This is a genomic window from Flavobacterium sp. FlaQc-47, from assembly GCF_044006475.1.
Taxonomy (GTDB): domain Bacteria; phylum Bacteroidota; class Bacteroidia; order Flavobacteriales; family Flavobacteriaceae; genus Flavobacterium.
Map to the genome: position 1 here is coordinate 1,211,101 of NZ_JBIPCQ010000001.1, position 57,671 is coordinate 1,268,771.

53 protein-coding genes (2 of these 53 only partly in view) are annotated in these 57,671 nt (G+C 33.0%); 32 read left to right on the forward strand and 21 right to left on the reverse strand.

Annotated elements, in window-relative coordinates; translation table 11 throughout:
* Both ACHRVX_RS05065 and ACHRVX_RS05070 read left to right on the forward strand, forming a co-directional pair.
* A protein-coding gene (locus ACHRVX_RS05065) for an aldehyde dehydrogenase family protein (RefSeq protein ID WP_395329864.1) crosses the window boundary here: on the forward strand, positions 1 to 1,321 show its 3' portion. 185 nt of this gene lie to the left of the window's left edge; only the last 1,321 of its 1,506 coding nucleotides appear in the window; the start codon falls outside the window, past its left edge; its stop codon occupies positions 1,319 to 1,321.
* Between the two features lie 75 nt (positions 1,322 to 1,396).
* On the forward strand, positions 1,397 to 1,771 hold the full coding sequence (locus tag ACHRVX_RS05070; RefSeq protein ID WP_213296781.1) for a DUF779 domain-containing protein: 375 nt from the start codon (positions 1,397 to 1,399) through the stop codon (positions 1,769 to 1,771).
* A gap of 612 nt (positions 1,772 to 2,383) precedes the next feature.
* On the opposite strand, the gene ACHRVX_RS05075 is transcribed toward ACHRVX_RS05070, so the two are convergent.
* The 6 genes from ACHRVX_RS05075 to recG all read right to left on the reverse strand — a co-directional run bounded on the left by ACHRVX_RS05075 (position 2,384) and on the right by recG (position 12,231).
* Positions 2,384 to 3,307, reverse strand: coding sequence for an AraC family transcriptional regulator N-terminal domain-containing protein (locus ACHRVX_RS05075; RefSeq protein WP_395329866.1), 924 nt, complete (start codon positions 3,305 to 3,307; stop codon positions 2,384 to 2,386).
* 72 nt (positions 3,308 to 3,379) lie between these two features.
* Positions 3,380 to 4,243 (reverse strand): bestrophin family protein, encoded by an 864-nt coding sequence (locus ACHRVX_RS05080; protein WP_395329867.1) that lies wholly within the window; start codon positions 4,241 to 4,243, stop codon positions 3,380 to 3,382.
* A 27-nt stretch (positions 4,244 to 4,270) separates the two neighbouring features.
* Positions 4,271 to 5,578, reverse strand: coding sequence for a TolC family protein (locus tag ACHRVX_RS05085; RefSeq protein ID WP_395329869.1), 1,308 nt, complete (start codon positions 5,576 to 5,578; stop codon positions 4,271 to 4,273).
* 64 nt (positions 5,579 to 5,642) lie between these two features.
* Complete coding sequence (locus ACHRVX_RS05090) at positions 5,643 to 8,738, reverse strand: efflux RND transporter permease subunit (protein WP_395329871.1); 3,096 nt, start codon at positions 8,736 to 8,738, stop codon at positions 5,643 to 5,645.
* 85 nt (positions 8,739 to 8,823) lie between these two features.
* A complete protein-coding gene (locus ACHRVX_RS05095) occupies positions 8,824 to 9,885 on the reverse strand; it encodes an efflux RND transporter periplasmic adaptor subunit (protein ID WP_395329874.1) in 1,062 nt (353 codons plus the stop codon).
* 237 nt (positions 9,886 to 10,122) lie between these two features.
* Positions 10,123 to 12,231 (reverse strand): ATP-dependent DNA helicase RecG, encoded by a 2,109-nt coding sequence (gene recG / locus ACHRVX_RS05100; RefSeq protein ID WP_395329876.1) that lies wholly within the window; start codon positions 12,229 to 12,231, stop codon positions 10,123 to 10,125.
* A gap of 358 nt (positions 12,232 to 12,589) precedes the next feature.
* Between recG and ACHRVX_RS05105 the strand changes: the two genes are divergently transcribed.
* Both ACHRVX_RS05105 and ACHRVX_RS05110 read left to right on the forward strand, forming a co-directional pair.
* Positions 12,590 to 13,018, forward strand: coding sequence for a hypothetical protein (locus ACHRVX_RS05105; RefSeq protein WP_395329878.1), 429 nt, complete (start codon positions 12,590 to 12,592; stop codon positions 13,016 to 13,018).
* 86 nt (positions 13,019 to 13,104) lie between these two features.
* Entirely contained in the window at positions 13,105 to 13,650 is a 546-nt protein-coding gene (locus ACHRVX_RS05110; RefSeq protein WP_395329880.1) for a DUF1697 domain-containing protein, read from the forward strand.
* Positions 13,651 to 13,804: 154 nt separating this feature from the next.
* On the opposite strand, the gene ACHRVX_RS05115 is transcribed toward ACHRVX_RS05110, so the two are convergent.
* The 3 genes from ACHRVX_RS05115 to ACHRVX_RS05125 are packed head-to-tail and all read right to left on the reverse strand — an operon-like array spanning position 13,805 to position 15,484.
* Positions 13,805 to 14,311, reverse strand: coding sequence for a hypothetical protein (locus tag ACHRVX_RS05115; protein WP_395329882.1), 507 nt, complete (start codon positions 14,309 to 14,311; stop codon positions 13,805 to 13,807).
* Positions 14,312 to 14,339: 28 nt separating this feature from the next.
* Positions 14,340 to 14,741: a hypothetical protein gene (locus ACHRVX_RS05120; RefSeq protein ID WP_395329884.1), complete on the reverse strand. Its 402-nt coding sequence runs from the start codon at positions 14,739 to 14,741 to the stop codon at positions 14,340 to 14,342.
* Positions 14,742 to 14,746: 5 nt separating this feature from the next.
* Positions 14,747 to 15,484, reverse strand: a complete 738-nt coding sequence (locus tag ACHRVX_RS05125; RefSeq protein WP_395329886.1) for a diphthine--ammonia ligase — start codon at positions 15,482 to 15,484, stop codon at positions 14,747 to 14,749.
* Between the two features lie 88 nt (positions 15,485 to 15,572).
* Between ACHRVX_RS05125 and ACHRVX_RS05130 the strand changes: the two genes are divergently transcribed.
* From ACHRVX_RS05130 to ACHRVX_RS05145, 4 genes are all read left to right on the forward strand, one after another.
* Positions 15,573 to 15,965 (forward strand): hypothetical protein, encoded by a 393-nt coding sequence (locus tag ACHRVX_RS05130; protein WP_395329888.1) that lies wholly within the window; start codon positions 15,573 to 15,575, stop codon positions 15,963 to 15,965.
* Entirely contained in the window at positions 15,962 to 18,022 is a 2,061-nt protein-coding gene (locus tag ACHRVX_RS05135; protein WP_395329890.1) for a M1 family metallopeptidase, read from the forward strand. Before ACHRVX_RS05130 ends, ACHRVX_RS05135 begins: the two co-directional genes overlap by 4 nt.
* Before the next feature lie 329 nt (positions 18,023 to 18,351).
* Complete coding sequence (locus ACHRVX_RS05140) at positions 18,352 to 19,251, forward strand: patatin family protein (protein ID WP_395329892.1); 900 nt, start codon at positions 18,352 to 18,354, stop codon at positions 19,249 to 19,251.
* A 21-nt stretch (positions 19,252 to 19,272) separates the two neighbouring features.
* Positions 19,273 to 20,475 carry a hypothetical protein gene (locus tag ACHRVX_RS05145; RefSeq protein ID WP_395329894.1) on the forward strand — a complete coding sequence of 401 codons (1,203 nt, stop codon included), beginning with the start codon at positions 19,273 to 19,275 and terminating at the stop codon, positions 20,473 to 20,475.
* A gap of 5 nt (positions 20,476 to 20,480) precedes the next feature.
* Here the strand turns inward: ACHRVX_RS05145 and ACHRVX_RS05150 are convergent, their stop codons facing one another.
* Positions 20,481 to 21,002, reverse strand: a complete 522-nt coding sequence (locus tag ACHRVX_RS05150; RefSeq protein WP_395329896.1) for a hypothetical protein — start codon at positions 21,000 to 21,002, stop codon at positions 20,481 to 20,483.
* 125 nt (positions 21,003 to 21,127) lie between these two features.
* On the opposite strand from ACHRVX_RS05150, the gene ACHRVX_RS05155 reads away from it, so the two are divergent.
* From ACHRVX_RS05155 to ACHRVX_RS05175, 5 genes are all read left to right on the forward strand, one after another.
* Positions 21,128 to 21,898 (forward strand): sulfite exporter TauE/SafE family protein, encoded by a 771-nt coding sequence (locus tag ACHRVX_RS05155; RefSeq protein ID WP_395329898.1) that lies wholly within the window; start codon positions 21,128 to 21,130, stop codon positions 21,896 to 21,898.
* A 67-nt stretch (positions 21,899 to 21,965) separates the two neighbouring features.
* Positions 21,966 to 22,139 carry a hypothetical protein gene (locus ACHRVX_RS05160; RefSeq protein WP_395329900.1) on the forward strand — a complete coding sequence of 58 codons (174 nt, stop codon included), beginning with the start codon at positions 21,966 to 21,968 and terminating at the stop codon, positions 22,137 to 22,139.
* A 472-nt stretch (positions 22,140 to 22,611) separates the two neighbouring features.
* Complete coding sequence (locus ACHRVX_RS05165) at positions 22,612 to 24,948, forward strand: ATP-dependent helicase (protein ID WP_395329902.1); 2,337 nt, start codon at positions 22,612 to 22,614, stop codon at positions 24,946 to 24,948.
* 223 nt (positions 24,949 to 25,171) lie between these two features.
* Positions 25,172 to 25,792 (forward strand): L-threonylcarbamoyladenylate synthase, encoded by a 621-nt coding sequence (locus ACHRVX_RS05170; RefSeq protein ID WP_395329904.1) that lies wholly within the window; start codon positions 25,172 to 25,174, stop codon positions 25,790 to 25,792.
* Positions 25,793 to 25,873: 81 nt separating this feature from the next.
* Entirely contained in the window at positions 25,874 to 26,788 is a 915-nt protein-coding gene (locus tag ACHRVX_RS05175) for a carboxypeptidase-like regulatory domain-containing protein (RefSeq protein ID WP_395329906.1), read from the forward strand.
* A 360-nt stretch (positions 26,789 to 27,148) separates the two neighbouring features.
* On the opposite strand, the gene ACHRVX_RS05180 is transcribed toward ACHRVX_RS05175, so the two are convergent.
* The 3 genes from ACHRVX_RS05180 to ACHRVX_RS05190 are packed head-to-tail and all read right to left on the reverse strand — an operon-like array spanning position 27,149 to position 29,510.
* Entirely contained in the window at positions 27,149 to 27,982 is an 834-nt protein-coding gene (locus tag ACHRVX_RS05180; protein WP_395329908.1) for a flagellar motor protein MotB, read from the reverse strand.
* Positions 27,983 to 28,016: 34 nt separating this feature from the next.
* Complete coding sequence (locus tag ACHRVX_RS05185) at positions 28,017 to 29,036, reverse strand: glycosyltransferase family 2 protein (protein WP_395329910.1); 1,020 nt, start codon at positions 29,034 to 29,036, stop codon at positions 28,017 to 28,019.
* Between the two features lie 27 nt (positions 29,037 to 29,063).
* Positions 29,064 to 29,510 (reverse strand): type I restriction enzyme HsdR N-terminal domain-containing protein, encoded by a 447-nt coding sequence (locus tag ACHRVX_RS05190; RefSeq protein WP_395329911.1) that lies wholly within the window; start codon positions 29,508 to 29,510, stop codon positions 29,064 to 29,066.
* 97 nt (positions 29,511 to 29,607) lie between these two features.
* On the opposite strand from ACHRVX_RS05190, the gene holA reads away from it, so the two are divergent.
* The 3 genes from holA to ettA all read left to right on the forward strand — a co-directional run bounded on the left by holA (position 29,608) and on the right by ettA (position 32,649).
* Entirely contained in the window at positions 29,608 to 30,612 is a 1,005-nt protein-coding gene (holA, locus tag ACHRVX_RS05195; protein ID WP_395329913.1) for a DNA polymerase III subunit delta, read from the forward strand.
* 67 nt (positions 30,613 to 30,679) lie between these two features.
* Complete coding sequence (locus tag ACHRVX_RS05200) at positions 30,680 to 30,862, forward strand: CAL67264 family membrane protein (protein ID WP_035680915.1); 183 nt, start codon at positions 30,680 to 30,682, stop codon at positions 30,860 to 30,862.
* 95 nt (positions 30,863 to 30,957) lie between these two features.
* The gene (gene ettA, locus ACHRVX_RS05205; RefSeq protein WP_395329916.1) at positions 30,958 to 32,649 is read left to right on the forward strand and encodes an energy-dependent translational throttle protein EttA; all 1,692 of its coding nucleotides are present in this window, start codon (positions 30,958 to 30,960) and stop codon (positions 32,647 to 32,649) included.
* A gap of 392 nt (positions 32,650 to 33,041) precedes the next feature.
* Here ettA and ACHRVX_RS05210 read toward each other — a convergent pair whose 3' ends face one another.
* A complete protein-coding gene (locus ACHRVX_RS05210) occupies positions 33,042 to 33,455 on the reverse strand; it encodes a thiol-disulfide oxidoreductase DCC family protein (protein ID WP_395329918.1) in 414 nt (137 codons plus the stop codon).
* Positions 33,456 to 33,834: 379 nt separating this feature from the next.
* Positions 33,835 to 36,000: a DNA mismatch repair protein MutS gene (locus tag ACHRVX_RS05215; protein WP_395329920.1), complete on the reverse strand. Its 2,166-nt coding sequence runs from the start codon at positions 35,998 to 36,000 to the stop codon at positions 33,835 to 33,837.
* A 130-nt stretch (positions 36,001 to 36,130) separates the two neighbouring features.
* Here ACHRVX_RS05215 and ACHRVX_RS05220 point away from each other — a divergent pair, with 130 nt between their 5' ends.
* Entirely contained in the window at positions 36,131 to 36,796 is a 666-nt protein-coding gene (locus ACHRVX_RS05220) for a uracil-DNA glycosylase (RefSeq protein ID WP_395329922.1), read from the forward strand.
* 174 nt (positions 36,797 to 36,970) lie between these two features.
* Here the strand turns inward: ACHRVX_RS05220 and ACHRVX_RS05225 are convergent, their stop codons facing one another.
* The 5 genes from ACHRVX_RS05225 to ACHRVX_RS05245 form a co-directional block, all read right to left on the reverse strand.
* Positions 36,971 to 37,357, reverse strand: coding sequence for a DUF4258 domain-containing protein (locus ACHRVX_RS05225; protein WP_395329924.1), 387 nt, complete (start codon positions 37,355 to 37,357; stop codon positions 36,971 to 36,973).
* Between the two features lie 36 nt (positions 37,358 to 37,393).
* Positions 37,394 to 38,593: an alanine dehydrogenase gene (locus ACHRVX_RS05230; protein WP_395329926.1), complete on the reverse strand. Its 1,200-nt coding sequence runs from the start codon at positions 38,591 to 38,593 to the stop codon at positions 37,394 to 37,396.
* Positions 38,594 to 38,676: 83 nt separating this feature from the next.
* Entirely contained in the window at positions 38,677 to 39,144 is a 468-nt protein-coding gene (locus ACHRVX_RS05235) for a GNAT family N-acetyltransferase (protein ID WP_395329928.1), read from the reverse strand.
* Positions 39,145 to 39,220: 76 nt separating this feature from the next.
* The gene (gene tsaE, locus ACHRVX_RS05240) at positions 39,221 to 39,628 is read right to left on the reverse strand and encodes a tRNA (adenosine(37)-N6)-threonylcarbamoyltransferase complex ATPase subunit type 1 TsaE (RefSeq protein WP_395329930.1); all 408 of its coding nucleotides are present in this window, start codon (positions 39,626 to 39,628) and stop codon (positions 39,221 to 39,223) included.
* 132 nt (positions 39,629 to 39,760) lie between these two features.
* Entirely contained in the window at positions 39,761 to 41,314 is a 1,554-nt protein-coding gene (locus ACHRVX_RS05245) for a PglZ domain-containing protein (RefSeq protein ID WP_395329932.1), read from the reverse strand.
* 221 nt (positions 41,315 to 41,535) lie between these two features.
* Between ACHRVX_RS05245 and ACHRVX_RS05250 the strand changes: the two genes are divergently transcribed.
* From ACHRVX_RS05250 to ACHRVX_RS05310, 13 genes are all read left to right on the forward strand, one after another.
* Complete coding sequence (locus ACHRVX_RS05250; protein WP_395329934.1) at positions 41,536 to 42,765, forward strand: HD domain-containing protein; 1,230 nt, start codon at positions 41,536 to 41,538, stop codon at positions 42,763 to 42,765.
* A 39-nt stretch (positions 42,766 to 42,804) separates the two neighbouring features.
* The gene (gene lpxD / locus ACHRVX_RS05255; protein ID WP_395329936.1) at positions 42,805 to 43,848 is read left to right on the forward strand and encodes a UDP-3-O-(3-hydroxymyristoyl)glucosamine N-acyltransferase; all 1,044 of its coding nucleotides are present in this window, start codon (positions 42,805 to 42,807) and stop codon (positions 43,846 to 43,848) included.
* On the forward strand, positions 43,841 to 45,229 hold the full coding sequence (locus ACHRVX_RS05260) for a bifunctional UDP-3-O-[3-hydroxymyristoyl] N-acetylglucosamine deacetylase/3-hydroxyacyl-ACP dehydratase (RefSeq protein ID WP_395329938.1): 1,389 nt from the start codon (positions 43,841 to 43,843) through the stop codon (positions 45,227 to 45,229). Before lpxD ends, ACHRVX_RS05260 begins: the two co-directional genes overlap by 8 nt.
* 74 nt (positions 45,230 to 45,303) lie before the next feature.
* On the forward strand, positions 45,304 to 46,089 hold the full coding sequence (gene lpxA / locus ACHRVX_RS05265) for an acyl-ACP--UDP-N-acetylglucosamine O-acyltransferase (RefSeq protein WP_065450097.1): 786 nt from the start codon (positions 45,304 to 45,306) through the stop codon (positions 46,087 to 46,089).
* A gap of 93 nt (positions 46,090 to 46,182) precedes the next feature.
* Complete coding sequence (gene efp, locus ACHRVX_RS05270; protein WP_395329941.1) at positions 46,183 to 46,749, forward strand: elongation factor P; 567 nt, start codon at positions 46,183 to 46,185, stop codon at positions 46,747 to 46,749.
* 98 nt (positions 46,750 to 46,847) lie between these two features.
* Entirely contained in the window at positions 46,848 to 47,777 is a 930-nt protein-coding gene (locus tag ACHRVX_RS05275) for a UDP-3-O-(3-hydroxymyristoyl)glucosamine N-acyltransferase (RefSeq protein ID WP_395329943.1), read from the forward strand.
* Between the two features lies 1 nt (position 47,778).
* Positions 47,779 to 48,141, forward strand: a complete 363-nt coding sequence (locus ACHRVX_RS05280; protein WP_029270182.1) for a nuclear transport factor 2 family protein — start codon at positions 47,779 to 47,781, stop codon at positions 48,139 to 48,141.
* 85 nt (positions 48,142 to 48,226) lie between these two features.
* Positions 48,227 to 49,099 (forward strand): succinate--CoA ligase subunit alpha, encoded by an 873-nt coding sequence (gene sucD, locus ACHRVX_RS05285; RefSeq protein ID WP_056253252.1) that lies wholly within the window; start codon positions 48,227 to 48,229, stop codon positions 49,097 to 49,099.
* Positions 49,100 to 49,238: 139 nt separating this feature from the next.
* Positions 49,239 to 49,664 carry a hypothetical protein gene (locus ACHRVX_RS05290; protein WP_395329946.1) on the forward strand — a complete coding sequence of 142 codons (426 nt, stop codon included), beginning with the start codon at positions 49,239 to 49,241 and terminating at the stop codon, positions 49,662 to 49,664.
* A gap of 438 nt (positions 49,665 to 50,102) precedes the next feature.
* The gene (gene fabG / locus ACHRVX_RS05295) at positions 50,103 to 50,849 is read left to right on the forward strand and encodes a 3-oxoacyl-[acyl-carrier-protein] reductase (protein ID WP_395329948.1); all 747 of its coding nucleotides are present in this window, start codon (positions 50,103 to 50,105) and stop codon (positions 50,847 to 50,849) included.
* Between the two features lie 121 nt (positions 50,850 to 50,970).
* Positions 50,971 to 52,998, forward strand: coding sequence for a hypothetical protein (locus ACHRVX_RS05300; RefSeq protein WP_395329950.1), 2,028 nt, complete (start codon positions 50,971 to 50,973; stop codon positions 52,996 to 52,998).
* Between the two features lie 457 nt (positions 52,999 to 53,455).
* Positions 53,456 to 54,352 carry a LysR family transcriptional regulator gene (locus ACHRVX_RS05305; RefSeq protein ID WP_395329952.1) on the forward strand — a complete coding sequence of 299 codons (897 nt, stop codon included), beginning with the start codon at positions 53,456 to 53,458 and terminating at the stop codon, positions 54,350 to 54,352.
* 73 nt (positions 54,353 to 54,425) lie between these two features.
* Positions 54,426 to 55,391 (forward strand): YeiH family protein, encoded by a 966-nt coding sequence (locus tag ACHRVX_RS05310; RefSeq protein WP_395329954.1) that lies wholly within the window; start codon positions 54,426 to 54,428, stop codon positions 55,389 to 55,391.
* Between the two features lie 15 nt (positions 55,392 to 55,406).
* Here ACHRVX_RS05310 and ACHRVX_RS05315 read toward each other — a convergent pair whose 3' ends face one another.
* Positions 55,407 to 56,363 carry a hypothetical protein gene (locus tag ACHRVX_RS05315; RefSeq protein WP_395329956.1) on the reverse strand — a complete coding sequence of 319 codons (957 nt, stop codon included), beginning with the start codon at positions 56,361 to 56,363 and terminating at the stop codon, positions 55,407 to 55,409.
* A gap of 211 nt (positions 56,364 to 56,574) precedes the next feature.
* On the opposite strand from ACHRVX_RS05315, the gene ACHRVX_RS05320 reads away from it, so the two are divergent.
* A complete protein-coding gene (locus tag ACHRVX_RS05320) occupies positions 56,575 to 56,991 on the forward strand; it encodes a helix-turn-helix domain-containing protein (protein ID WP_395329958.1) in 417 nt (138 codons plus the stop codon).
* A gap of 331 nt (positions 56,992 to 57,322) precedes the next feature.
* Positions 57,323 to 57,671, forward strand: partial view of a zinc dependent phospholipase C family protein gene (locus ACHRVX_RS05325; RefSeq protein ID WP_395329960.1) — the 5' end (the start) only. Its footprint extends 650 nt past the window's final position; the window shows 349 of its 999 coding nt (coding positions 1-349); its start codon is at positions 57,323 to 57,325; its stop codon lies beyond the right edge, outside the window.

A 57,671-nucleotide genomic window follows, 5' to 3' on the forward strand; every position in this document is an offset into this window, starting at 1 on the left:
AGCATTCAAAACCTGGGGAAAAACTTCGGTTACAGAAAGAAGTATTTTATTAAATAAGATTGCACAAAAAATAGAAGACAACCTTGAATATATTGCGACTGTAGAAACGATAGATAACGGAAAACCAATTCGTGAAACACTCGCAGCAGATATTCCGTTAGCGATAGATCACTTTAGATATTTCGCCGGAGTTATTCGTGCCGAAGAAAGTTCGATTGCAGAGCTGGATTCTCAAACGGTTTCAATCGCTTTAAGCGAACCATTAGGTGTTATCGCTCAGATTATTCCGTGGAATTTCCCTATTTTAATGGCAGTCTGGAAAATTGCTCCGGCATTAGCAGCAGGAAATACCATAGTTTTAAAACCTGCCGAAAGCACGCCAATTTCTATTTTAGTTTTAATGGAATTGATAGGCGACATTCTTCCTCCGGGAGTTTTAAATATCGTAAACGGTTTTGGTGCAGAACTGGGACGACCATTAGTTACCAATAAAAAAGTAGCTAAAGCAGCATTTACAGGATCAACAACTACGGGACGTTTGGTAATGCAGTATGCAACCGAAAATATTATTCCCGTTACGCTTGAACTTGGTGGTAAATCGCCAAATATTTTCTTTCCGTCAATAGCAGATCACGATGATGATTTCTTTGATAAAGCGATTGAAGGTGCCGTTTTATTTGCCTTAAATCAAGGTGAAATTTGTACTTGTCCATCAAGATTGTTAATTCACGAAGATATATATGACAAGTTTATTGCCAGAGTTATTGAAAGAACTGAAGCAATTATTGCCGGAAATCCGTTAGATAGATCGACCATGATTGGTGCGCAGACTTCACTTGTTCAGAAGGAAAAAATCATGTCGTATATTAAATTAGGAAAAGAAGAAGGAGCAGAGCTTTTAACCGGAGGTGATGAAAATCATTTAGGCGGAGATCTGGAAGGTGGTTATTATATTAAACCTACTTTGTTTAAAGGACATAACAAAATGAGAATTTTTCAGGAAGAAATCTTCGGACCTGTTTTAGCCGTTACCACTTTTAAAACCACTGAAGAAGCTATTGAAATTGCAAATGATACCATGTACGGTTTAGGCGCAGGAGTCTGGACACGTGATGCACACGAAATTTATCAGGTTCCAAGAGCGATTCAATCCGGTCGTGTCTGGATCAATCAATATCATTCATATCCTGCAGGAGCACCTTTTGGAGGTTATAAACAATCCGGAATTGGTCGTGAAAACCATAAAATGATGTTAGGACAATACCGTCAGACAAAAAATATGCTGATTTCTTATGATAAAAAGAAATTAGGTTTCTTTTAATTTGTTATTATGTTGGTTTGAAAAGGTAAGTTTCGGCTTGCCTTTTTTTGTAAATTTAATTTAAAGAAAAATATCATGATAAAGAGACTTGACGCCACAGATAAAGCCATTGAATTGATAAAAATTCTCAAAGAAAAACACGGTGATTTGATGTTTTACCAAGCCGGAGGCTGTTGTGAAGGAACTCAGCCGCAATGTTTTGAAAAAGGTGGTTATTACCAAAGAATGGGCGATGTTTGCATAGGCACTATTGAAGACACGGAGTTTTGGGTCGATAAAGATTTATTCGAATATTGGAAACATGCGCACTTTACCCTAAAAGTAATTGATGCTTTTGGAGTTGGCGGTTTTTCGTTAGAAACTCCCTTGAAGAAAACATTTCAAATTGAATATAGAATTTTTACAGAAGAAGAGGAAAAGGATTTAGAACCGGTAAGTTTTATAGAATAGGTTCATAGCTTGTGAGGTGAAGAGGTGCAGAGATACAAAGGTGCAAAGGGACAAAGGTTTAATCACAAAGATTGATTGTAGAGGCGCATAGCAGTGAGTCTAATCTCCAATTATCCAGTACACTCGTTCGCGAAACCTGACAGGTTTTTAAAACATGTCAGGTTTACTGTGTGGAAATGTTGGAATGTGATTTGCTTAGATCGGATTTTAATCCTTTTAATGTCTGTCATAGCATTTTTCTTAGAAACTTGTCATTTCGACCGAAGTGAGAAATCACAGGCGTAATTCGTCAAAGATTGATGCTTTTAGGAGTGAAGTTTCTAGTGTGATTTCTCCCTTCGGTCGAAATGACAAAAAACAACTTTAAATCTCAAACTGAAAAAACAAATACAATTTCATCCGTTCGCGAAACCTGACAGGTTTTAAAAACGTGTTAGGTTTACTGTGTGTGTGGAAATGTTGGATGTGATTTTCTATTCAGTTGAAATGGAAATAATGCGTGAAATTCTAACCGAAGACACAATGCTGTGCGTCTCTAAAATAAACACAATACTAAAAAAACCTCTGAACCTTTGTAGCTTTGAACCTTTATTGAACCTCAAAAAAAGAACCTCAATTAATATACAGCAACTGATATTGCTTCGGCGTAATACCTTCGTGTTTTTTGAACAATCGTATAAAATAATTGGCATCTTCAAAACCGGATAGATAACAAACTTCATTGATTTGAATACCTGGATTTCGGAGTAATTTTTTGGCTTGCTTTATTTTTTCGCTCAAAACATACTCAATCGGACTCATGCCTAATTCTCTTTTAAAAAAACGATAGAAAGACGCTGTACTCATACAGGCTTTTTCGCTTAGACTTTTAAGATTGATGTTTTCTTTTAGGTTGAGTTTGATGAATTCGGTAACTTCAAAAATGGGATTATTGGCTTGAATTGCGATTCCTTCATCCAGGGATTTTACGGTTTGTGTCTGAATAATCCTGATTAGTAATTCTTGTAAAGTTAAATCTGCGAGAGCATCTTTCGTAATCGAAGTACTCATACATTCCTTAATTAGTTTATTGATTGTAGTCGCAAGATCGACGTTATTGTAAAAGAAATAATTCTGATAATTTAATTGCCAATACACATCGCTGCCTTCTTTGGGGTAACGTTCGTTAAGGAAATTTAAAGTATCTGTAATTTTATATTTATCGATTGCCAGTGCCAGACATTGCGTTGGATTTTCTCTGGAAGCTTCGGGAAAATCGATTTTCATTTCTACGTTTGACGGAATAACCACTGTTTCTCCCGGCAAATAATCAAATCCGGGATCATCAAAAAGATGCATTATTTTTTTGCCTCTTAACATACTGGTTACCACAAAATCATTAAATTTTAGAGGTACCAGCTTTGAAGATTCATAAGTTTCAAAAATATTTAATTCGCAATGATTGAGTGTATAAACAGTCCTGTTTTCGACAAGTGTTTTTAATGATTTTTCAGTAGATAAATGAGGAGGGTTAATTAAAGCACGTTGGTTATTCATTGTGATTAAATTTTTAGTAAGGACTTTAAATTTAATCAAAAAAGGGATAGGAACTTCAGATTTAACGTTTAATTAAATTAGTTCTTCAACATGTTTTTTAATGTTTTCGGATATTTTTTTTGTAGGCAGATCATTTTCATCATCACCAAAAGGATCTTCAATTTCTTCGGCGATAAGCTCTAAACTTGCCAATACATAAAAGATAAAAACCACAACAGGAGCAACAAAATATCCTAAACTTATAGAGTAACCAAATGGCAACGTCATGATATAAAAGAAAATAAATTTCTTGATAAAAGCACTGTAAGAGTAGGGAATAGGCGTATTTTTAATTCGCTCGCAAGCACCGCATATATCTGTAAAGGATTGCAGTTCTTCGTTTAAAATAATCAGTTGTTCTCCGGTTATTTTTTTTGCATCATACAAATCATTAATTTTATGAAACATCATTTTTTTCACCTGATTTGGTTTGTGTTTATGATGGTCAATTTCTAAATCTACATCATCAAAAAGCTGTTTACTGGTTTCAGAATCATGCAAATGTTTGTGCAGAATAGACGCATAAACAGGAATGAATTTTCTGAAGAATTTACGATCATTTTCATCTTTCAGCATTGCCGAAAGTTTAATAGCAAGATTACGGCTGTTATTCACCAGACCGCCCCATAATTTACGTCCTTCCCACCAACGATCGTAGGCGGTATTGGTTCTGAAAACAAGCAATAATGAAATCACAAAACCTAACATTCCATGCATGATTGGAATGTTGTGGATATAATCATTTTTCCCAACTTTAAAATACTCCACTTCCAGATATCCAATTATAGCAGCGTAAATCCCGATAGCAAGCATAACAGGAAACAATTTTCTAACCGTATCCGATTTATGAAAATGGAATATAAAAGTAAACCAGTCTTTGGTATTATAGGAGATCATTTAAGTTTGTTTTGAAACAAATTTAAATTAAAAATTAATATTTCCGGCTAATTCTTTCAAAGCAATTTCAGATAATTTTGCCTCGTATTGTGCGTTGCTGTAACGTACTTTTGCGTTGACATAATTTAATTGTGCCGTTCTGAAATCGATTGTTGTAATAGTTCCAATTCTGAATTTATCCAGCGTAATATCTAAGTTTTGTTTTGCAATTGCTTCGTTATCTTCTTCTAATTCAATTAATTCCAAGTTAGTGAGATAGGTTTGAAAAGCGGTACTCAATTGCGTATTCAAAATCATATTTTGCTGTTCGATTGCAATTTGAGAATTTTCAATTTGAAGTTTTGCCACTTTTTCATTTCGGTGCTGGTTAAAGCCGTCAAATATATTTAGCGTAGCATTAAAACCGTAATTAAAACCTTTTGCCGAAGATTCAGTTGTAAAACCTAAACTGGATTGGCTTTCTGCAATATTATATCCTGAAGTCAGGTTTACAACAGGATAACGATCTGCTTTCACCTGTTTCAGTTGTAATTCGGCAATTCGTTTATTGATGATTTGCGATTCTAAAGCAGGATTTTGTTTTTTTGCCAGATCCATTAAATCAATCAGTACCAGTTTATTATCAACCGTAACTTCATTAGTTACCGTGAAATCAATTTGAGGATCGCGTGCTAAATGCTGGTTCAGTAAAATCTTGGCATTTTTATACGATTCTTTTTGTCTGATTATGGCCGCCTGATCTGAATTTAAATCCACCTGTGCATTTAAAACCTCTAATTTTGACGCTTTTCCAATGGTGAAACGATTTTGAGCCAACGTTAATCTTTGTTTCGAAATAACAATTGTGGTGTCTAAAGCAGATAGTTGCTGTTGTTGCTGAACCAAATCATAGTAAGCCGAATTCACTTGTCCGATTTTCATTAAAACCGTTCTTTTTAATTCAGCATCGCCCAATTTTTGCAATTCTTTTAACTGATCTAATCTGGCAAACATTTTCATTCCGTCAAAAACCGTCCACCCTAAGCTTACACCGTAATTTAAACTGTTATTTTTGGCATTATTTAATGATGTCGAAGTTCCGTCCTGACGTGTTTGCGATGAATTCTGTACACTGTTATTATCCGTAACAGATGCTGTTGCAACGGGTAACATTCCTGCATTTCCTACCGTTACGTTAGTTTCGCTAATTTTTGAATTATTCTTGGCAATCTTAATTTCAAAATTATTTTCTAAAGCTATTTTCATAGCGTCTTCAATAGTAAGAACTTCCTGTGCATTTGTTTTTGCAATGCATAGGAACACTATTAAACTACTAAATAAAATTTTAATATTCATATTTGTTGTCTTTTGCCACAAATTCAGGAATTATGGAAATTCGGTAATTTGTGGCTATAAATTTTTATTTACTTTCTTTTTCGTATTCTTCAATATGATCAAATTCAGGATAATGTTTTCTTGCTTTTGACCACATTAAATAAATGGCAGGAATTACAAAAAGAGTTAAGGCTAATGAGAAAATAGTTCCTCCTACGATAACAACTCCCATCCCAATTCTACTTGTAGATGCTGCTCCAAGCGACATTGCAATGGGTAAAGCTCCTAAAGCAATGGCTAAACTGGTCATTAAAATGGGACGTAAACGCGCTTCTGATGCTTCTAGAATAGCTTCCAGTTTTGGTTTTCCCTGTTCGCGTAACTGATTCGCAAATTCTACAATCAAAATACCATTTTTAGTCACCAGACCAATAAGCATTACCGTACCAATCTGACTGAAGATATTCCAGGTCTGATTGAATAACCATAACGAAAATAAAGCTCCTGCAACTGCCATTGGAACCGTTAAAATGATAATAAGCGGATCGATAAAACTCTCAAACTGAGCGGCAAGAATCAGGAAGATTAATAACAGCGCTAATCCAAAAGCAAAAGATGTATTTGAACTGCTTTCAACAAAATCTCGCGATTCTCCACTTAAATCCGTAGTAAAACTTTCGTCAAGCACTTTAGCTTTAATCTGATCCATTGCTTCGATACCATCGCTGATGCTTTTGCCCGGCGCTAAACCAGCCGAAACTGTTGCGGACATATAGCGGTTATTGTGATACAATTGTGGCGGATTACTTTGTTCCTCGACTTTTACAACGTTATCCATCTGAATCAACTGACCGCTTTTGTTTCTCACGAACATTGAAGTTAAATCCAATGGTTTTGAACGGTCTTTTTGATCAAACTGACCAATAACCTGATATTGTTTTCCGTTTTTTATGAAATAGCCAAAACGTTGTCCGCTTAATGAAAGTTGAAGCGTTTGTGCAATATCCATGATAGAAATTCCTAAACTCTCCGCTTTTTCACGATCGATGCTGACGTTGATTTCGGGTTTGTTGAATTTTAAATTGACATCAGTAACCGAGAAAACATCACTTTTACCTACTTCATCCATAAACAAAGGAATTTTTTCTCTCAGTTTTTCAAAAGTAGGAGCTTGTATAATGTACTGAATCGGTAAACCTCCACGTCTGTTTACAGAAATCGTAGGTTGTTGAATTACAGATGTTTTAGCGTCAGGATATTTTTTAGTCCATTTTGTTAATTTATCAGCAATATCTTTTTGAGACATTTTTCTTTCGTCCGGTTCTTTCAACGAAAGTCTAATAAAACCTGAATTTGTTGCAGAACCTCCGGAACCTCCGGCTGTAATGACTAAACTAACTTTTTTATCTGGAATAGAATCATCAACTAATTTTGACATTTCCTGCATAAAACGATTCGTATATTCATAAGAGGAACCTTCGGGCGTTGTCATACGCATGGTTACAGAACTACGGTCATCATAAGGTGCAGTTTCTTTTGGCAGAATAGTAAAAAACAAATAAATCAATCCAAAACATGCAATAAGAATTGGAAAACTAATCCATTTTTTATTCATGAAACGACTTAATGAATCGGCATAACCACTATTTAATTTTTCGAAAAACGGTTCAGTTTTAATGTAAAATTTCGATTTTTTCTGTTCTCCGCCTTTCATCAAATACGCATTCAGCATTGGCGTTAATGTCAATGATACAAAGGCAGAAATTAATACGGCGGCACCAATTACAACACCAAATTCCCGAAAGAGTCGGCCTACGAAACCTTCCAGGAAAATTACCGGTAAAAATACTGCGGCAAGAGTTACCGAAATCGAAATTACGGCGTAGAAAATTTCATTTGAACCTTTGATCGCGGCTTCAATTGGCGACATTCCTTCTTCGACTTTCTTGAAGATATTTTCGGTCACTACAATTCCGTCATCCACCACAAGACCGGTTGCCAGAACAATAGCTAAAAGTGTTAATACATTTATGGAGAATCCAAAAAGCCACATGATAAAAAACGTAGCAATTAACGAAACCGGAATATCAATTAAAGGTCTGAACGCAATTGCCCAGTCTCTAAAAAATAAATAAATAATAATGATTACCAGAATAATCGAAATCCCTAAAGTCTCCGCAACTTCAAGTACTGATTTTTTTACGAAAAGCGTATTATCCAATGCAATATTAAGCTTGATATCTTTAGGTAAATCCTTTTTTAAAGCGTCGTATTTTTTATAAAATTCATTTGAAATATCTAAATAATTCGCTCCCGGCATTGGTACAATTGCCAGACCAATCATAGGAAGTCCTGATGATGTCAAAGAAGTTTCGATATTTTCAGGTCCTAATTCTGCACCTCCAACATCGCTCAAACGAACAATTTTATCTCCGTCTGTACGAATGATAATATTATTAAATTCTTCGGGTTTAGAAAGGTTTCCAATTGTTTTTACAGTTAATTCGGTGTTGTTTCCCGTCAATTTTCCGGATGGTAATTCAACATTTTGCGCATTTAAGGCATCTCGAACATCAGAAACGGTGCAATTGTAGGCATTAAGTTTAATAGGATCAATCCATAAACGCATCGCATAACGTTTTTGTCCCCAGATTTGAACTCCGCTGACTCCGGGAATGGTTTCTAAACGCTGTGAAATTACATTTTCGGCATAATCACTTAATTCTAACGAGCTTCTTGTATCACTTTGAACCGTCATTGAAATAATAGATTCACTATCAGCATCGGCTTTAGAAACTACCGGCGGCGCATCGATATCCTGAGGCAAACTTCTAACGGCTTGCGAAACTTTATCACGAACGTCATTTGCTGCTTCCTCTAAGTTTTTATCTAAATTAAATTCGATTGTAATACTGCTGCTTCCCTGATTACTCGACGAAGTTATATTTCTGATTCCGTCAATTGCATTTACGGCTTTTTCCAGAGGTTCAGTAATTTGCGACTCAATAATATCAGAATTGGCTCCTGTATAATTGGTTCTGATGGAAACCTGCGCTGGGTCGATAGAAGGAAATTCCCTCACACCCAAAAAGGTATAACCAATGAAACCGAATAAAATAATCAAAAGATTCAGTACAATGGTTAAAACAGGTCTTTTTATACTTGTGGTTGATAAACTCATTATGATTTTAGATTTTAGAGTTTTGATTTATTGAATGTGGGTTTTACAACTCAAAATTCATAACTCAAAACTCATAACTTAAAGATTATTTTTTTATTTTAACTTTTATCGGCGCATCATTTTTTAATGACATAACACCACTTGTAATTAAAGTATCTCCCGCTTTTAATCCTGATAAAATCAAAATAGAAGCATCGGTTCTTGTTGTTGCGTCAACCATTACTTCCTTGGCTTTGCCCATATTGGCGATATATACTTTTTTACCGCTTTGAACCGGAACAATAGCTTCTGTAGGAACTACAATAGCATCTTTAATAATATTTAAAGGTAATTTTACATCTGCAAAAGTTCCCGGAAAAAGTTTTCCGTCAAGATTATCGGCAATAGCGCGGACCTTAAGTGTTCGTGTTGCAACTTCAACTTCCGGCTCTATGGCGTAAATTTTTGCTGTATATATTTTATCAGATCCTGAAACAGAAAATTCGATTGTTGAACCTGATTTTACTTGTGCGGCATATTTTTCAGGAATAGAAAATGTAATTTTCAATTTTCCTGTATTGACTAATTTTGCTACTAAAATGGTTGGTGTAATATAAGTTCCCGGAGAAATAGAACGCAAACCTATTTTTCCTGAAAAGGGAGCTTTTACGGCAGTTTTTGCTATTTGAGCTCTAATTAATTGTGATTGCGCTTTCATAGAAGCATAATCAGCATTTGCCACATCAAATTCTTCCTGACTAATAGCTTCTTTTTGAAGTAATAATTTAGCTCTTCTTTCATTTTCGCCAGCCAGACCTTCTTTAGTTATGGCTTGTCTTAATTGTGCTTTTAATTCAATATCATTTACCTTAAATAAAACCTGTCCCTTCGTTACATTAGTTCCCTCGGTAAAATAAATTCCCTCAACAATACCGGAAACTTCACTATGAATTTCTATTTGCTCATTAGCTTCGATAGATCCGGATAAAGAAAGATTATTATCAAAAGTGGCAGTTTTAACAATAATTCCGGAAACGGTGGTAGGTTTATCTTTATCGCCAAATTTTTTAGATTCATCGTTTTTGCTTTTATTGGATACTATTCTGTAGGCTATAAATCCTCCAATGCCAATAATCAATAAGGCGTAAATAAGGTTTTTTACTTTCATAAAATTGAGGTAAATGTTTTTTGGTATGTGTTTTTAGTAAGGCTGCAAATTTAACTTTTTGAAACGAAATCAAAAGACGTTAAGCTTTATTTAACACATGGATAATATTAATTTTAAACGTCTTTTAACAGTTAGTTTTGCCAACTTTTTGTAATTGGACATGAGTTTTGTAAAAAGGTTTAATCGCGTAAGGAAAATATTTTATGATAATTAAAATTTCAGGCTGAGAATTGTTTCTTAGCTTATATAATTCCAAATATTTTTTCTCTTGGTCAATTCAAGGAAAACAGCTTTTAAGATAGCATGTTCTGGTTTTTGGAGTGGTCCGTCTTCCTTTAGGATTTTCATTGCGTAGTTTCTGGCGAGACCTAAAATATCCCTGTCACGAACGATATCAGCAATTTGAAGGTTTAGTACACCACTTTGTTGCGTTCCCATTAAATCACCCGGACCACGAAGTTTAAGATCCACCTCGGCAATTTCGAAACCGTCATTGGTCTGTACCATTGTTTCCATTCGGGTTTTACTGTCGGCACTTAATTTGTGGCTCGTCATTAAAATACAATAACTTTGTTCAGCGCCACGACCCACGCGTCCGCGCAATTGGTGCAATTGCGAAAGCCCAAAACGTTCAGCACTTTCAATTATCATTACACTCGCATTTGGCACGTTTACACCAACTTCAATTACCGTTGTTGCCACCATAATGTTGGTTTTGCCTTCAGAAAAGCGTTTCATTTCAGCATCTTTATCAGCTGGTTTCATTTTTCCGTGCAAGATCGAAATCGAATATTGAGGCAACGGAAAATCACGTGATATACTTTCATAACCATCCATTAAATCCTTGTAATCCATTTTTTCAGATTCCTGAATCAACGGATAAACAATATAAATCTGTCTTCCCAACGCAATTTCATCCCTTAAAAATTTCCAGACTTTCAATCGATTACTATCAAATCTGTGCACAGTCTGAATCGGTTTTCGACCCGGAGGCAATTCATCAATCACAGAAATGTCAAGATCTCCGTACAAACTCATTGCTAAAGTTCTGGGAATAGGAGTGGCGGTCATGACCAGAACGTGTGGAGGAATTTCGTTTTTCTTCCACAATTTAGATCTTTGTTCCACCCCAAAACGATGTTGTTCATCAATTACTGCCAATCCTAAGTTCTGGAATTTTACTTTATATTCTAACAAAGCGTGTGTGCCAATTAAAATGTGCAGACTTCCGTTTTCAAGTTCTTCGTGAATGATTCTTCGGGCAGCAATTTTAGTAGAACCCGTTAATATTTTTATGTTGATATGGAGTGTTTCAGCCAATTCTGATAATCCGATAAAATGCTGATTCGCCAAAATTTCTGTTGGTGCCATCAAACACGCCTGAAAACCGTTATCAATCGCCAGAAGCATACTCAAAAAAGCCACAATTGTTTTACCGGAACCCACATCTCCCTGTAATAACCGGTTCATTTGGGCATTGCTTCCCATATCTGCACGGATTTCCTTCACCACTCTTTTTTGAGCGTTTGTCAATTGAAATGGCAAATGATTTTGATAAAATTCATTAAAAAATTCACCCACTTTTGTAAACGGATGCCCTTTTATTTTATGTTTTCTGATCAGGTTTTTGGTAATCAGCTGCAATTGGATAAAAAATAATTCTTCAAACTTTAATCGGAATTGGGCTTTCGCCAAAGCATCAGGACTTTTAGGAAAATGTATGTTGAATAAAGCGGCTCTTTTTGAGATCAGTTTTAATTCTTCGATTAAATAAGCAGGAAAAGTTTCCGTAAATAAAGCCTGAGTTTCAACAAACAACTGTTCCATCATTTTATTAATGGTTCTGTTTGAAATTCCTCTGTTCGTTAAAGTTTCGGTCGAAGGATAAACGGGTTGCATCGCTGAGCGAAGGCTTCTTTCATGCTCGCTAAACAACTCAATTTCAGGATGCGCCATACTAAACTGACTTCCGTAAAGGGAACATTTGCCAAAGATTACACAAACTTCATTCAGTTTCAAACTCTCCCGGATCCATTTGTGTCCCTGAAACCAGTTCAGGTCAATTTGTCCTGTATCATCTACAAAAGTGGCGACAAGACGCTTTTTATTTTTAGCAAATTCAACCGTTTTTATGTTGATTATTTTGCCAATAATCTGAACTTCTGAACCTGTATTCTGAAGTTCATTAATCTTGTAATATCGTGTTCTGTCAATGTATCTATTCGGAAAAAAATTAACTAAATCCCCGTATTTATGAATTCCCAACTCCTTGCGAAGCAACTGGCCACGACTGGGACCAACGCCTTTTAAGTATTCAATTGGGGTTTCCAGGAGATTATTAGACATTTTTAGACTGGCTTAGATTTTTATATTTTAGTTTTTATGAAGATAATAGAACCAAGAAGAAAGACTTATATATGTGTTTTCTTTGTTCTTTATTCTTTTCTCTTTCCCCAGCGAAGATAGATTTTAATTCACAATTTTGAAAGTGTAATGTCTTTTCGAAATCAATTAATTTGGTATTTTCGGAATGATTTTTAAAAGTTGAGTTACAATTACTGTAAGTTATTACTGAATTTTAAAATATTTATGCATAGTTTTATAGTATTAAAATTAACTCGTTGGGTTTTAAATTAATATTAAAGGCAACCATTTAATAAAATGACAATCTTATAAGTGTGTTAACTCTTAAAAACCAAAACAAATGAAAAAAATGGCAATTGTACTTATTCTTGCATTAAGTCTTATATCTTGTTCAAGTAATGATAAATCAAAAGCTTCAGCTGGATCTGATTATTATGGAAAGTGGACTTTAGTTAAAATTTCAGGCAATAAAATTAATGCTGAAACAACAGGATCTAAAATGGAATGGCAGGAAAATTATGTTTTTAATACTGACGGAACATTTGTAAAGACCAGAGTAGCAGACAATACCACAACTTCGAGCGGAACGTTTGTAATTGAAAAAAAAGATAATACTGTAGGTTTTGCGTTAACCCACAAAGAAACTAGTCCAATTATAGGGAATTGTATGGGAGATCTGTCTGAATTTCTTTCGATTAATGAAGACAATTTATTGCAAAGTTCATGGCAAATGTGTGATGGTCCGGGCTTACTTTACAAAAAATTATAATAAAAAGCTGTAAGTTTGCAGCAATACAAAGAGTATTTGATTTTAAATTATTAAATACTCTTTTATTTTTATCCTAAATTTTTGAAATGACAACACACCTGGCACTTTTACGAGGAATTAATGTTTCCGGTCACAATATGATGAAAATGGATGCTTTGAAAACGATGTTAGAAAATATTGGTTTTCAAAACGTTAGAACTTATTTGCAATCCGGAAATGTTTTTGTAGATACCGAAGAAGATAGCGTTTCGAAAGTAGGTTTTATGATCAAACAGGAAATTTTTAAGGTTTTTGGTCATGAAGTTCCCGTAGTTGTTATTAGCAAAGAAGATCTTGAATTGTGTTTCAGGAATAGTCCGTTCCTTAAAGAAAAGGATTTAGATACTAAAAAATTGTACGTGGCTTTTGTTTCAGTAGCTTTAAAAAGCGAAAACATAAACGACTTAAAAATCAGCCAGTTCAAACCTGATGAAGCCAGTATTGACGGAAACAGGATTTTTATTAAATATGCCGTTGGAGCCGGGAAAACAAGATTTGATCAAAAATACATAGAGAAAAAACTTAACGTAACCGCAACAATTAGAAACTGGAATACAGTTACTAATTTGCTTGCAATGTATTCTGGAGAATAATTAGTCAATAAGATAATGTGCCAATTTGATAATTAGTCATTTTGATAATGAGCAAATGTGACAATTGATAATATAATGATTTGATGTTTCACTATGCGTTTTTCCAAGTTAAGCATATAATTAATTTTAGAAAACTATCTAATTGACCAATTATTTAATCCCTCAACCATTTTTGCATTACTGGAAAAGCTTCTTTGCCTTCTTTAACGGCGCTTTCTTCGCTAAAACACAATCCGATCCATTCGAGAAAAGGCAAACCAATGTAATTTTTATCATTAAAACTTGAAATAAACCAATCGGATTCATTTTTATAACCATACGGATGAAATACAAAATCGAGCGGTAATTTTAGATAATTGCTTGCAGCAAAAGACCATAAAATGGCGCCAATTTCCTCAGATTGAGTTGGCCAGTCCGGTGATATTTCTGTTGTGCCAACTAGCTTTCTTTCTGCAGAAGCTGTGACGGCTAAATGTCCGGCTTCATGTAAAATGTCTCCGGGATATAATAATTTATTGTAGTCGATATAAATGCAATCCGAACCTAAACTTAATCCGGGTAAAAAAGTGTTATCTAATTCTTTTTCAATTACATCAATTCCAATTTCATGGAGAAAAAGTAAAACCTTTTTTATTTCTAAACTGTTATCTTTTACAGGCACATCTAAATATTTTGAGGTTAAAATTAAATTATTTATAATCCGTTGATTTCAATATTCTTTTCAGGAAAATGGTGTCCGCGTTATGAATAGTTCCTTTTCTGTTTCCGCCGCCAAAAGGGTTGAATAAATGGATTGCCTTTTTTTCGTATTCCTCTTTATAAATTTCTTCATTTACCAGTAATGGCGGCGCTTCGTAACCAAAAAATGTAAACTGAGAATAACGTTGTTCTTTTAATTGAAAATAGCCTTTTGTGTCCGTTAGATTTTCTCCAACTTTGCAATTTGCAATGGGTTGGCGCGTAATCGAATCATAAATATAACCCACAATTTGAGGACGTTTACATCGGCTTACGAAACAGCTTTGACAGACGAATGCAATGGCAATGAATAAAAAAAGCGCAGTTAATTTTTTAAAATTGAATTTCCTCATTTTTTTTAAATTAAATCACAATACCAAAATCCAAAATCAAAAGCGTCACTGGCATTTGTATCGCACGCTGTATTTGAAGAATCTTGTGCTTTAGGTTTTTCATATTTTCGATAAACGATTTCTCCAATTTCGAAATGTATAGTTTCAGAGAAAATGGGTCCGTCAAAAGTAAAAGTATGAAATTCGCCATTTTCTCCGCAAACATCTACGTTCTCCGGTAAATCATTAATAAAATTCTCATCTATAATGCGACCCACAAAACTTTTATCCAGATAACGTTCGTTTACGCAGACCACAATTGTTTTAAAACCTAATGAAATAAATTCCTGAATTAAGTCCACTGTTGGAATCTTCCAAAGCGGAAAAACGCCTTCGAAACCTATTTTAGCCAATTGATCTTCGCGATATTGGCGTAAATCTTCCAGAAAAATATCACCAAAAACAGAATGTGTAATACCTTGATTTTTTAATTCGGTCAAAGTTTCAGTCATAACATTTTCGTAGACTTCCATTGTTGGCATTTCCGGAACCTGCATGATTTTTAAAGGTAAACGAATACTTTTTGCCTGCGCTTCAAGTAGTTCAACGCGAACGCCGTGCATGGAAATACGCTGGAACTGCTGATTTACGCTTGTTAATAAATATTCGATTTTAAAATCAGGATTTTGCAGTGTTTTATACAATGCCAATGCAGAATCTTTTCCGCTGCTCCAGTTAAATAATGCTTTTATGGGTGTCAACACGTTGTTATAATTTCTATGGTAAACTTACAAATTTGATTCGATTTGTTGGTAAAACCTTTGTAACTTTGGATTTCTTACACGCCGAAAAATGACATTATTTAAAGATAAATTTAAAATTGACTCTAAAAGATTGAAGAATCGGGATTATTCTGGTGAAGGAGTTTATTTTATTACCATGGTTGAGAATAATTTCGGTCAAAATTCGGATAAAAATTTCGGTTACAATTTCAATCAAAATTGTGTACAAAATCAAAACAAATCTGAATCCTCATTATCCCGAAAACCCAATTCAATTTCATCCTTTATTGCTTTATTCAAATCGGTAACAACCAGACAAATCAACGGATCGGTTTCGATTTGGCAATCGAGTTATCACGATCATATTGTTCGTAATTACAAAAGATTTGAAACCATTTATAATTATATAAAAACCAACCCAAGTTCGTGGGAAACGGATTCTATGAAACTCTATTTTCAATGAAATACATCTTTTTATTTATCACCAGTTTCGCTTTTGCACAACAAACCAAGTTTGTCGATTTTAAATCGGTTAACGGACAATTGAAATTAAATCCCGTCGAAAAATCAGTTTTGGGAATTGTCGATTATCAATTTGAGGTTTTAAAACCCGTTGATACTATAAAAATCGATGCCAAAAACATGGAGTTTTCTCATGTTCAAATTGACAATAAAGATGCGATTTATATCAATACAGGCAAGGAATTAAAAATCATTGGCAATTTTCTAAAAGGAGAAAATCATCTGACTTTTGAATATCTGGTTAAACCAAAACAGGCATTATATTTTGTCGCCATTGAAAATTCTGAAGTTCAAATCTGGACGCAGGGACAAGGCAGATATACGAGTAATTGGTTTCCGAGTTTTGATGATGTAAATGAAAAGGTAATTTTTAATCTCGGAATTACGTATGACGCAGCATATCAGGTAATTTCTAACGGGATTTTAAAGGATAAAAAACCAGACGGAAATCAATTTCACTGGCAATATCAAATGGAAAACCCAATGAGTTCCTATTTACTAATGCTGGCAATTGGGAAATATGATAAAAAAGAATTTAAGGCAAAATCTAAAATTCCTTTAGAATACTATCTGGAAAATAAAGATGCCAATCGTTTTGAACCCACTTACAGATATTCAAAACGCATTTTTGATTTTCTGGAAAAGGAAATAGCAGTGAAGTATCCATGGGAAATTTACAGGGAAATTCCGGTTCGTGATTTTTTATATGCAGGAATGGAAAATACAACAGCGACTCTTTTTTCAACGCGTTATGTAGTTGATTCAACAGGTTTTGCAGATCGAAATTATACAAATGTTGATGCACATGAATTAGCACATCACTGGTTTGGGGATTTAATTACGGCCGAAAGCAGTACGCATCACTGGCTGCAGGAAGGTTTTGCGACTTATTATGCGGCTTTGGCAGAAAGGGAAATTTACGGCGATGATTTTTTCTATTCGAAATTATACGAGACGGCTCAACAAATAAAATTTGCTTCCAGAACCGATTCTATTCCGGTTTTGAATGCTAAAGCAAGTTCGCTGACTTTTTACGAAAAAGGCGCCTGGGCTTTGTTTGTTTTACATGAATCTATTGGAGATAAAGCATTCAAAAAGGCGATTAAAAGTTATTTAAAAAAGTACGCTTATCAAAACGTGAATACGCAAAACTTTTTTGATGAAATTAGAAAAGTATCTGATTTTGATTTGATTCAATTTCAGAAAATATGGCTGGAATCTACCGCCTTTGATACGCCAACAGCAAATGCTTTATTGAGTCGAAATAAGGCAATTCAGGTTCGTTTAGAAGTGGATAAACTCAAGAAAATTCCTCTTGCTGAGAAAGCAGATTTTTTTAAGCAAACCTTCGAATCAAATGTTTATGAAACGGTAAAAGAAGCAATTGTCAATCAATTAGAAACTGAAAAATACGAAGTAAAAAAAGAACTTCTGCAAATAGCTTTACAAACTAATACTATTCAGGTTCGTCAAGCTGTTGCCGCTTCTTTGCCTAAAATTCCGGAAGATTTTAGAACAAGTTATGAAACGTTATTAAATGATAAATCCTATCAGACACAAGAAATTGCTTTGTATTATTTATGGAAAAACTTTCCTGAGCATCGCATAGAATATCTTGATAAATCTAAAAACTGGATTGGTTTCAATGATTTTAATCTTCGCACTTTATGGCTTTCTTTAGCATTGTCAACTCAAAATTACATTGACAATCCGGAAGCATTAGTGTCAGAATTAATTGATTTTTCTTCAACCAAATATGAAGCTACAACAAGACAAAATGCACTTGAAAAACTAATTGCCTTCAAAATAATTAACGATCAGGTTCTCAGTAATTTAGTTGGTGCAACGACGCATCATATGTGGCAATTTTCAAAATACGGCAGAGATACAATCCGACTTTTATTAAAAAATTCTGATTTGCGTGCTTCGTTTAATAGAATTTTACCTAATTTGACCCCCGATGAACAGTTTCAATTGAATCGTTTGTTGAAAGAATAGGGGGAAGACAATAGATTATAGAGGAAAGATTATAGAAGCAAGAGAATAGAGGAAAGAGTAAAGAAGCAAGAGAATAGAGGAAAGAGTAAAGAAGCAAGATAATAGAAGCAAGTTTATAGAGGAAAAAGTATAAATTATAGAAACAAGAGGAAAGGATCAAGATCAAAGACTAAAGGGTTAGATAGGAATAAGATGATATAAAAAGGCAATAAATTTAGATTTTACTCAATTCTCTTTAATTGTAATATCTAACATCTTGACTCTTTATTCTTTCCTCTTGACTCTTTTCTCCCCTAAAAAAATCCAAAAACAAAACCTACATTATATTTATGAGAGCATTGGTTATTTCTGGTGGAGGAAGTAAGGGCGCATTTGCCGGTGGCGTAGCGCAATATTTAATAGAAGAGAAAAATCACGAATATGATTTGTTTTTAGGAACTTCTACAGGTAGCTTACTTATTCCGCATTTGGCACTTGGGCATATCAAAAAAATTCATTCCGTTTACACCAATGTTACTATGAACGGAATCTTTAATATTTGCCCGTTTGTGGTGAAGGTTAAGGATGGAATCGATATCGTTACAATTAATCACTTTAACGTTCTGCGTCAGTTTTTTAAAGGGAAAAGAACATTTGGCGAAAGCAAAGGTTTACGTAAATACATCAAATCAAATTTTTCAATATCGGATTTTAATAATCTCAAAAAGCTTAAAAGTGATGTTGTGGTTACGGTTACTAATTTCACTAAGAATGAATCAGAATATAAATCCGTTAAAGATTGTACTTATGAGGAATTTTGTGATTGGTCCTGGATTTCAAGTAACTATGTTCCGTTTATGAGTTTGGTTGAAAAAGACAATTGCGAATATGGCGATGGTGGATTTTCAAGTTTAGTGCCTATTCGTGAAGCTATAAATCGTGGCGCAACAGAAATTGATGTAATTATTCTTGAAACTGAAGTCAATATGACAAAAACTGTCATTGGTAAAAATCCGTTTTCACTAATGATTGATTTGTTCCGAATTGCTTTAGATCAGGTGGAAAAACATGATATTGCTATAGGAAAACTTATGGCAAACAGCAAGGATGTAAAACTTAACTTATATTACACGCCAACACGATTAACTGATAATGCACTTATTTTTAATAAAGAAGTCATGAAAGAATGGTGGGATCAAGGTTACGAATATGCTCAGAATAAGTCTGAAGTTATGAGTGATAACAGGTAATTTTAATTAAAAATAAAATTTATGCTTAGAGTAGAATATCTCGTATTTATAGATAATCAAAACATTAAATGTTCTGATGATAGGACATTTAATAATTTGTTACAATCTGATCCTGAAATTCACATTTTAAAAGATAAATTGGTTTATAAAAAATTAGAAGCTCATTATTCAATTGAATCAGGTAAAGTTAAAAATACAGGGGATTCATATTTTCACTTAACGATTATAATAATAGATGAAAAAAGAATTGATGAGTTCATAGAATTATTAAGAGGAGTAAAATCCGTACTACACGTTATTAATAAAACGCCTCAAATTCTTTTTGATGGTATAAGCTTGTATTATTCTAATTTAGCTTACCCATTGATTTTTGAAATTGAGAATTTAATGCGAAAATTAATTACAAAATTTATGTTGACTAATGTCGGCATAAATTGGGTAAAAGAACGTGTACCAGATGATGTTAAAAGTTCAATTAATTCACTTAATAAGGATATGACTTATTTACATAATGTGGATTTTATTCAATTAAAAAACTTTCTTTTTAGTGAGAATTATACTGCTCATAGAGATCATTTAATTCAAAAACTTAAAAAATCCCAAAATATAAATGAATTTAAATTAGAGGAAATAAAAACATTGATTCCCATGTCTAATTGGGAGAAATATTTTTCAGATAGTGTAGGAATAGATATTACGAAAGAAAGTTTAAGTAAAAAATGGGATGAACTATACGATCTAAGATGTAAGATCGCTCACAATAGAATATTTGATAAATCTGATTACAATAAGGTTATTGATTTATGTAAAGATGTAAAAGATGTTATAATAAAAGCAATTTTAAATTTAAGTAAAATTGATATTTCAGAGAGAGAAAGCACAATTTTAACTGAGACAATTGCAGGTAATTTTAATTTTAATTCAGGAGAATATCTTTCTGCTTATTCTGAAATGACAGATTTAATTTCTAAATTAGTTGAAGATAAAATTTTTCATATATATCCTGAAGAGAGACCTGACTATATTAAGCGATCACTAGTTGGTGACTTAATGAGATTGTCTAATCATGGAATTTTAAATGAGGATATCCATAATGAAATTAGAGTATTCATTGAATTAAGAAATCAACTTGTTCACAGACCTGAAAATATAATGAAAAATGACATTTCAGATTATACAGAAAAAATAAAATATGTAAATAAATTATTAGATGGTTGGTTATAATTTTTCTACCACAACTCTGAAACCTCATTTTTAATATATCCCAAAGCAGCATTACTTGGAGATTGTTTCTCTAATAAATCATTCAAAATTTTCTCTCTTAATTTATCTGCGCTGTCCACACGATCGCTCATTGCCGCTTTACGGATGATTTGTATTGTCGAGTTTTTAGCCGTTGTAATTATTGTCCAACATTCATCAGACATATAAATTTGTTGCGTTAAATTGTGTTCGAATTCTTGTTCGATCTGGTCAATTACAAAGTTTTCATAATCATGTTTTTCGTGTGAAATGGGCACAATTCTAATTAGTAATTTGGTCAGATTAATACGCTCTAAATATAAAGTCATGCGCTCGTAGGCCTGTAAACGTATTGGTAAAGATTCTTTATGAGCTTCTTTGTTTAATAAAAAATTACGTTTTTTATCATTGTTTTTTATATGCAATTCAAAAAAACTGTAAGCCACAAATCCTGTAACAATGGCTGGTAAAGTATAACTGGCTAATTCTATAATTCTTGTAAAATCCATTTGGTTCAATTTTTCAACAAAAATATACTTTTTGGGGAGAAATCCACATTAAATTTTATTGTAATAAACAAAATGTAAGGCTACTTTTGTGTACATTTTTCAAAATGGTCTGAAATACTAGAATAATGGAATCATACATAATAGTTTTACTTTGCCTGGCTGCTTTTGCGGCAGGATTTATTGATGCAATTGTTGGCGGTGGCGGATTAATTCAGACTCCAGTGGGATTAATATTGTTGCCTAACTTGCCGGTTTCTACAGTTATTGGAACTTTAAAATTACCCGCTTTTACCGGAACCTCTTTTGCAGCTTTCCAATATTTGAAAAAAGTGGTGATTCAGTGGAAATTGCTTTTGATCATGATGTGTCTGGCTGTTCCTTCGGCATTTTTAGGATCGACTTTACTGACAATGGTGAGCAATGATTTTATGAAACCGCTTTTGCTCGTAGTTTTATCATTACTGTTTATATATACGTATGCGAAGAAAAATTTTGGACAACATGTTGCGAAAGATCATTCGGCTACAACGCAAATTATTTACGCTGTTGTAATCAGTGTAATTGTTGGTTTTTACGACGGATTTATTGGTCCCGGAACCGGAAGTTTTTTTGTGGTTGCTTTTATTGCACTTTTAGGTTTTGACTTTTTACACGCTTCCGCGAATGCTAAAATGGTGAATCTGGCAACAAATTTTGGTTCGATTTGTCTGTTTATGATAAAAGGAAAAATCATTTGGTCAATTGCAATTCCTATGGCAATCAGCAATGGACTTGGCGGGTGGATTGGTGCGAAACTGGCAATTAATAAAGGAAATGGATTTATTAGAATCTTCTTTTTGGTTGTGGTAATTGGAACTTTGATTCGGTTTGCTTATGATGTGTTTTTTAAGAATTAAGTTGCTGAGATTCTAATATTGTGAGTTGGTAATTTTAAAATAATAAAAATAATATAAATAATATAAAATGAAAGAAAAAATTGAAAATGGCAAGAATGATGACGATAAAAATTTCCTGATTTCTAATAGAATACTACTTCATGAATTCGAAAAGAGTGAAGAAGATATCAAGGCAGGCAGAACGATTGATTATTCTGATTTTAAAGAAAAACTAGCAATTATGTATAATATCCAGATTTAAACGGATTTCTTATTTAAAAATTTAAAACAATTTAAATTTTTTGCTAAATATATTTCAGAGCGAAAAATCTTTAGTTTAAGTTCCGGAGGAACGAGATATTTTGTAGTAACGGAATTCATTCCGTTTGGTTTGGCAACATTTGATTTTTATGTCTTCTCTTGTTTTTGCAAATGTTTAAAAGCCAATTGTTTCTTTCTAGCCCCGATAGAGGAAATATCCTCGTATCCCGATAGCTATCGGGAGGAGAGATAAAGCCGAAAGCGGGAACGATGTTTCTTAAAATGATAATTGTTTCTGCTTCAAAAAAGAAGAATCTGAGTTACTTAGCCTCTTACAAACTCATTATCTTAGAAAAAAGCCAATTGTTTTGCTTCAAAAAAATAAAAAACTTTAGCAACTTAGAACCTTAAAAAGGTAGTAGCTTATTCAATCAATAATTCTTATTTTTGCAGTAATTATGGAGAAAAATTTGATGCAAAAATATATTGACCAGCTCAATGAAGCACAACGTGAACCTGTTTTACAAAAAGACGGGCCAATGATCATTATTGCTGGTGCAGGTTCTGGAAAAACTCGTGTTTTAACTATCAGAATTGCTTATTTGATGGCTCAGGGTGTTGATGCGTTCAGCATTTTATCGCTTACTTTTACAAATAAGGCGGCTCGTGAAATGAAGCACAGGATTTCGGATATTGTAGGAGCAACTGAGGCTAAAAATCTATGGATGGGAACTTTTCACTCGATTTTTGCCCGTATTCTTCGTGCGGAATCAGATCATTTGGGGTATCCCTCTAACTTTACTATTTATGATTCACAAGATTCTGCAAGGCTGATTTCGTCTATTATCAAGGAAATGCAACTGGATCGTGATATCTATAAACCAAAACAAATTTTAGGACGAATTTCAACTTATAAAAATAGCTTGATTACGGTTAAGGCTTATTTTAATAATCCTGAATTGGTAGAAGCTGATGCAATGGCAAAAAGACCACGCTTAGGAGAAATTTATCAGCAATATGTAGAACGCTGTTTCAAAGCCGGAGCAATGGATTTTGATGATTTATTGTTGAAAACCAATGAGTTATTAACTCGTTTTCCGGAAGTATTGGCGAAGTATCAAAACCGCTTCCGTTATATATTAGTTGATGAGTACCAGGATACAAATCACTCACAGTATTTGATTGTTAGGGCTTTATCAGATAAATTTCAGAATATTTGTGTAGTTGGTGATGATGCGCAGAGTATTTATGCTTTCCGTGGTGCGAATATTAATAATATTTTGAATTTCCAAAAGGATTACGAAGGTGTAAAAATGTTTCGTTTAGAACAAAATTATCGTTCTACCCGAAATATTGTAGAAGCGGCTAATACCATTATTGATCATAATAAAGTCAAACTTGATAAAATTGTCTGGACTGCAAATGATTTTGGAGCCAAAATAAAAATACACCGCAGTTTAACGGATGCTGAAGAAGGACGTTTTGTGGCGAGTACTATTTTTGAGCAAAAAATGATGAATCAGATGCATAATGGTTCGTTTGCGATTTTGTATCGTACTAACGCTCAATCACGTGCGATGGAGGATGCGCTAAGAAAACGTGATATTCCGTACCGAATTTATGGTGGATTATCATTTTACCAACGTAAGGAAATCAAGGACGTTTTGTGTTATTTGCGTTTGGTAATTAACCCGAAAGACGAAGAAGCGTTGGTTCGTGTAATCAATTATCCGGCTCGTGGAATTGGCGATACCACTGTTGAAAAACTTACAATTGCTGCCAATCACTACAAACGTTCGATTTGGGAAGTGATGGTGAATATTGATAAAATTGAGCTGAAATTAAATACAGGAACGAAGAATAAAATAAATGATTTTGTGACGATGATCCAGAGTTTTCAGGTGATCGATCAAAATCAGGATGCTTTTTATATCACTGATTACGTTGCTAAGAAAACCGGTTTAGTTCAGGAGCTTAAAAAAGATGCTACTCCGGAAGGAATGGCAAAAATTCAGAATATTGAGGAACTTTTAAACGGTTTAAAAGATTTTACTGAAGGACAAAAAGAAATTGACGGCGCAAGAGGAGCATTATCTGAATTTATGGAAGATGTGGCACTTGCAACTGATTTAGATAAAGATACATCTGACGAAGATCGTGTGGCTTTGATGACAATTCACCTTGCAAAAGGACTGGAGTTCCCGCATGTTTTTGTTGTGGGAATGGAGGAAGACTTGTTTCCAAGTGCGATGAGTATGAGTACCAGAAGTGAGTTAGAGGAAGAGCGTCGTTTATTTTATGTAGCTTTAACTCGTGCAGAGCATCAGGCATATTTAACTTATGCACAATCACGTTACCGCTGGGGAAAATTGACGGATAGTGAACCGTCGCGTTTTATTGAAGAAATTGATGGACAATATTTAGAATATTTAACTCCTGCCGAGAGTAATTACCGTTATAAATCCCAAATTGATGGAGATATTTTTGGCGATGTTGATAAATCGAAATTGCGTTTGGCAAAACCTGTTGGTTCAACTCCGCCAAAATATATTACAGAAAGCGAACCAAAATCAGATCTCAATATTCGGAAATTAAAACCAGTTGGAGGAGTAAATCCTAATAATGCTGCACCTAATTTATTTGATAGCAAACTGACTATTGGAAATATTGTAATGCACGAACGTTTTGGAAAAGGTGAAGTAGTAAATATGGAAGGCGTTGGCGCTGATAAAAAAGCTGAGATTAAATTTGAAGTAGGAGGAATTAAAAAGCTATTGCTTCGATTTGCAAAATTAGACGTTGTTGGTTAAAATATTAGCTTTCAAGTTTTAGGTTGCTCTACTTTGAACATAATTTAACCGCAAAGTTTGCAAGGATTTACGCAAAGTTTGAAAGTCAATACTTAAAAATCTAACGCTTTGCGCTCTTAGCGTAAATCCTTGCAAACTTTGCGGTTAAGTATAAAGATTCAGTTTTTGAAACTTGAAACCTGAAACAAAATAAACCTGAAACAATTAAAACAAAAATTAGAAAATGGCTGAGTTCATAAAAATATATCCCGATAAACCTAATGAAGCTGCAATTGCCAAAGTGGTAAAAGTGCTTCAAAACGGAGGTTTAGTAATTTATCCAACTGATACCGTGTATGGTTTAGGTTGTGATATTACAAATTCACGCGCTTTAGAAAAAATTGCAAAAATAAAAGGAGTTAAACTTGAAAAAGCAAACTTTTCATTTATCTGTCATGATTTGAGTAATCTCTCAGATTATGTACGTCAAATTGATACGTCGACTTTCAAGATTTTAAAAAGGGCATTACCAGGTCCTTACACGTTTATTTTGCCGGGAAATAATAATTTGCCAAAAGAGTTTAAAAAGAAAACAACTGTTGGTATTCGTGTTCCCGATAACAATATTGCGTTAGAAATAGTTAGGAAATTAGGGAATCCTATAGTTTCAACTTCTATTCGTGATGAAGATGATGTAATTGAGTACACCACAGATCCGGAATTGATTTTTGAAAAATGGCAAAATATTGTTGATCTTGTTATTGACGGTGGATATGGAGACAACGTAGGTTCTACAATTATAGATTTGTCAGATTATGAGCCTGTTGTTATCAGGGAAGGAAAAGGAGATTTGAATATTTTGTAAGATTAAAATCATAAATTATCTAGGATAATTCAAAATGGTTTGGTTAATTAGCTAATAATTAATCAAGCCATTTTCTGTTTTATGAAAAACCTTTATCTTGTTTTGTTCCTGTTTACTACAATTACAATATTTTCTCAAAATACCCTTAAAGGTAAGATTTCGAATCAGGAAAATATTCCTTTAGAAGGTGTGAATGTTTATTTTGACGGAACTACTATCTCTACCATTTCAGATTCAAAAGGAAACTTCACTATCCAATACGAACCCAATGCCAATAATATTCTGGTAATAAGTTTCATGGGATATCAAACTGAATATTTAACGGGTTTAGATGTTGCCAAACCTCTGAATATTGCAATGTCAGTCTCAAAAAATGAACTTAAAGAGGTTGTTATTAATACAAATGAATTATTTACCAGAGCTCAAAAGCTTAAATTGTTTAGGGAATATTTTTTAGGAAAGACAAATAATGCAAAGGGAACAATAATACAAAACGAAAGTGATCTTCATTTTAAATATGACAAAGACAAATTTATTTTCACGGCCTTTTCAGATAAACCTCTAGCAATTATAAATGAAGCTTTAGGATATAAAATTGATTTTGAATTGGTCGTTTTTGAAGTCGCTTTTAATAAACTAAGTATTGCGTCAAAAGATGTTATAAAAAACTTTTATGGAGGAGTGAGCCGTTTTGAAGACATTAATAATTCGACTGAAGTTTTAGAACGAAGACAAAAAACCTATGAGGGATCACAAATTCAATTTTTCAGGAATTTTGCTAAAAAGGATTGGGGAATAAAGAAGTTTATTTTACTTAATGATGATAATAGTATCGATCCTCTCAAAAGATTCAGGATTATTGAAGAGGAAGATTTTGTAAAAGTAGAAATATTGCCTCAGCCAAAAGGAGAAATCAAAAATGAAAATCTAAAGGATATTGTAGCTTCTTACAATATTGCCTTTACAGAACTGAAGAATCAAAAATTACTTTTCTGACAGATAGCTTTTACATCTATAAATATGGTAACAATTCAAATATTGAGAGTATATTGTTTTCAGGTAAAATTTCGGAAAAGAAAGTGGGAGATATGTTACCTCTAAATTACGGTATACAATAAAAGATTAAAGGAAATATATTATATAAGCCAGCAATATGATGTTTTTGTAAAAAAAAACTGAAATTGTATAATTATTGAAAATAAATAATTAACTTTAGTACTAGTTAAAATTTAGTTAGTTAATTTAAGATAATGCTATTCCTGATTTTATTTAATTGGTTATTAAAAAAATTAGGAATACATAAAAGCAGGTCAATTGACCTGCTTTTTCTGTATAATAAAGTTTTTAGACTTTAAATTATTTTTGTTGTTTTTTCATTTCTTTTTCAATCATATCATAGAATTGATCGATTTTTGGCATAACAACAATACGAGTTCTTCTGTTACGGGCTTTGTTGTCCGGAGTATCATTAGCCACTAATGGTACGTATGAACTTCTACCTGCTGCAATTAATTTTGCAGGGTTAACACCAAGGTCATTTGTTAAAACACGTACAATTGATGTAGAACGTTTAACACTTAAATCCCAGTTGTCTAACAAAACACCATTACTTTTGTAAGGAACGTTATCTGTGTGACCTTCAACCATACATTCAAAATCAGGTTTGTCATTCACTACTTTTGCAACCTTAGCTAAAACACCTTTTGCTGCATCAGTTACATCATAACTACCGCTTTTAAATAATAATTTATCAGCAATAGAAATAAATACAACACCTTTTTCTACGTTAATTTCGATATCCGGATCATTAATTCCAACAGCACCTTTTAAACTAGTAACTAACGCTAATGTTACACTGTCTTTTTTAGTTAATGCATCCTGAAGTCTGGATATTTTTAAATCTTTTTCTTTTAAACTTTCTAATGATTTTTCAAGGTTTTCAGCTCCTTTAGTTGTTAATACTGTTAAATCTTTAGATGTGCTTATTAAGTCCTGATTGTGTGCTTTATAACTTTCAGCTGTCGCTGCTAATCCTGCTTTTTCCTCTAAACAAGAGTTTAGTTTAACGGTGCAAGAGTTTAATAAATCTTGGATTTCTTTATTCTTAGCTTCTAAAGCTGCGTATTCCTTTTTCGATACACACGAAGTTAAGGCCATTAATACTGATAGTGCGATTACTATTTTTCTCATAGGGTATTTATTTAATTAAACGTTGATTACAAATTTAGTTCTTAATATTTTGATTACTGTTAAAGATTTCTTTAAAAACCAGCAATTTCTTTATGTAATACAAGTAAACGATACTTTTTACGGTATAGTATTGCTGTATCTGAAAATCTTTTCGTTGTCGTAAGTATTTTAAAGATATACAATAAAATGAAAAATGGGCATGTAAAATCGCAAAACTATGCTTAAATTTTCCCTGCGTAAGAAAACGGATACCTGCGATTCCGTCCAGAATCATTCTGAAAAAAATGACAAAAAACATCCTTTTTTTAGGTAGGTTTTTTACAAGCATTAGTAGTGAATTTCTAAAATTCAAATATGTTTTTTTAGGATTTCCCTGTTGTAAAGTGGCTCCTCCAACGTGATAAACAGTTGATCCTGAATTGTATTTTATAATATGTCCTTCATTTGCAGCACGCCAGCATAAATCAATTTCTTCCTGATGCGCAAAAAAACTTTCATCAAAACCTCCTAATTCATGATATACTTCACTCCGGATAAAAAAACACGCTCCTGATGCCCAGAATAATTCACAATTATCATCGTATTGACCACTATCTTTTTCGATAGTATCAAAAATACGTCCACGGCAAAAAGGGTAACCAAATTTATCAATAAAACCACCGGCTCCTCCGGCATATTCAAAGTATTCCTTATTTTTAAAATCAAGAATTTTAGGCTGGATAATTGCGGTTTGGTTTTCCTTATCGAAAGTTTCAATAATTGGATTCAGCCAATTTTCCGTAACTTCAATATCTGAATTTATTAACGCATAAATTTCAGCATTAATATGTTGTAAAGCATCATTATAACCTTTTGCAAAACCGTGATTTCCGGTGTTTACAACTATTTTAATAGTGGGAAAATTTTGACTGATAAAATCTATAGAATCATCTGTTGATGCATTATCTGCAACATATATTTGAGCTCCTTCTGAAAACTGTACAACAGACGGCAGAAATTGTTCTAACAATTTTACTCCATTCCAATTTAAAATGACAACAGCAATTTTATCCAAAAGTTATTTTATTTATTTAATACTATTTTAATCGTTATAATCGGGCAAATTTCTCAAAAACTGATATTTTTCGTTTTCAAAATCCATCTGACAATAAAAATGATTCAGACCGTTCGTAACGTTCAAAAACCGTGCCTTCATTGTCATATTATAACGCGCAATTTGATCAAAAGTTGCTTGTGAAATTTTCACACTTGGCGCTTTACATTCTACTAATATATGTATCGAACCGTCCGGATTAAAGACTACCACATCGTATCTTTTTCGTAATCCGTTGACTGTTAAAACTTTTTCAACATTGATTAAGGATTTAGGATATTTTTTTTCCTCTGTTAAATAATGAACCACATGCTGACGTACCCATTCTTCTGGAGTAAGAATGATAAATTTTTTCCTGATTTCATCAAAAATAGACACTTTATTTTCGCTATTTTTGAATCGGAAAGTATAAGTCGGAAAATTGAGTTGCTGCATAGCGCAAAAATATAAAATAGTTTGAGGTTTCAAAGTTTAAAGTTTCAAGTTCTTGAAATGAAAACTTCGAAACCTGAAACTTGAAACAAAATATTGAATGGACGAAGTTGTAAAAATTGTTAATGATATAAAGGCAGGAAATATAAAACCAATTTATTTTTTAATGGGCGAGGAGCCTTATTATATTGATAAATTATCCGAATATATTGAGAAGAATGTACTTTCAGAAGAAGAAAAAGGATTCAATCAAACGGTATTATATGGTAGAGATGTATCTGTAGAAGATATAGTTTCAACGGCAAAGCGTTATCCTATGATGTCTGATCGTCAAGTTGTTATTGTAAAAGAAGCGCAGGATTTATCCCGAACAATAGATAAGTTAGAATCCTATGTAAATAATCCAATGGAAACTACGGTTCTGGTTTTTTGTTATAAATACAAAACACTTGATAAACGCAAAAAAGTAACCAAATTACTGGCACAAAAAGGAATTGTTTACGAAAGTAAAAAGCTTTACGAAAATCAGGTTGGAGATTGGATTAAACGTGTTTTAGCAGGGAAAAAATATACGATTGATCCAAAAGCTAATGCGATGTTAGTAGAATTTTTAGGTACAGATTTAAGTAAAATCAATAATGAACTTGAAAAATTACAGATTATTTTACCACAAGGAACCGTAATCACGCCGCAACATATCGAGGAAAATATTGGTTTTAGTAAAGATTATAATGTATTTGAACTTCGAAAAGCAATTGGTGAACGCAATCAGCTTAAAGCATACAAAATAGCAGAAAACTTTGCTCATAATCCTAAGGAATATCCGCTCGTAATGACAACCGGATTAGTATTTGGATTTTTCATTCAGCTTTTAAAATACCACGGACTTAAAGATAAAAATCCTAAAAACGTGGCAAGTGTCATTGGTGTAAATCCTTATTTTTTAAAGGAATACGATTTAGCGATAAAAAATTACCCCATGCGAAAAGTGAGTCAGATCGTTGGAGCTTTAAGAGATGTCGATTTAAAAAGTAAAGGAGTAGGAGCTAATTCTTTGCCGCAGTCAGATTTATTAAAAGAAATGCTGTACAAAATATTTAATTAAGCCGTGAAAATTCACGATATTTGCATCTCTAAAAAAATTACTACTTAAAAATAATAATTGCACAATTATGGGAATGAATAAAAATACCGTTTTAGGATGGGCTACTTTTATAATGGTACTTATGGGATTGTTACTTATAGGTCTTGGCGCTTTTAGATACAGAGATGTTTCAGGCTGGGGATTTGTAGCAGTAGGTGTTGGATTTTTTGCTAATGCCTGGGTTTTTAATGCTTTAAAAGGTAGAGTTTAACAAAATTCAATCACAATATCAAAAATCAATTGCAATATTAAATTTGAATTGCAAGACAAAATCAGTAGAAAAATAATTAATTAAAAATAAATAGAATGTCAGACGATAAGAAAGTAATTTTCTCAATGCAAAAATTGAGCAAAACCTATCAGGGAGCAGATAAGCCAGTGCTTAAAAACATTTACTTGAGCTTCTTTTATGGTGCTAAAATTGGTATTCTTGGACTTAACGGTTCAGGAAAATCTTCTTTATTAAAGATTATTGCAGGAGTTGATAAAAACTATCAGGGAGATGTTGTTTTTCAACCCGGTTATACTGTAGGTTATTTAGAGCAAGAACCAATTCTTGATGATTCTAAAACCGTTATCGAAATTGTTCGTGAAGGAGCTGCAGAAACTATGGCAGTTTTAGAAGAATACAATCAGATCAATGATTTATTCGGTCTTGAAGAAAACTATTCCGATCCTGATAAAATGGACAAGTTGATGGATCGTCAGGCAGCTTTGCAAGACAAAATTGATGCTCTTGGCGCTTGGGAAATCGATACAAAACTTGAAATTGCAATGGATGCATTGCGTACTCCGGAAGGGGATACGCCAATCAAAAACCTTTCAGGAGGAGAGCGCCGTCGTGTAGCTTTATGTCGTTTGTTGTTGCAACAACCTGATGTATTGCTTTTAGATGAGCCTACCAATCACCTTGATGCTGAGTCTGTTCTTTGGTTAGAGCAACATTTAGCTCAATATGCAGGAACTGTAATTGCAGTAACGCACGATAGATATTTCCTTGATAATGTAGCAGGTTGGATTTTAGAGCTTGATAGAGGAGAAGGTATTCCATGGAAAGGAAACTACTCTTCCTGGTTAGACCAAAAATCAAGCCGTATGGCACAAGAAGAAAAAGTAGCTTCAAAACGTAGAAAAACTTTAGAGCGTGAGCTGGATTGGGTTCGCCAAGGAGCAAAAGGCCGCCAGACGAAACAAAAAGCGCGTTTACAGAATTACGATAAATTATTGAATGAGGACCAAAAACAATTGGATGAAAACCTGGAAATCTACATTCCAAATGGTCCACGTTTAGGAACAAATGTTATCGACGCAAAAAATGTTGCCAAAGCTTTTGGAGATAAATTATTATATGATAATTTAAACTTTACTTTGCCACAAGCCGGAATTGTTGGAATTATCGGACCAAATGGTGCTGGTAAATCAACCATTTTCAAAATGATTATGGGGGAACAAAAAACCGACAGTGGAGAATTTTCAGTTGGAGAAACAGTGAAAATCGCTTATGTAGATCAGTCGCACTCTAATATTGATCCAAATAAATCTATCTGGGAAAATTTTTCTGATGGTCAGGAATTGATCATGATGGGAGGAAAGCAAGTAAATTCAAGAGCTTATTTATCACGTTTCAACTTTGGTGGAGGCGAGCAAAATAAAAAGGTATCAATGCTTTCAGGTGGAGAACGTAACCGTTTGCACTTGGCAATGACGTTGAAAGAAGAAGGAAACGTACTTTTACTGGATGAGCCAACGAATGATTTAGATGTAAACACACTTCGTGCACTTGAAGAAGGTTTAGAAAACTTCGCAGGTTGTGCTGTAATTATTTCGCACGACAGATGGTTCTTAGACAGAATTTGTACGCACATTTTAGCGTTCGAAGGAGATTCTGAAGTCTACTATTTCGAAGGTGGTTTCTCTGAATACGAAGAAAATAAAAAGAAACGTTTAGGTGGTGATTTAACTCCAAAACGTTTGAAATACAGAAAGTTAATTAGATAATTTTTAATAAACTTTAAATTTTAAAAATCCCAAATTCTAATTATGATGATTTGAATTTGGGATTTTTTATTGAAAATTTTACCCAAATGTCACTGGTGAGCGAAGTAGAAGAGTCAGGAGCTATTTCCTGCTATCCGCTTGTATCTTTTATTTTTCTAAAGAAAAAAAATAAAAGGATACCGCTTCTATCAGGGTTAGGTCAATCATTTCCATAAAAATATTTTCGTTTTATTTTGTCATTTCGAGGAACAAGAAATCGCACTAGAGAATCGACAAAGATTGGCTATTTTGCATGCGGAGTTTCGTGTGAGATTTCTCGTTCCTCGAAATGAAAAACTTCATGGATCGGAACTCTTATTTTGATTGGAATTTAAAATTTAAATATTGAAATTTTATAAAAACTTAGCCTTCAATTCCGGAGTAGGAATCATGCAGCTTTCTTTTTTGCCGTACCATTTGTAACGGTTTCTGGCAATATAATCATAAATATAATTTCTAAATTTCTCAGGGAAAATTTTAAAAACAGCAACCAAGCTATAAACACCACCTAAATCTTCTGCAATTTCAAGAACTGCCGAAGATTTGTAATAATAAGCAACACCAGGATTATATAAAATGATACTATCAATTTTAGTTTGATCTACACCAATATATTTACAAATTTCAATTCCCAATTCTGATTGCAAAGCCACAAACCGAAAAATATCTTTTCTATCATGTTTGATAATAAACTGCACTGCGCCATTGCATAAATTACAAACGCTGTCGAAGAGTATTATTTTTTTGTTTTTTGGAAGGTCTCGCATTTGAAAAAGTTCAAGTTTAAAGTTTCAATACATAGTTTGTCATTTCGACGGAGGAGAAATCACACATGTAACTCTACAAAGATTGGAATTTAAATTGCGGAGTTTCTAGTGTGATTTATCCCTTCGGTCGAAATGTAAAGATTGCGAATATTGCTATTTTTGATTTGTTTTAGTGCTATTTATTTTATCTATTAAGAATGTAAATCTAATAAATTTTATAAATCAAAAACGACATTCATAAAACTATTTAAAATTAATTTCTCAAAACTATGATCTTCCAAACCGTATTTTAAAAAATCATTTCTTAAATCGCTTTATTTTGATTTTTAATTATTTTTAGCATTTTAAGCACTGATAACTGTGACCGAAAACTGAAAACTTATTTTTTTCCAGCTTCAACAAATTCCAACTCATCTAAACTTACTTTAGAAGTAAAGATCCCATAATTTACAGTTGCTTTATTTTTTTCGATTGAATCGATACTTCCAACAGATCTTCCGTCTAGCATTCTTACTCGGTCGCCAACTTTTAAAATAGGTTTCGGTTTTTCTATAACAGGTTTGAGTTTCTTTTCTTTTTTCTCTTTTCGAATTTCTTCTACCTGAACAGAGACTTCGGCAATAACTTCTTTTTTCTTTTCAATTATCGCTTTGGCTTCTTTTGGAGTTGCTTTTTTACGTTTTGAATTTTCAATTTCTATGATTTTTAAAAATTCTCCAATAAGATCTTTTTTATTTTTATTATTGAAATATTTCTCAGCAATGTCTTCAATTTTTTGACCAATGTAAATTGTCTTTTGGTTGCTGTCATATAATTCCTGATAGCTTTCCAGTTTCTGTTTGATTTTCACATTGATGTTTTCCATCTTTTTGCCTTCTTCACGTGCTCGCGTTTCTTCCTCTTTTAAGTTGAGAGAAGTTTTTTCAAGTTTTGAACGTTCTTTCTGAAGTGTTGCAATTGTTTTATCAAAGCGAACTTTGCCTACTTCAATTTTCTTTTTGGCACGATTGATTAACCCAAACGGAATTCCGTTTTTCAAGGCTACCTCAAAAGTAAACGAACTACCGGCTTGACCTAAAGCTAATTTATACATTGGTTCAAGTGATTTTTCGTCAAACATCATATTTGCATTTGTAGCAAAAGGCAATTCGTTTGCAAGAATTTTCAAATTTGAATAATGCGTGGTGATAATTCCGAAAGCTTCACGATGGTAAAATTCTTCAAGAAAAATTTCAGCCAAAGCACCACCCAATTCAGGATCAGAACCGGTACCAAATTCATCAATTAAAAACATGGTTTTCTTGTTACACTTTTTCAAGAAATAATTCATATTTTTCAATCGGTAACTATAAGTACTTAAATGATTTTCAATAGATTGATTGTCTCCAATATCTGTTAAAATTCTGTCGAACAAAAATGTTTCACTTCTTTCGTGAACCGGAATCAACATTCCTGATTGTAACATCAATTGCAATAAACCAACTGTTTTAAGCGAAATTGTTTTTCCTCCCGCATTAGGTCCTGAAATAACAATGATTCGATTATCTTGCTTCAATTCAATAGTTTGAGGATGTGTAATCTCGTTTTTTTGCTTATTATTCAAATACAAAATAGGATGATACGCTTCTCTGAAAAACAATCTGCGTTCTTCAGTAATTGTTGGCAGGATTCCGTTGATTCTGTTTGCGTATTTTGCTTTTCCGGCAACAACATCAATATCACTCAAAAATTCCTGATATTCAATTAGCAGAGGTAAATACGGGCGAATTTGATTTGATAATTGTTTTAAAATTCTCGTAATTTCTTCTTTTTCTTCGTATTCAAGATTGGCCAATTCTCTTGAATATTGCAAAGTTGCTTCCGGTTCGATGTAAGCAATACTTCCGGTTTTGGAACTTCCTAAAATGGAGCCTTTTACTTTACGGCGATACATGGCCAGAACTGCTAAAACTCTACGGTTTTGAACGAAACTTTCCTTAATATCGTCCAGATAACCAAGGCTATTATTATGAGTAAGAGCAACTCCAAAACTCTGATTTACTTTACCACGAACAATATTCATATTCTGACGAATACTCAATAAAGCAGGCGAAGCATTGTCTTTAATCTCACCATATTTGTCAACAATTGCGTCAATTAGGGTAACAATATCTTTAGTATATTCAACTCTTGAAGCTCTGGCATTAAGATTTGGATAATAATCATCAAACTTTTTCAGGAAAGTCAGTAGTACATTAGCCGTTGATGAAAGTGTGGCAATTTTTCTAAAACTTCCCACTTCAAGAAAACTATCTTCGATTGCCAGAAATTTGATTTCGTGCGTAATCGCGTCAAACCCGTGATTAGGAATGGCATTGTTATTTTCAAAAGACGAAACATATTCTGATGTTTGCATCAAAGCCTGCATCAAAGTGTCTTTATCTCTGAAAGGAGTTATATTTAAGGTTTTTTCTTTTCCTATATCTGTATTACAGCCTGCCGAAATGGTTTCGAGAACTGTTGGGAATTGTAAATCTTGTAATGTTTTTTCGGTAATAGATATCATTTATTTTCTTTAACAAAGTACACAAAAGTACGAAAACATTAGTATTCAATTCTACAAAGTTTGTATCTAAATTTATGATTGGTAAATATGATTTAAATAAAATATTTCGGAAATTAGCATTAAAAAAAGTATGGACGTTAAAATGCATGATTCTTGGAAACCAGTTTTGAATGAAGAATTTGAAAAGCCGTATTTCAACGAATTAATTGATTTTGTAAAATCTGAATATACTACTAATGTTTGCTACCCAAAAGGAAATCAGATTTTCTCTGCTTTTGATCATTGTCATTTTGATCAGGTAAAAGTGGTGATTATTGGTCAGGATCCTTATCATGGGCCTAATCAGGCAAATGGGTTGTGTTTTTCTGTAAATGACGGAATTCCGTTTCCTCCGTCGCTTCAAAATATTTTCAAGGAAATCGAGACGGATTTAAATAAATCAATTCCTAAAACCGGTAATTTAGAGCGTTGGGCAGATCAGGGTGTTTTTCTATTAAATGCAACCTTGACAGTTCGACAATCTGAAGCTGGAAGTCATCAGGGAAAAGGTTGGGAAAAATTTACAGATGCTGTTATTAAACAAATTTCTGCTCAAACAGAAAATGTTGTTTTTTTATTATGGGGTGGTTTTGCCCAAAAGAAAACTTCATTGATTGACGCTTCAAAACATTATATTTTAAAATCGGGTCATCCGTCTCCTTTAAGTGCAAATAGAGGATTTTGGTTTGGTAATAAACATTTTAGCCAGACAAATGCTTTTTTGAAATCAAAAGGAATGAAAGAGATTGAATGGTAAATTTTAAACCATATAAGTTATATAAGTCAATATAAGAGTGGTTTATTATTTTTACAATCTTGTCATTTCGACGAAGGAGAAATCACACTAGTAACTTACACGCAGTACGTCACTTTCTGGATGTGATTTCTCCTTCGTCGAAATGACAAAAATCTTGATATTATAATTGTGTGACTATTTTTCTAAAGGCTTTTTAATAATTTCGTCAAGAATAGCTTTGTTTTCGTAGTTGATTACTTTAAGAATAATCTCTTGATTATTAGCTGTTTTTCCTTCGATTATATATAATTTTCCTTTTTGGAATGGAATATTACTTTGGTCAAAATCAATATCTCCAAAAGTCAGTGTTTTTCTAACGTCAGAGGTGTCAACCCATTTTTCATTTAGAGTCTTAATTGCTTTTTCAGAATATTGAAAAGGTTTTGTTCGTAAACTATTTAAAACTCGGGCATTCGGGAAGTAATTGCAACGAGTATCTTTTCCACTAAAAACAAGGGCTACAAAAAAGCATCCCATAACTAAACCAATCAAATAATAGGCAAAACGGTGTACGAACTTCATGAACTAATTTTTCTGCAAAGGTACATTAAAGTTCTCTTAAAATAAAAGTAAATTAATGTCGTTATCCGGTAAATCGAACCATTCGCCAATAGCCTTGTTTGTTAGGATTCCGTGGTATAAGTAAATTCCGTTTTTTAGACCTTTATTACATCTTATGGCACTTTCTAATCCTCCGTCTTCAGCGATTTGAAGCAAGTATGGAGTAAGAATGTTACTAATTGATAATGAGGCAGTCTTAGAATATCTTGAAGGAATATTTGGTACGCAATAATGCAAAACGTTACTTTTTATGAAAGTTGGTTTTTCGTGGGTAGTAACTTCCGAAGTTTCAAAACATCCTCCGGTATCAATACTTACATCCACAATTACGGCGCCTTTTTTCATGTGTTCCACCATAGTTTCTGTCACTATAATAGGACAACGTTCTTTTCCGCGCATCGCACCAATAGCAACATCGCAGCGTCTTAAGGCTTTTAATAACGCTTTTTGCTGAACTGTTGAAGTAAATATTCTTTGGTTTAAATTGTTTTGTAAACGTCGTAATTTGGTAATCGAGTTATCAAAAACTTTTACATTTGCACCTAAACCAATGGCGGTTTTAGCAGCAAATTCACCAACAGTTCCGGCACCTAAAATAACAACTTCGGTAGGAGGAACGCCAGTAATGTTTCCGAATAAAAGACCTTTCCCAAATTCGTCCGTAATCATTAATTCGGCAGCAATAAGTATAGAAGCTGTTCCGGCAATTTCGCTTAATGATTTTACAGCAGGATAAGATCCGTCTTCATCCTTAATATATTCAAAAGCAAGTGCGGTAATTTTTTTTTGGGATAAAGCCTCGAAATATTCTTTCTTTTTTGTTTTTAACTGAATTGCCGAAATAATAATCGTTTCAGGATTAATCATTTTTATTTCAGCGATAGTAGGAGGTTCTACTTTTAGCAGCATCGGACATCCAAAAACTTTTTTGGTATCTTTTGTAACTTCCGCTCCGGCATCTGAATATTCTTTGTCAGAATAACTGGAACTTTCTCCGGCTCCGGATTCAATCATAACTCTGTGACCTTCATAAGTCAGCGAATTTACAGCATCTGGAGTCAGGCAAATACGACGTTCCTGGTAACTTGTTTCTTTAGGAATTCCTATGAAAAGTTCTCTTTTGAATCGGCCAACTTCAAGTTTTTCTTCTTGTGGCAACAATTGTTGTTTCGTAAATGGAGTTAATGTTATTGACATGGGGTTATTCGAAAATTAAGAGTACAAATTACGTAAAAAGTTTTAAATCAATGTAAAAAATCTGCTAATACTATGTGATGAAATTACGTCATAATTTTTTCCATTTTAATGTCGGCTCGTTCATAACTCACGTTTCCTAGTGGAACTTCTGTAAAACCAAACTTTTCATATAGATGAATGGCGGGAAGAAGCATTCGGTTGGAATATAAAAACAGCTTTTTAATATTATTTTCTTCGGCTACAGCCAAACAATGAACTAATAATTTATTCCCAATTCCAAGACCTTGTGCTTTATTTGAAACTGCCATTTTACTTAATTCGAAAGTCGTTTTATCAACTTTCATTAAAGATACGGTTCCAAGAATCTCCTCATTATATTTAGCATAAAAAATCATTCCGCCTTTATCAATGATTTCTTCCTGTGGATTCGAAAGCACTATTTCGTCTTTTTCTTCCACTCTGAAATATTTTTGAAGCCATTCTTTATTTAAGGTTTTGATATATTCCTTTAAATCAGGTGAGAATGGGATGATTTCTACTTGGGTATTCATTTATGTTTTATTAAGTTCTTTCACGAAGATTTCACAAAGTTTTTTTTAATTTTTTTGTGAATCTCTGCGGAATATTCTAAACTAATTTCAATTCTCTTTTTCCATCTGCTAATAATTCAATGGTAACAATAGAATGTTCCTGAGGAATCAGGTTTTCAATTTTTTCAGACCATTCAATAAAACACCAGTTTCCTGAATACAAATAATCGTCAACTCCCATATCAAGCGCTTCGGTTTCTTTATTTAATCGGTAAAAATCAAAATGATAAACTATCTTATTGTTAGATGTGTAATATTCATTTACTAATGAGAATGTTGGACTGCTTGTAGCGTCTTCAACTCCCAGACTTTTACATAATTGTTTGATTAAAGTAGTTTTTCCAACGCCCATTTCTCCATTAAAAAGAATGATCTTTTTGGGATTTGATGCTATGATTTTCTCTGCTACTTCCTGAATTTGATCTAATGAAAAAACGATGTTCATTTTTTATTATTTTGATAAATATTTTTTTTTGCCACAAATTTCACAAATTTTCGCGAATTTCTTTTTTAATAAAGCTTTGATTTGTGAAATTCGTGGCAACTTTTTATACTGAAACTGCGACTGAAAACTCTTTTATTTCGGGTTAAAAACCAGGAACGGAATGATCATTTCTTCTAATGAAATTCCACCGTGCTGATATGTATTTCTGTAATAACTTACATAATGATTGTAGTTGTTTACATAGGCTAAAAAGAAATCATTTTTAGCAAAAATAAACGAACTACTCATGTTTATTGCCGGTAAACCAATATCCTTTGGCTCTTTTACAACATAAACATCTTTTTGCTCGTATGTCAGACTACGTCCCGTTTTATAGCGCAAATTTAAACTTGTATTTTTATCTCCAACAACTTTTGAAGGGTTTTTTACATTAATTGTTCCGTGATCTGTTGTTAGGATTAGTTTGAAACCCAAAAGCTGTGCTTGCTGAATTATTTCTAAAAGCGGAGAATTTTTAAACCAGCTTAAAGTCAGTGAGCGATACGCTTTATCATCTGATGCCAATTCTTTTACGACGTCCATTTCGGTTTTTGCGTGCGATAACATATCCACAAAATTATATACCACGGTTATCAAATCATTGCCTTTTAATGCTTTGAAGTTTTCTGCCAGTTTTTTACCGCCTGCATAATTGGTGATTTTGAAATAATCTTCTTTAATATTCAAACCTAAACGTTTTAATTGCGCCGAAAGAAATTCGGCTTCATAAAGGTTTTTTCCTCCTTCTTCAACGTCATTTTTCCAATATTGCGGAAATTGTTTTTCCATTTCTGTTGGCAATAAACCGGAGAAAATAGCATTTCTGGCGTATTGTGTTGCAGTTGGAAGAATTGAAAAGTATGGAACTTCTTTTTCTAACTTATAATAGTTGGCGACAACTGTCTCAAAAGATTTCCATTGGTCATAACGTAAATTATCAATCACGACAAATAAAATTGGTTTGTCTTTCTTTTTGAGTTCAGGAACTACCAATTCCTTGAATAAAGTATGAGATTGAATTGGTTTATCTGCTTTTGGAGCAAACCAGTCTTCGTAATTTCTTTCGATGTATTTTCCAAATTGTGAGTTGGCTTCCACTTTTTGAGATTCAAGGATTTCAATCATTCCCTGATCGTTGATGTTCTCTAATTCTAATTCCCAGAAAATTAGTTTTTTATACAATTCTACCCAATCTTCATAGGAATTGACCATTGCCATTTCCATGGATATTTTTCTGAATTCCTTTTGATAATCCAACGTTGTTTTTTCAGAAATTAATCTCGAATGATCCAGATTTTTTTTCAGACTCAACAAAATCTGATTTGGATTTACAGGTTTAATCAAATAATCGGCGATTTTAGAACCAATGGCTTCTTCCATTATATATTCTTCCTCGCTCTTTGTAATCATTATCATCGGGATTGCCGATTTTTTTTCTTTCATTTCCGAAAGCGTTTCCAAGCCGCTCATTCCGGGCATATTTTCATCTAAAAAAACAATGTCAAAATTGTCTTCTTCAAAAAGAGCGATAGCATCTAAGCCGTTGTTACAAGTAGTTACAGCGTAGTTTTTCTTCTCCAGAAATAATATATGTGGCTTTAAAAGATCGATTTCATCATCGACCCAAAGTATTTTTATCTTATCCATAAACGTGTTTAATTTTATTGCAATTTAGAGGTATAGAACTTAAAAAGTATTAAAAATAGTATAAATTTCAGAATAACAAAAAGCGATTTTTATTTTAAAACTTTTTTCAGGATAAGTATCCTATTGAGAATCACTGCAATTTAATGTCAATTTTAAAATGAAAAACGCAAAGCTTTTTATGGTTATTTACTTATATTTGTTGACCTAAAAAGACTTAAATAGTGACTCATATCAATAAGTTAAAAATATTCAATGATCCCATTTACGGGTTTATTTCCATCCCGAACGAACTTATTTACGACTTAATTCAGCATCCGTATTTTCAGCGTCTACGCCGTATTTCGCAAATGGGATTATCGTATTTGGTTTATCCCGGAGCTAATCATACGCGTTTTCATCATGCTTTGGGCTGTATGCATTTAATGCAACGAGCTATTGAAACGCTTCGTTTTAAAGGTGTTGCCATTTCAGGCGATGAAGAATGTGCTTTGCTGATTGCCATTTTACTACATGATATTGGTCATGGACCTTTTTCGCATGCTATGGAAAAAAGTATCGTTGAAGATGTGAATCACGAGGCAATTTCATTATTATTTATGAATCAGTTAAATGATGAATTTGGCGGAAGATTAAGTTTAGCGATTCAGGTTTTTAAAGGTGAATATCACAGAAAATTCATGTTGCAATTGATTTCCAGTCAATTAGATATGGACCGAATGGATTATTTAAAGCGTGATAGTTTTTATACAGGTGTTGCTGAAGGAAACGTAAATTCTGAACGTTTGATTCAGATGATGAATGTAGTTGACGACGTTTTAGTAATTGAGGAAAAAGGAATTTATTCGGTTGAAAAATTTCTTCTTTCAAGAAGATTAATGTATTGGCAGGCCTATTTACATAAAACGAGTTTAGTTGCAGAACTAATTTTGATGAAAGTGCTGAAAAGAGCCAAAGAATTGACATTAAAAGGAATTAATTTGCCTTGCAGCGAGCCACTTTTGTATTTTATGCAAAATAAAGTTGATTTAGAAAATTTTGATGCTGAAAAATTAGATTTATTTTCCCAATTAGATGATTTTGATATTATTAGCGCTTTAAAAGCCTGGCAAAAGCATAACGATTTTATATTATCTACATTAAGTAAAATGTTGATTAATAGAGATTTATTAAAAATTAAATTAAGTGCAGACAAAATTCCGATGGAAGAATCGCAATCTTTGAAGGAACAATTTGCTAACGCGCACCATATTACACAGTTAGAGGCTGGGTATTTTATTTTTAGAGGAAAAATAAAAAATCAGGCTTACAGTAAAGAGGCGGAACCAATCCGAATTTTGAAGAAAGATAAAACAATTGAGGATGTTGTAGAAGCGTCTGATCAGCTGAATTTGAAATCGTTATCTAAATTGGTAACAAAATATTACATCTGTTTTCCAAAACAACTTATCTAAAATTAACATTTAAAATCTATTTTTTATATTTTTGTCGCAATGAAATTTACAGCAGAACAAATAGCGGGAATTTTAGAAGGAGAAGTTGTTGGGAATCCCAATGCAGAAGTTTCTCGACTGTCTAAAATAGAAGAAGGCGAGGAAGGATCGCTTACTTTTTTGGCTAATCCCAAATATATCAACTACATATATACTACAAAAGCATCAGTAACCATTGTTAATGATAGCTTTGTACCGGAACAGGAAATTACTACCACTTTGATAAAAGTAGAAGACGCTTACGCGTCATTTTCAAAGCTTTTGCAATTTTACAATGAGGTTAAACTGAATAAAAACGGAATAGAAGCGCAATCATTTATATCTGAAGGAACCAAATATGGAGAGAATTTATATCTGGGAAGCTTTAGTTATATAGGACAAAATGTGGTTTTAGGCGATAATGTAAAAATTTATCCAAACAGTTTTATTGGCGATAATGTTGTTATTGGGGATAATGTATATATTTTTGCAGGCGCCAAAATTTATTCTGAAACTATAATTGGCAGCAATTGTACGATCCATTCCGGAAGTATTATTGGCGCAGATGGTTTTGGTTTTGTACCAAATGAAGAAGGAGTTTATAGTAAAATTCCTCAAATAGGGAATGTTATTATAGAAGATAATGTAGATATTGGTGCCAATACTACGATTGACAGAGCAACTCTGGGTTCTACGATAATTAGAAATGGAGTTAAATTAGACAATCAAATTCAGATTGCCCACAATGTAGAAATTGGTAAAAACACTGTAATTGCAGCGCAATCCGGTGTTGCAGGTTCTACAAAAATTGGCGAAAACTGTATGATTGGTGGGCAAGTAGGTATCGCAGGCCACTTAACAATAGGTAATAATGTGAGATTGCAGGCTCAGTCAGGAGTGGCAAGAAACATTAAAGATGATGAAATTTTACAAGGTTCACCATCACTTGGATATAGTGATTTTAATAAATCATATGTTCATTTCAGGAATTTATCTAAAATTGTTGCCGAAGTTGAAGAATTAAAAAAACAAATAATAAACCCAAAAAATGGAAATAATGGTTAAACAGAAGACCATCAAGAATGAAATTTCACTAACAGGCGTTGGATTACACACTGGAAAAGAAGTTACAATGACTTTTAAACCAGCTCCAATAAATAATGGTTTCACTTTTGTAAGAGTTGATTTACAAGGTCAACCAGTCATTGAGGCTGACGCTAATTATGTTGTTAATACACAAAGAGGTACTAACTTAGAAAAATTAGGTGTAAAAATTCAAACTCCGGAACACGTTTTAGCTGCATTGGTTGGTTGTGATTTGGATAACGTTATTATAGAATTAAATGCTTCTGAACTTCCTATCATGGATGGTTCATCAAAATATTTTGTTGAAGCGATTGAAAATGCAGGAATCGAGCAACAAGAGGCTAAACGTAATGTTTATGTAGTAAAAGAAGTTATTTCGTTTACAGATGAAACTACAGGAAGTGAGATTTTAGTGATGCCAAGCGATGATTATCAGGTAACTGCAATGGTTGATTTTGGTACTAAAGTTTTAGGTACTCAAAATGCAACCATGAAAAGCATAGCCGATTTTAAAGACGAAATTGCTAATTCAAGAACTTTTAGTTTTTTACATGAATTAGAATCGCTTTTAGAAAACGGATTAATTAAAGGTGGGGATTTAAATAACGCTATTGTGTATGTAGATAAAGAAATATCTGAAACTACAATGGAAAATTTAAAGAAAGCCTTTGGAAAAGACAAAATTTCGGTAAAACCAAATGGTGTTTTAGATAATCTTACCCTTCATTATCCTAACGAAGCTGCAAGACATAAATTGCTTGATGTTGTTGGAGATTTATCTTTGATTGGAGTTAGAATTCAGGGAAAAATTATTGCTAACAAACCGGGACACTATGTAAATACTCAGTTTGCTAAAAAATTAGCAAAAATTATAAAAATTGAACAAAGAAATCATGTTCCGGTTTACGACCTAAATTTGGAACCATTGATGGATATTCATAAAATTATGGCAGTTTTGCCACACAGACCTCCGTTTTTGTTGATTGACAGAATCATTGAAATGTCAGATAGTCATGTTGTGGGAATGAAAAATGTAACGATGAATGAAAATTTCTTCGTAGGACATTTTCCTGAAGCTCCGGTTATGCCAGGTGTTTTAATTGTTGAAGCTATGGCGCAAACAGGTGGAATTTTGGTATTAAGTACAGTTCCTGATCCTGAAAATTATTTGACATATTTCATGAAAATTGACAATGTTAAATTCAAGCATAAAGTATTGCCTGGTGATACCTTAATTTTTAAATGCGAATTGATTTCTCCTATCAGAAGAGGAATTTGTCACATGCAGGCAAATGCATACGCAAATGGAAAATTGGTAACAGAGGCAGAATTAATGGCTCAAATTGCAAGAAAACAATAATAATTTATCAATTTTATTGTTTAGGTTTGTTGCCCAAATTAGATTATTTTAATTATAAAATATAAAACTCACAGATGAATCAACCATTAGCATATGTTCATCCCGGCGCTAAAATCGCTAAAAACGTTGTAATTGAGCCTTTTACAACAATTCACAATAATGTTATTATTGGTGACGGTACTTGGATTGGTTCAAATGTAACGATCATGGAAGGTGCTCGAATTGGTAAAAATTGTAATATTTTTCCAGGAGCAGTAATTTCTGCGGTGCCACAGGATTTGAAATTTGGAGGAGAAGATTCTTTAGCTATTATAGGAGATAATTGTACTATTAGAGAATGTGTAACCATTAACAGAGGTACAGTTGCTTCAGGACAAACAATTTTAGGGAATAACTGTTTAGTTATGGCTTATGCTCACATTGCACACGATTGCGAGATTGGTAATAATGCTATTATTGTAAATGGTGTTGCCTTAGCAGGTCACGTTGTAGTTGGTAATCATGCAGTTATTGGTGGTTTAGCAGCTATTCATCAATTTATTCATATTGGAGATCATGCTATGATTTCTGGTGGATCATTGGTTAGAAAAGATGTTCCGCCATATACAAAAGCTGCAAAAGAGCCGTTATCATACGTAGGTATTAATTCAGTTGGTTTAAGAAGAAGAGGTTTCACGACTGAAAAAATCAGAGAGATTCAGGAAATTTACAGAATTTTATACCAAAAAAATTACAATACAACACAAGCTTTAAGTATTATTGAAGCCGAAATGGAAGCTACTCCTGAGAGAGATGAAATTTTAGATTTTATCAGAAATTCATCAAGAGGAATCATGAAAGGTTATTCAGGAAATTATTAGATAAAAGTTAAATCGTTTATTTGTGAATCGTTAAATCGAAAACAGATAAACGATTTAATGATTCAACAAAATATTAAATAAAACAAAAACAAAATGGCATCTACATCAGATATTAGAAACGGATTGTGTATTAAATTCAATCACGATATTTATAAAATCGTTGAATTTCTTCACGTAAAACCAGGAAAAGGTCCAGCTTTCGTAAGAACAAAATTAAGAAGTTTAACTACAGGAAGAGTATTAGACAATACATTTTCTGCAGGTCATAAAATAGATGATGTGCGTGTTGAGACGCATAATTACCAGTTTTTATATGCTGAAGGAGATGAATTTCATTTTATGAACACAGAATCTTTTGAGCAAATTTCTTTAAATAAAAATATTTTAGATGCTCCGGGATTATTGAAAGAAGGAACAAGTGTAATGGTTCAGGTTAATACTGAAACTGATTTACCTTTATCTGTAGACATGCCATCATCAGTAGTTCTTGAAGTTACTTATGCTGAACCGGGAGTAAAGGGAAATACAGCTACAAATGCTACAAAATCTGCTACGGTAGAAACTGGAGCTTCTGTAAACGTTCCTTTATTCATCAACGAAGGTGATAAAATTAAAATTGATACCGCTTCAGGAAATTACATGGAGCGCGTAAAAGAGTAGTTTTTATTAGTTTTCAGTTTTCAGTCGCAGTTATCCGTTTAGTTGATATAGATTGAAAACTGAGACTGAAAACTGAGACTAAAAACTAATTATAAAATATGAAATTTCCAAAGATTCATTCTTTACAAGAAATTGCAAATTTGCTTGAATGCGAATTTATAGGTGACCCAAACTTTCCGGTTTCAGGCATGAACGAAATACATGTGGTGGAATCCGGGGATATTGTGTTTGTGGATCATCCCAAATATTATGATAAAGCTTTACAATCGGCTGCTACTATTGTTTTAATTAATAAAAAAGTAGATTGCCCGGAAGGTAAGGCTCTTTTAATTTCTGATGATCCTTTTAGAGATTTTAATACGCTGACCAAACATTTCAGACCTTTTCAGGCAACAACTGTAAATATATCTCTTTCTGCAACTATTGGTGAAGGAACTGTAATTCAGCCTAATTGCTTTATTGGCAACAATGTCACAATTGGTAAAAATTGCCTTATACATCCTAATGTTACCATATATGACAATACTGTAATTGGTGATAATGTAATGATTCATGCCGGAACTATTTTAGGAGCAGATGCTTTTTATTATAAAAAGCGTGAGAGTGGTTTCGATCAGCTCATTTCAGGAGGTAGAGTTGTTATTGAAGACAATGTTGGTATTGGTGCGCTTTGTACAATCGATAAAGGTGTTACAGGCGATACAACTATTGGAGAAGGAACAAAAATCGACAATCAGGTGCATGTAGGACATGATACCGTAATTGGGAAAAAATGTCTAATTGCTTCACAAACCGGTATTGCAGGTTGTGTAATTATTGAAGACGAAGTAACCATTTGGGGACAAGTTGGTACAACCAGCGGAATTACAATAGGAGCGAAGGCAGTTATTTTAGGACAAACCGGCGTTACTAAATCGGTTGAAGGAGGAAAATCTTATTTTGGAACTCCAATCGAAGAATCAAGAGAAAAGTTAAAACAATTAGCCAATATCAAAAAGATTCCTGAAATTTTAAATAAATTGAAGTAATATGTCTATTAAAGAATTTGTTCAAAAATTTTACAAGTCAGATGCCTTAATTGATAGCGAAATAATGAAAACTTATTTGCATCCTGATGTTAAGTTAGATTGGAATAGTACCAAAGGACTGATCGAGATGGATTATAATTCGATGCTGGATATGGCAAATGAGCTTAGTCGCGCCTATGTGCGTTCAAAAGTAAGAATTAGCCACATTATTGCAGAAGATGACTTAGTTTCAATACGCTATTCACATTTTGTGAAAACGATTGAAAATCCAAGGGAAGAGATGTTATTGGCACATTTTGCTACAATTTGGCAAATAAAAGATGATAAATTATATCGAGGTTATCAGATGAGTCAATTTTCTTAATTTTTTTAAAGACAAAAAAGGTTAAAATACGTTACAAAACCTTACTTTTGCATCACAATTTTAAAAACTACATAAAATATATATCATGAGTGTTTTAGTTAATAAAGATTCCAAAATAATTGTTCAAGGATTTACAGGAAGTGAAGGAACTTTCCACGCTTCTCAAATGATTGAGTACGGTACTAATGTTGTTGGTGGTGTTACTCCTGGAAAAGGTGGAACTAGCCATTTAGATCGTCCGGTTTTTAATACAGTAAAAGATGCTGTAGATCAAGCTGGAGCTGATACATCTATCATTTTTGTACCACCAGCTTTTGCTGCTGATGCAATTATGGAAGCTGCTGATGCTGGAATCAAAGTAATTATTGCTATTACAGAAGGAATTCCTGTAGCAGATATGATTAAAGCAAATAATTATGTTAAAGAAAGAAATTCTAGATTAATCGGGCCAAACTGTCCTGGTGTTATTACTCCGGGTGAAGCTAAAGTTGGTATTATGCCAGGTTTCGTTTTCAAAAAAGGAACAGTTGGTATCGTTTCTAAATCAGGAACTTTAACTTACGAAGCTGCTGACCAGGTTGTAAAACAAGGTTTAGGAATTACTACAGCTATTGGTATTGGTGGAGATCCAATTATTGGAACTACAACTAAAGAAGCTGTTGAATTATTAATGAACGATCCGGAAACTGAAATTATCATCATGATTGGTGAAATTGGAGGTCAATTAGAAGCAGATGCTGCTAAATGGGTTAGAGCTGATGGTAACCGTAAACCAGTTGTTGGTTTTATCGCTGGAGAAACTGCTCCTGCTGGTAGAACAATGGGTCACGCAGGTGCTATTGTTGGTGGTTCTGATGATACAGCTGCTGCTAAAAAACAAATTATGAGAGACAACGGAATTCACGTTGTTGATTCACCAGCTGAAATTGGTAAAAAAGTAAAAGAAATACTTGGATAATTAATTCCAATCTTTAAAATAATAAATTCCAAAAAAGTCTCAATTTTGTTGAGACTTTTTTCCATTTTAAAATACTAACTCATTCAAGATGCTTAGTAACTTTGAGTCTTAGTGGCTTAGAAGCTTAAAAAAGAAAAATATGTACAAAGAATTAGAGAAATTTAAAGTAAGCAATAGTTTTACTTTTACAATTGAAGATAGTTTAGAACAAGCTTGTAATGCTTCTGAAGGAGCAGGTGTATTTGTAGTTTATGCTGTTGAAGGTGATGCAAAAGAACTAATCATGGTTGGTTCTACAGGAACTGTTCAAAATGACGGAACCTTAAAAAGCAAAAATGGCGGTTTATACGACAAAATCGTAAACGGACACCAATTTGCAAAAACCGGAAGAAAATATTCCTGGCCGGCACAAATGAAATTAGAAAGTATTGATGCTCTTGAAGTAGTTTGGTACGAAACTTTTAACGCAGATGTAAAAGCAATTCCAACTGCAGTTGAAGGACAGGTTTTACAGAACTTCCTGGATGCAAATGCAAAATTACCAAGATGGAATGTAGCTTTCTAAAAGCTTTTTCAGAATAAAAATTATCAAAAGCCTTGCTATTTATTAGCAGGGCTTTTTATATTTCGTCAATTTTTAATTCTGATACGTTAATACTTAATACTTACTTGATTTAAATTTAATTTACTACTCAATAGGAAAGTATCAGTGGTGAATTTGTTTAAATATTAATTGATAAAAATAGGTTTAATTTTTATTTTGAAGAAAGAGCAGCTTACTTTGAGTTGCTTTTTTTGATTTTAAATCTTTTGCTCTCTAAGTTTTCGCTAATGTTGAAAGGTTATTGCAATAGTTATTTTTTTAAAAAGGGAATTATCATATATTTGACAAGTCATTCATAGCCCTGATAGAAGCGACATCCTTTTTCTGGTTTTTTAAACAGAAAAAGATATAGCGGATAGCAGGATTAGCTACAAATAAATATTAAAATTAATTTTGAATATGAAATTACTAGAAGGAAAAGTTGCCATTATTACGGGCGCTAGTCGTGGAATTGGAAAAGGAATTGCTGAAGTTTTTGCTAAACACGGTGCAAATGTGGCTTTTACATATAGCTCATCTGTAGAATCAGCTCAGGCATTAGAAGCTGAATTGAACGGTTTAGGAATTAAAGCAAAAGGATACCAATCGAATGCGGCGGATTTTAATGAAGCGCAAACTTTTGTTGAAGCTGTTTTGGCTGATTTTGGAACAGTTGATATTTTAATTAACAACGCCGGAATTACTAAAGATAACTTGTTAATGCGTATGTCTGAGGCTGATTTCGATCAGGTTATTGATGTAAATCTGAAGTCAGTATTTAATATGACAAAAGCAATTCAAAAGACATTTTTAAAACAACGTTCAGGTTCTATCGTTAATATTAGTTCTGTAGTTGGAGTATCAGGAAATGCAGGACAAACAAATTATGCAGCTTCAAAAGCAGGTGCTATAGGATTTACAAAATCTGTAGCATTAGAGTTAGGTTCCCGTAATATTCGTTGTAATGCAATTGCTCCGGGATTTATTGAAACCGAAATGACTGCAAAATTGCCAGAAGATGTAGTAAAAGGCTGGAGAGACGGGATTCCGTTAAAACGTGGCGGAACTGTAGAAGATGTTGCAAACGCTTGTCTTTTCCTTGCTTCAGACATGAGTGCGTATGTTACAGGACAAGTAATTAATGTTTGTGGAGGAATGTTAACCTAAAAAAGTCTCTGTTTACGGTTTTCAGTTTACACTGACTACTAAAAACTATTTCTTAAAATATAAGTTTTAGTGAATCAGTTTGCACTGATTGCTGAAAACTGTCACTGAAAACTATCTAAATATGACTACAAACACGATTCTATTATTATTACTTTCATTAGTAATAGCGGGTGGTTTGTCGTATTTTCAATACTTTTTTAAAGCCAAAAACAAATCCAATGTGATTTGGTTTTTGGCTTTTTTACGTTTTCTCGCCATTTTTGGATTATTGGTTTTATTGATAAACCCAATAATGACAAAAAATACGCTGGAAATTACGAAAACTCCTTTGGCAATTGCCGTTGATAATTCAAGCTCGATTGCCGCTTTAAAATCAGATAAAAAAGCAGCAGAATTATACGAGAAATTAATCTCGAATCCTGCACTTAAAGAGAAATTCGAAATTCAATCGTATCAGTTTGATGCTGATTTTAAACCATCGGACAAATTTGATTTTAAAGGAAAGCAAACCAATCTTGACGAAGTTGCAAAGAATCTAAAAAGCATCAATAAAAACCTGATTTTCCCAACTGTTATTATAACCGATGGAAATCAAACTACAGGAAACGATTATGTATATCGTTTTGATCCTGTTAATAAAGTTTATCCTTTAGTTGTGGGAGATACAACTACATTTCTTGATTTTAAAATCAATCAGCTTAACGTAAACAAATACGCATTTCATAAAAATAAATTTCCCGTAGAAGTTTTTCTTCAATATTCAGGAAATAAAAATGCAAATGCCGATTTTACCATTACACAAGGAAATACCGTTGTTGCAAAAGAGAAAGTTTCTTTTTCAGTATCTAAAAAAACAGCCACATTAAACTTACTTTTACCCGCTGATAAAGTAGGATTACAAGTTTTTAAAGCTAGTATTTCGTCCGGTTCAAAAGAGAAAAACAGCTACAATAATATCAAGAATTTTGCAGTAGAAATCATCGATCAAAAGTCAACTATTGCAATCGTTTCGTCTATAAATCATCCCGATATTGCAGCATTAAAACGTTCTATTGAAATTAATGCGCAGCGTAAAGTGATTTTGGTCAAACCAAATGATATTAATCAGTTACAAGAAGTTTCGGTTCTGGTTTTATATCAGCCAAACTCAGCTTTTAAAGCTATTTTTGATAATAATAAATTAGCGGCAACAAATACCTTTATAATTACCGGAGCCAGCACGGACTTCAATTTTTTAAACCAACAGCAAAAGAGTCTGGTTTTTAATATGAGTAATCAAAGGGAAGATTATTTAACAGAGTTTCAATCTCAGTTTAATTTATTTGCAATCGATAATATAGGTTTCGAAAATTTCCCGCCATTGCAGAATTTATTCGGGACAATTACGGCAAACCCGAATGTTTCGGTTTTGCTTTCTTCAAAAATCAGAAATGTATCTACAAACGCTCCGTTATTGGCTTTCGCCGAAAATCAAGGAAAACGAACTGCTTTTTTATTGGGAGAAAACAGCTGGAAATGGCGTTTACAAAGTCATATCGACAATCAATCCTTTGAAAAGTATGATGTTTTTATTGATAAGATTATTCAGTATCTGGCATCGACAACTTCAAAGAAATCTCTGGTTGTAACCCACGAAAGCTTTTATAATTCAGGTGAAGCAATTGTAATCAACGCACAATACTTCAATAAAAATTATGAGTTCGACGAAAAAGCAAGACTTACAATTACGGTTACAAATGCGGAAACCAAACAAGCAAAAAACTACGATTTATTAAAAGGGAATAATTCATTCTCAGTAAATCTGGACGGATTATCAACAGGGAAATACAATTTTGTTGTAAAAGAATTAAATACAAATACATCCTATTCAAGTCATTTTGAAATTTTGGATTTTGATATCGAAAAACAATTCGTAAATCCCGACGTTTTAAAACTAAAACAATTGGCTTTGCAAACAAACGGAAAAGCGTTTTTCGAAAATCAGGCAGATGATTTGATTCACGAACTTTTAGAAAATAAGGAATACAAATCGATCGAGAAAAATGTTTCTACTAAAACTCCATTAATTGACTGGATTTGGTTATTGATTTTAATTGCCGTTTTATTGACTACAGAATGGTTTGTAAGGAAATATAATGGATTACTTTAAAAAAGGGGCAAAGGTTCAGAGGTACAAAGTTGTAAAGGTTTTGTTGTAGATTTTTGCCGCGAATTTCACGAATTAGCACGAATTAATTTTACTGAATTGCAATAATGGTAAAGATAGACCTTGTGTAATCGTAATGTGTAGTCGCTACGAGCAATGAATTATGTTAAGCTTTTATAGAAAATAAAATTAATCTCGAAAAGGCGCTAAGACGCAAAGTTTAAGTACAATATTGTGTCATTTCGACGGAGGGGAAATCACATGACGTAGTCGACTACGATATATATTTTTAAGTGCCATATTGATATTATAAGGATTACTCCTTTAGGAGTTAAATGTTGGTAGAATAAATGTTGGTAGAATAAATAATAGGCAATAAAATAAATTTGTCCCGTAGGGACTACACTTAATCCAATAATATTAAATTCGTAAGATTAGTGTTTCTTCAAAATAATAAAAAATGGATTTCAGGCTAAAAGTATTTTACACCGTTGCACTCCGCTTAAACTTTACTAAGGCGGCAACGGAATTGTATATCTCACAGCCAGCGGTTTCTAAACATATCCAGGAACTTGAAGAAACTTATAAAACCAAACTTTTTGAACGCAACGGTTCTAAAATTGCCTTAACTACTGCAGGTGAAATTCTGTTAAAACACACCAAAAATATTTTTGAGATTTATCGTGAAATTGACTTTGATATGAGTTCATTTATCAACGAACGTCAGGGTTTATTGAGGTTAGGAGCAAGCACGACCATTTCGCAATATATTATTTCTCCTGTTTTGGCACGTTTTCATCAAAAGCAAAAAGAAATCAAAGTCAATTTGCTCAACGGAAATACAGAACAAATCGAAAATGCTTTAATCAATAAAGAAATTGAAATAGGAATTGTTGAAGGACAATCTAAAAATCAATCAATCAAATACATTCCGTTTTTAAAAGACGAATTGGTTTTGGTTTGCAATACCAAAAATCCTTTACTAAAACAAAACGAAATCTCATTAGAAGATTTAAAATCAATGAAATTCATAACCCGTGAACGCGGATCAGGAACACTTGAAGTTATAGAATTTGCTTTAAAGCAGGTAGATGTAAAAATATCCGATTTACAAATCGAAATGCAGTTAGGATCTACAGAAAGTATAAAATCATATTTATTAAATTCAGATTGTTTTGCTTTTATGTCAATACACGCAGTAGATAAAGAGCTTAGAAATAACGAATTGATAGTTTTAGATGTAGCCAATTTATCGATCGAAAGATACTTTTATATCATCACTTTATTAGGAAAATCAGATTCGCTATCAGAACTTTTTATTCAAAATATTTCTTCTTATTATAACTTAAAGTTATAGTCGATTGTAATTTACAATTGGTGATTATCGTATAAACAGCAGATCTTTGTCAGGAAATATCAAATTCCTTATTTTGAAAACGCAACAACAAACATCGGCACAATTACTCCATATTCATCTTTATGCGCAGCAAGCAATATTTGCATTCATAGTTGCCTTGTGTCTATTTTCGATCATTTCTCCGCCAATCGCTTTATTATTGGGCGTGGTAATAGTAAATGTATTTGGGAATCCGTTTGTTGAGTTTAATGCAATCGCGATAACTTATTTGTTACAATTTTCAGTTATTGGTTTGGGCTTTGGGATGAATGCTACAGCTGCAATTTCAGCAGGAAAAGAGGGTTTTTTACTAACGATATTCTCGATTTTCAGCACTTTAATCTTAGGAACATTTTTAGGAAAATGGTTAAAAACCGATAAAAAAACATCACATTTAATTTCATGCGGAACTGCCATTTGTGGCGGAAGTGCCATTGCAGCAATTTCTCCCGTAATTAAATCAACCGAAAATCAGACGTCAATCGCATTAGGAGTAATTTTTATCCTGAATTCGATCGCATTATTTGTTTTTCCGTTGATTGGACATCAGCTTGATTTATCTCAAAAAGAATTTGGTTTGTGGTGCGCAATCGCTATTCACGACACAAGTTCCGTAGTTGGTGCAGCAAATAAATACGGAGCCGAAGCTTTGCAAATCGCTACAACCGTAAAATTAGCCAGGGCATTATGGATTATTCCAATTTCACTTTTAACAGCAGTAATTTTCAAAAATAAATCCCAAAAAATCAAGATTCCTTATTTTATAGGTTTGTTTATTCTGGCTATGCTTTTAAATTCGTATGTTCCTGCAACTGGAATTGTTGCACCGTATTTAGTTAGTGTTGCTAAAATTGGTTTAACAATCACGTTGTTTTTAATAGGTGCAACTTTAAATATAAGCACTTTAAAATCAGTGGGAGTAAAGCCTTTATTGCAAGGCGTGTTACTTTGGATATTTATTGCTTGTTTAGGTTTGGCTTCAATTGTATATATTAATTAAAAAGGAACGCAGCGATTATTTTACATTCGAAAATTTCACAACAGGCTTACCAACAATCTTATACCATTTTCCGCTGAATGAAAATCGTTTTTCAATAACAAAATTAAATTGCTTTTTGGTCTTCGCCATTTCGCTTATTTCTTTTGGTAAATCTACTTCATAATCCTCTTCGGTACCTTTTGGTTTGCGATATAATCCTGTTGTTTTAATAGCAAAATCCCTAAAAAACTTTTTCTTACCATCATTCACCACTTCATACGAACTTGTCCATTCTGTGTTAGGTCCGTTATTTGAAAGGCTATAATCACCAACTTCCATCAAAGGCTGGTATTTTCCATCAAAACCTACAATTAAATAAAGATAAGCGTTATAAGGAGCACCGGCGCCACCATTTGCATGTATAAAGGTAAACGCATATTGATCCTCGCCAATTTCAATTAATTTTGGAGAAGGGGCCTGAGCAAAAGAGCCAAAAGCCGCAATTGCAGGCTGAAAAGATCTCATTTCCCAGACTTTATCATTTTTTGCAAACTTGGCTACACCAACAAGACCGCCGGAAAATCTTCCGGTTTGCAATCCGTCTTCATCGTAAACAGAATGATTGAACAGTAATAATTTAAACTGATTTCCTTTTGAATCTGTGTACCCAATATTATCAAGAACTCTTGTAGCAACACCTCTTTCATACGGAAAATCCTGATCTCCCTCAACACCATTTACGTCATTGTATGGAGTTGATTTACATTTTTTGCAATTCCAGCTTATAAAAGTATTTCGATCATCTAATTTATATAATTTACCCGGAAATAATTTCTGCATTGTTTTTACAGCATCAAAAGGATCAGATACTTTTAAAGTCCTTTTGGTATTTAAAATAGTATCGTTAACATTTTTTAGTTGGATAATATCATCTTGCGCTACACAATTTGAAATTACTAAAAAGAAGAAAATAAAGGAAGTAGTCCAGTTCATTAGATGGGAAGAATAATTTTAAGATTCAAATTTACATACTTTTCTAAAGTAAACTTATAATAATAGCGTGTTTTTCAAAGCTTTTAATTAATTGATTATTTCACTTTTAAAAACGTAGATTTTTTAAACTACTTCTGTAAGTATAATACTAAATTTTGCTGTTTTTTACCAAAACGAATAAGTATATAGAAATTTTAAATATCTTTGAATTATGAGCACAGCAACAAAACCAAAACACATTGGCAGAAATATTGGCCGACTGAGAGAACTTCGTAATATGAAACAGGAAACACTGGCAGAAGCTATTGGCGTAAGTCAGCAAACTATTTCCAGTATTGAAACGAGCGAGGAAGTTGATAGTAAAAAACTTGTAGAAATTGCAAAAGTTCTGGGAGTTTCGGTAGAAGCAATTGAAAATTTTTCGGAAGAATCAATCTTTAGTTTTTTCAATAACTACTACGATAGTAGTGGCAGTCAAAACGCCTATGGAAATGGAATTAATTTCACTTTTAATCCCTTAGACAAATTAATTGAGGCTTATGATGAAAATAAAAAACTTTACGAACGTTTAGTTCAGGCAGAAAAAGATAAAAACGAATATTTAGAAAAGGTATTAAATGTAAAATAATATTCTAATTCATCTAAAACTTCATTTGTAATGGAGTTTCTTTTTGCTTTTAAATGATTGAATTTTTTTTGCACACATTTAAATTAGCCTTTATCAAATTTGAATAAAGGAAGAAAACAAGCTTTATTTTCGAACTTAATATTATTCGCAATAATTATAATTGAAGCTATTTTCATTCATGTATTTTGATTTTTAAATAATCGATGACTGAAAATATCTCAAAAAAGAAGTTTTTTCATATTTAAAAATTAAATTAACATAATCTTTTCGGGTATTGTTTTGAATTATATTTAAAAAAAATAAATTTGCAAGTTCAAAACAAATTACAAAAATGAAAAACTTTAAAATGAAGCCAAAACTAATCGCCTTATTCGTATTAGCTATTGGATTTTTGACACTATCCTGGGGAATCGTGGGTCACGAACGCATCAACAAAGCGGCAGTTATGGCTTTACCTCAATCAATACAAGTGTTTTTTTACAATCACATTGATTTTATCACACAAGAAGCATCAGTTCCGGACATTCGTAAATATGCTTTAAACTATAAAGACGAAAACCCAAGACATTATTTTGACATGGAAAATTTTGGAGCTGTAGACAGTATTCCAACCTCTATGGAAGCAGCAAAGAAAAAATACGACGCTAAATTCTTGAATGACAATGGTATTTTACCTTGGT

Coding starts and splice junctions, on each gene's coding strand:
- ACHRVX_RS05070 (WP_213296781.1), top strand. CDS start 1,397: ATGATAAAGAGACTTGACGCCACAGATAAAGCCATTGAATTGATAAAA.
- ACHRVX_RS05075 (WP_395329866.1), bottom strand. CDS start 3,307: ATGAATAACCAACGTGCTTTAATTAACCCTCCTCATTTATCTACTGAA.
- ACHRVX_RS05080 (WP_395329867.1), bottom strand. CDS start 4,243: ATGATCTCCTATAATACCAAAGACTGGTTTACTTTTATATTCCATTTT.
- ACHRVX_RS05085 (WP_395329869.1), bottom strand. CDS start 5,578: ATGAATATTAAAATTTTATTTAGTAGTTTAATAGTGTTCCTATGCATT.
- ACHRVX_RS05090 (WP_395329871.1), bottom strand. CDS start 8,738: ATGAGTTTATCAACCACAAGTATAAAAAGACCTGTTTTAACCATTGTA.
- ACHRVX_RS05095 (WP_395329874.1), bottom strand. CDS start 9,885: ATGAAAGTAAAAAACCTTATTTACGCCTTATTGATTATTGGCATTGGA.
- recG (WP_395329876.1), bottom strand. CDS start 12,231: ATGTCTAATAATCTCCTGGAAACCCCAATTGAATACTTAAAAGGCGTT.
- ACHRVX_RS05105 (WP_395329878.1), top strand. CDS start 12,590: ATGAAAAAAATGGCAATTGTACTTATTCTTGCATTAAGTCTTATATCT.
- ACHRVX_RS05110 (WP_395329880.1), top strand. CDS start 13,105: ATGACAACACACCTGGCACTTTTACGAGGAATTAATGTTTCCGGTCAC.
- ACHRVX_RS05120 (WP_395329884.1), bottom strand. CDS start 14,741: ATGAGGAAATTCAATTTTAAAAAATTAACTGCGCTTTTTTTATTCATT.
- ACHRVX_RS05130 (WP_395329888.1), top strand. CDS start 15,573: ATGACATTATTTAAAGATAAATTTAAAATTGACTCTAAAAGATTGAAG.
- ACHRVX_RS05135 (WP_395329890.1), top strand. CDS start 15,962: ATGAAATACATCTTTTTATTTATCACCAGTTTCGCTTTTGCACAACAA.
- ACHRVX_RS05140 (WP_395329892.1), top strand. CDS start 18,352: ATGAGAGCATTGGTTATTTCTGGTGGAGGAAGTAAGGGCGCATTTGCC.
- ACHRVX_RS05145 (WP_395329894.1), top strand. CDS start 19,273: ATGCTTAGAGTAGAATATCTCGTATTTATAGATAATCAAAACATTAAA.
- ACHRVX_RS05150 (WP_395329896.1), bottom strand. CDS start 21,002: ATGGATTTTACAAGAATTATAGAATTAGCCAGTTATACTTTACCAGCC.
- ACHRVX_RS05155 (WP_395329898.1), top strand. CDS start 21,128: ATGGAATCATACATAATAGTTTTACTTTGCCTGGCTGCTTTTGCGGCA.
- ACHRVX_RS05160 (WP_395329900.1), top strand. CDS start 21,966: ATGAAAGAAAAAATTGAAAATGGCAAGAATGATGACGATAAAAATTTC.
- ACHRVX_RS05165 (WP_395329902.1), top strand. CDS start 22,612: ATGCAAAAATATATTGACCAGCTCAATGAAGCACAACGTGAACCTGTT.
- ACHRVX_RS05170 (WP_395329904.1), top strand. CDS start 25,172: ATGGCTGAGTTCATAAAAATATATCCCGATAAACCTAATGAAGCTGCA.
- ACHRVX_RS05175 (WP_395329906.1), top strand. CDS start 25,874: ATGAAAAACCTTTATCTTGTTTTGTTCCTGTTTACTACAATTACAATA.
- ACHRVX_RS05180 (WP_395329908.1), bottom strand. CDS start 27,982: ATGAGAAAAATAGTAATCGCACTATCAGTATTAATGGCCTTAACTTCG.
- ACHRVX_RS05190 (WP_395329911.1), bottom strand. CDS start 29,510: ATGCAGCAACTCAATTTTCCGACTTATACTTTCCGATTCAAAAATAGC.
- holA (WP_395329913.1), top strand. CDS start 29,608: ATGGACGAAGTTGTAAAAATTGTTAATGATATAAAGGCAGGAAATATA.
- ACHRVX_RS05200 (WP_035680915.1), top strand. CDS start 30,680: ATGGGAATGAATAAAAATACCGTTTTAGGATGGGCTACTTTTATAATG.
- ettA (WP_395329916.1), top strand. CDS start 30,958: ATGTCAGACGATAAGAAAGTAATTTTCTCAATGCAAAAATTGAGCAAA.
- ACHRVX_RS05210 (WP_395329918.1), bottom strand. CDS start 33,455: ATGCGAGACCTTCCAAAAAACAAAAAAATAATACTCTTCGACAGCGTT.
- ACHRVX_RS05215 (WP_395329920.1), bottom strand. CDS start 36,000: ATGATATCTATTACCGAAAAAACATTACAAGATTTACAATTCCCAACA.
- ACHRVX_RS05220 (WP_395329922.1), top strand. CDS start 36,131: ATGGACGTTAAAATGCATGATTCTTGGAAACCAGTTTTGAATGAAGAA.
- ACHRVX_RS05225 (WP_395329924.1), bottom strand. CDS start 37,357: ATGAAGTTCGTACACCGTTTTGCCTATTATTTGATTGGTTTAGTTATG.
- ACHRVX_RS05230 (WP_395329926.1), bottom strand. CDS start 38,593: ATGTCAATAACATTAACTCCATTTACGAAACAACAATTGTTGCCACAA.
- ACHRVX_RS05235 (WP_395329928.1), bottom strand. CDS start 39,144: ATGAATACCCAAGTAGAAATCATCCCATTCTCACCTGATTTAAAGGAA.
- tsaE (WP_395329930.1), bottom strand. CDS start 39,628: ATGAACATCGTTTTTTCATTAGATCAAATTCAGGAAGTAGCAGAGAAA.
- ACHRVX_RS05245 (WP_395329932.1), bottom strand. CDS start 41,314: ATGGATAAGATAAAAATACTTTGGGTCGATGATGAAATCGATCTTTTA.
- lpxD (WP_395329936.1), top strand. CDS start 42,805: ATGAAATTTACAGCAGAACAAATAGCGGGAATTTTAGAAGGAGAAGTT.
- ACHRVX_RS05260 (WP_395329938.1), top strand. CDS start 43,841: ATGGTTAAACAGAAGACCATCAAGAATGAAATTTCACTAACAGGCGTT.
- lpxA (WP_065450097.1), top strand. CDS start 45,304: ATGAATCAACCATTAGCATATGTTCATCCCGGCGCTAAAATCGCTAAA.
- efp (WP_395329941.1), top strand. CDS start 46,183: ATGGCATCTACATCAGATATTAGAAACGGATTGTGTATTAAATTCAAT.
- ACHRVX_RS05275 (WP_395329943.1), top strand. CDS start 46,848: ATGAAATTTCCAAAGATTCATTCTTTACAAGAAATTGCAAATTTGCTT.
- ACHRVX_RS05280 (WP_029270182.1), top strand. CDS start 47,779: ATGTCTATTAAAGAATTTGTTCAAAAATTTTACAAGTCAGATGCCTTA.
- sucD (WP_056253252.1), top strand. CDS start 48,227: ATGAGTGTTTTAGTTAATAAAGATTCCAAAATAATTGTTCAAGGATTT.
- ACHRVX_RS05290 (WP_395329946.1), top strand. CDS start 49,239: ATGTACAAAGAATTAGAGAAATTTAAAGTAAGCAATAGTTTTACTTTT.
- fabG (WP_395329948.1), top strand. CDS start 50,103: ATGAAATTACTAGAAGGAAAAGTTGCCATTATTACGGGCGCTAGTCGT.
- ACHRVX_RS05300 (WP_395329950.1), top strand. CDS start 50,971: ATGACTACAAACACGATTCTATTATTATTACTTTCATTAGTAATAGCG.
- ACHRVX_RS05305 (WP_395329952.1), top strand. CDS start 53,456: ATGGATTTCAGGCTAAAAGTATTTTACACCGTTGCACTCCGCTTAAAC.
- ACHRVX_RS05315 (WP_395329956.1), bottom strand. CDS start 56,363: ATGAACTGGACTACTTCCTTTATTTTCTTCTTTTTAGTAATTTCAAAT.
- ACHRVX_RS05320 (WP_395329958.1), top strand. CDS start 56,575: ATGAGCACAGCAACAAAACCAAAACACATTGGCAGAAATATTGGCCGA.